A 54175-nucleotide genomic window follows, 5' to 3' on the forward strand; every position below is an offset into this window, starting at 1 on the left:
GGCACGGCTCGGCCATCGCGGGCACCCGCTCGGTCAGCGGCAGCAGCGCCAGCGCCGCCGAGCCGCCCCGGCGCGGCAGCGGCATCATCGAGGTCAGGACCGAGCGCAGCGCGGTGCGCACCGTGGCGAACACGTTGGTGCCCGTCTGCTCCGTGGCGCTCTCCGCCTGGTTCACGGTGTTGTTCACGGTGTTGTCCGCGGTGTTGTTCGTGGTGTTGTTCACAGGGGCGTTCACAGCGGGCCGAACAGCCAGTTGCCCGCGGCGTTCGGGTCCGCGCTGCGGTAGAAGTCGGCGGCGGCCGCGACCAGGCCGGTCACGGTCAGCGTGCCCCGGCCCTCCCGGTCCAGCCGGTCGAAGGCCGCGTCCACGTCGTCGTAGGCGACGCCGAACGCGCTCAGCATCGTACGGAACTCGCCGATCGTGACGTCGCCGTCCCGGTCGCCGTCGCACAGCTCGGCCACCGCCTGCGTGGCCGGACGGAACACCGCGTCGTAGGAGTCGCCGGTCACGAACGCGGCCGTCATGGCCGTGCGGAAGTCCGGGCGGGCGATGCCCGAGTCGCCGTCGCGCTCCAGCGTCCGGGCCAGCGTGGCCCAGATGCCGTCGAAGCTCCCGACGAGGCTCGCCCCGGTGACCGAGGTGGGGGACTCCCCGAAGCCCACCAGGATGCGCGCCCCCAGGCCCAGCAGGTCCTCACGCTCGACGACCCCGTTACGGTTCGCGTCGATGTGGTCGAAGGCCCGATCGAGCTTGTGATTGAGCAGGTCGATAGCCACCTTGCCTCCCCCGAGACTGACTGCGTTGATCACAGTAAGACGGGGCGGGGGCTTTGTCAGCGAGGCTCGCACCGGCATTGTCGGCGGGACTGTCGGCGGGACTGTCGGCGGGCCCGTCGGCGGGACCGTCCGGGGGCGTCCTCACCGCGACCTCCCGTAACCTGTGCGAAACACGGACACGGCATCCTGATAGAAGACCTGTACTGTCTGCATGAGGGGATGCCTTGGACCGCCAGCAGGAGTTCGTGCTCCGCACGCTCGAGGAACGCGACATCCGGTTCATCCGGCTCTGGTTCACCGATGTTCTCGGCTTCCTCAAGTCCGTCGCCATCGCCCCGGCCGAGCTGGAGGGCGCGTTCACGGAGGGCATGGGCTTCGACGGCTCGGCCATCGAGGGCTTCGCCCGCGTCTACGAGTCCGACATGCTCGCCAAGCCCGACCCGTCGACGTTCCAGATCCTGCCCTGGCGCAGCGAGACGCCGGGGGCCGCGCGCATCTTCTGCGACATCCTGATGCCCGACGGCTCGCCCTCGCACGCCGACCCGCGCTGGGTGCTCAAGCGCACCCTCGCCAAGTGCGCCGACATGGGCTTCACCTTCTACACCCACCCCGAGATCGAGTTCTTCCTGCTGAAGAACCGTCCCGAGGCCGGCATGCGGCCCGAGCCGATCGACTCCGGCGGCTACTTCGACCACACGCCGCACAGCTCAGGACACGACTTCCGGCGCCAGGCGATCATGATGCTGGAGTCGATGGGCATCTCGGTGGAGTTCAGCCACCATGAGGGCGCGCCCGGCCAGCAGGAGATCGACCTGCGCTACGCCGACGCGCTCACCACGGCCGACAACATCATGACCTTCCGCCTGGTCATGAAGGAGGTCGCGCTGGAGCAGGGCATCTGGGCCTCGTTCATGCCCAAGCCGTTCACCGAGCACCCCGGCTCCGGCATGCACACCCACATGTCGCTGTTCGAGGGCGACCGCAACGCCTTCTACGAGGCCGGCTCCGAATACCGCCTGTCCAAGGTCGGCCGGTCGTTCATCGCGGGCCTGCTGCGGCACGCCGCCGAGATCACCGCCATCACCAACCAGTGGGTCAACTCCTACAAGCGGCTGTGGGGCGGCGCCGAGGCCATCGCGGGCCAGGGCGGCGAGGCCCCCTCCTACGTGTGCTGGGGCCACAACAACCGCTCGGCCCTGGTCCGGGTGCCGATGTACAAGCCGCACAAGGGCGGCTCCACCCGCATCGAGTTCCGCTCGCTCGACTCCGCCTGCAACCCCTACCTGGCCTTCGCGCTCATCCTGGCGGCCGGGCTCAAGGGCATCGAGGAGGGCTACGAGCTGCCGGCCGCGGCCGAGGACAACGTGTGGACCCTCACCAGCGCCGAGCGGCGCGCCCTCGGCATCCAGCCGCTGCCGGGCTCGCTCAACGACGCGATCGAGGTCATGGAGCGCAGCGAGCTGGTCGCCGAGACGCTCGGCGAGCACGTCTTCGACTTCTTCCTGCGCAACAAGCGGGCCGAGTGGCGCGAATACCGCCGCCACGTCACCGAGTTCGAGCTCGGCCGCTACCTGCCGATCCTCTGAGCCCGCCGGTCCCGCGGCCGGGGCCGTCCGGTCCCGGCCGCGTGGGGACGGGACCGGACGGGCGCCCTACTTGTTGACGTGGCGGTTCAGGTAGATCGCCGCCTTCTTCATGGCGGCCGCGCTCTTGCCCGCGCGGTGCCGCTCGGCGGTGGCCACGGCCTGCTTCAGCGTCGTCCTGCCGTGCACCTTGGCGGAGGAGTCGTACACGCCGTGCGCGTAGTTGAGCCAGGCGGCCAGCAGCTCACGGTCGAGCAGCGCCTTGGCGGCCTTGCTCTTGGTGTTCAGCACCTTGTACGCCTTGCCCAGCGTGCCCGCGCCGGTCAGCTCGGGGAAGACCTTGCTGCCGTTCTGGGCCAGCGTGAGGTAGCAGCGCAGCGTGGCGTTGCTCAGCGAGCCCTTGCCCCGCAGCATCTCCACGGCCCACGCCTTGGCGCTCAGCGGCTTGCCGCCCCTGCCGCGCGAGCAGGTGTCGGGCACGGGCTGCGGGTCGCCGTAGATGCCGGGGTCGACGTTGCTGTGGCCGTCCTCGGGCGAGGTCGTGGGCGTGGGGGCCGGCGTGTTGGTCGGCGTCGCCGACGGGCCCGGGGTCGGGGTGCCGGTGGGCGTCGGGGTGGGGGAGGGGGACGCCTTCGACGGCAGGGCCGCGGTCAGGTCGATCCGCTTGGTGGTCACGCCGCCGTACGTGATGGCCTTGCCGGTGTCCTGCAGCTTGGCGATCCGGCCCTCGCCGGGCAGCTGCGGGTACGCCTGCCGCACCAGCGCCAGCGCGCCGGCCACGTGCGGGGCGGCCATCGAGGTGCCGCTGAGCACCCGGTAGCCGCCGCCCGGCGCGGCGCTGTTGATCTGCACGCCGGGCGCGAACAGGTCGAGCAGCGCGCCCCGGTTGCTGAAGCCCGCCACGGCGTCCTTGTCGTCGGTGGCGCCGACGGCGACCGCGGCCGAGACGCAGGCCGGGCTGGACACGCCGTCGGTGAAGCCCTCGTTGCCCGCGGCGACCACGACGCTCACGCCGAACTGCTTGAGCCAGACGATCTCGTCCTTCAGCGCGCCGGCCGACGGGTCGGTGTCGCAGTGCCGGGTCTGCTTGGCGCCGCCGCCGAGGCTCATGTTGACCGCGACGATGTTCTTGCCGGCGTGCACGCTGTCGACGTACTGGAGCGCGGCCTTCTGCGCGGAGACGAAGGTGGCGAAGCACGGCGCGGCCCTGCCCAGCTGCTCCTGGCAGACCGGGCCGTCGAGCCGGGTGAACACCTGGATCGGCAGGATGCCCGCCTCGGGGGCGACGCCGTTCGACGGGGCGCCCGCCGCCTTCTTGCCGGCCGCGATGCCCGCCACGTGGGTGCCGTGGTAGCACTGGTTGGCGCCGTTCACGACGCAGGCGGCGGTCTCGGCGTCCGCCGCGCCCGCGCCGGTCTGCACCGACTGGCCGTTGGGGCAGAGCGGCTTGGCCCCGTAGTACGGGTCCGTGGAGGTGGCGGAGAAGCACGCCTCGCCGACGATGCGGCCGGCGAAGAACGGGTGGTCGCGGTCGATGCCGGTGTCCAGGACGGCGATGGTCGAGCCCTTGCCGGTCCAGCCGGCCGCGTTGGCCTTGTCGGCGCCGATGAGCTTGGTGCTGACGTCGAGCGTGGCGACGCTCAGGCGGTCCTCGTAGACGGCGGCGACGCGGTCGTCGGTCCTGACCTCCTCCAGCGTCGCCTTGTCCAGGTTGGCGACCAGGAAGTCGTCGGAGAGCTTCTTGTCGACGACCTGGGTGCCCTTGGACGCCTTCTCGGTGTCGGCGGCCACCGCGTCGACGCTCTGGCCCTTCTTCAGCTCGATGACGGCGCGTACCTTGTGCCCGCCGCGCACCTCGGCCGTGACGTTCTTGGCGACCTCGGGATCGCCCGCCGCGGAGTGGGCGGGGGCGGCGGTCAGCGCGCCCGTGGTGGTGAAGGCGAGCACGGACGCGCCCGCCAGCAGAGACCGTAGTCTCACTGGACCTCCGGGGGGTTGAGGGGGTCCATCCGCCGGCGCTCATGCGGAGTGCGAGCAGTGCTCAGCGACTCCGCGGCTCCCCGTGGCCGACGTCGGAACGTTCCCCGTTGACGTTGAGGGGCCAGCGTAAGGAGTTACCGGAGGAATCGGTGGGAATGAGGTTATTCCGTTATGGGGAAACCTTCCCTTACCGGATCATGGTCGGGCCCGAACACGATGGCCTCCAGCAGGGCGGCCGCGTCCCTGTCGATGACGTGGGCGACGGCCGCGGGCGCCGGGTCGCCGCTCCTGACGCGCGCCATCAGCCCCTCCCACCTGCGCCGGTGCCGGGCGAACGTACGCGCGGCGACCACCCTGCCCCGCTCGTGCTGGCCCGCCAGCGCCGTCTCCGGCGGCGTGTCCAGCAGCAGCAGGTGCAGCCGCGCCCCGTGCCACCTGGCCAGCCGGTCGAAGCCCCGCAGCACCGACGGCGCGCAGCCCCGGTTGTGCGCCACGACCGCGCGCCCGGAGGACAGGGCCCGGCTGATGCGGGCCAGGTGCGTGGCGAAGACGACGGCCCGGCGCACCGGCTGCGGCGCCCATCCGAGCCGGCCCGCCCAGTGCTGCTTGGACTGGTAGGAGTCGATCACCACGACCGCTCCCCGGGCGACGGGGGCGCTCTCCGCGCCGTGCAGCCCGTACAGGCGGCGCAGCAGGGTCGTCTTGCCCGCGCCCGGCAGCCCGGTCAGGATGACCAGGGAGCCGGGCGGATAACGCACCGCGCCGGCGCAGGCCGGATCGTCCAGCACGCTCCACCGTCTCCTTCTCCCCGTGCGCCCCCGGTGTCTCCTCGCGGGGGCGGGTGTCTCCCAGACTGGCCGAGGAAGCGGCCCGGCGCGAATCCGTACGGAACCCGAAGGCCGCTCGTATCGGCCGAATGGTGTGCGGGACGCCGGAAACCCGAGCTAAAGTGCTGTCCAACGCCTTGATCGGTCTCACTCCGGAAGAGCTCGCGGAGTGAGACCGATTTTCGTTGCTTCTGACCCCCGAGTCACCTCCGCGGCATGTGCGGTGCCTAGCGTCCGACCCAGGGTGGGAAGTATCGGACCCCTTCGAGGCGTTAAGCGGTGTATGGATCGGGACGTTACGACCCCCCTGCCCTCGGGTAAAGCGGGAGTCCAGTAAAATCGGCCCGTTCTTTTTGATATTTCAGGACTTCGCGCCCTTGTGGCGACATAGGAGGGTGTGGCATGACGACGGCTGCCCTGCAGACCGTGTTGACCGTTCCGCAGCGCTTCCGCGGCCCGGAAGGAGTCGCCAACGGCGGCTGGATCGCGGGGACGATGGCGGAGGCGCTCAACGGTGGCCGATCAGCCGTCGAGGTCACGCTCCATGCCCCCACCCCGCTGGAGACCGAGCTGCGGCTGGAGCACGTCGCCAACAGCGTCTCCCTCTCCCGCGGTGACGACCTGCTCGTCGAGGCCATCCCGGTGGCCGAGGACCTGAAGGGGCCGGGCTTCGTGCCGTTCAACGACGCCGCCCGCGCCGAGGCCGGCTTCGCCGGGCTCAAGGCGCACCCCTTCGCCGAGTGCTTCGCCTGCGGCCTGCGTGAGCCGGGCGACGGCCTGCGCATCTTCCCCGGCCCGGTGCCCGGATCCGACCTGGTTGCGGCCGGCTGGCGGGTGCCGTTCACGGTCGCGGGCGAGGACGGCGTGCCGGCCTCGATCATCGGCGCGGTGCTCGACTGCATCACCGGCTGGGCCCACTTCGGCCCCGGCGAGAGCGCGCTGCTCGGCCGCCTCGCCGTGCAGATCCACGGCCAGGTGCACCCCGGCGGGCGCTACTCCGTGGTCGCCCGCCCGACCGGCCGCGACGGCCGCAAGATGTACGGCGAGAGCGGCATCTACGAAGTGGACGGCACGCTGGTGGCCGCCGGCCGGGCCACCTGGATCGCTCCACGCTGACCCCCACGCCGACCCCGGCGTGAGAACGTCCCGCCCACCCCGCTCCCCGCGGGGTGGGCGCTTTCGTCTCCGCCGGTCACGGGGCCGTGAGCCGGTCCACGACGGTCGCGACGCAGCGGTCGTCGAACACGATCGTGTAGTGGTTGCAGTCGGGGACGACCTCGTCGCGCAGTCCGGGCAGCCGGGCGGTCCAGGGGGCGGCCAGGTCGTCGGGGAGCATCGGCACGTCCTGGTTCAGCAGTCCGCGCGGCGCCCGCAGCAGGGTCATCGGCGCCTTGACCGCCTCCAGCGCGGCCGAGAGCGCGGCCTGCTCGGTGTGCAGCCAGCGGCCGTCCTCGCGCACCGCCTCGGGCACCGCGCGCGAGCGCAGCGCGCCCTCGGGGCCGGTCAGGTCGTAGCGCACGTACTCCTCGACGTCGTCGCTCCAGTGGCCGGCGAAGGCCGGATGGTTCCTGAAGAACTCGACGTACGCCTCCGCCGACGGGTACGTCTGCCGCAGCCGGTCGAGCGCGGGCCCCAGGGCCGCCGCCAGCGCCGCGTCCGGGTCCACGCCCTCGGGCAGCGGCGGGAACGGCAGGCCGCCGTCCACCAGCACCACGCGGGCGAAGTCGCGCCGCGCGGCGGCGAGGACGGCCACGTACGCGCCCATGGAGTGGCCGGTCAGCACCGTGCCGCCGTCCGCGCCCACGTGCTCGGCGACGCGCAGGACGTCCTCGGCGTGGCGGGGCAGCCCGTACGGGCCGGGCAGGCCCGCGCTGTGGCCGCGGCCGCGCAGGTCCACGGCGACGAGCGTCCAGTCGTCCGGCAGGCGGCGGGCGACCGCCCCCCAGGACATGAGGGAGGCGGTGATGCCGTGGACGGCGATGATCAGGCGGGGGCCGGAGCCGGCGCGGGCGATGCGCAGGCCGTCCACGTCGTCGAATGCGAAGGTCATGCCCGGATCTTAGGTACCGCCGCCGAGGCTGGCCAATGGGGAAGTTTCTCCCATAATTACCGTTATGCGAATCACGGTCATCGAGCACGAGCGGGAAGCCGGGCTCGGCTATCTCGCCGGGTGGCTCGGCATCGCCTGCGACGTCGTCCGGCCGTACCTGGGGGACGAGGTGCCGGCGCGGGCCGCGGACGGGCTCGTCGTGCTCGGCGGCGCGGCGGCGGCCTGGGAGGACGAGCGCAGCCCCTGGCTGCCCGCCACCCGCGACCTGCTGCGCCGCGCCGTGGACGAGGGCACGCCCACGCTCGGCGTCTGCCTCGGCGCCCAGCTCCTCACCCTGGCCTGCGGCGGCGCGGTGGAGCGGGGCGGGAACGGCCTGGAGGTGGGGCTGTGCGAGGTCTCCGCACTGCCCGCCGCGCGCGAGGACCGGCTGCTCGCCGGCGTCGGCACGGTGCCCGCCGTCCAGTACCACCAGGACGCGATGACCCGGCTGCCCGAGGGCGCGGTGCCGCTGATGACCGGCTCGCAGTACCCGAACCAGGGCTACCGCCTGGGGGAGGCGGCTTGGGCGGTGCAGTTCCATCCCGAGGCCACCCCGGAGATCTTCGCTTCCTGGACGTACGAGTCCGGCCTGGACGCCGCCGAGGACCTGAACCGTGAGGTCAAGGCGGCGGAACCGGACCTCGTCGCGGCCTGGCGGCCCGTGGCGCAAGCCTTCGCGGCCGTCGTCAGAGAAGGCGTCGTCAGGGAAGGCGCCGTCAGAGAAGGCGCCGCCGGAGCGGGCGTCGTCAGGGAAGGCGCCGCCGGAGCGGGCGTCGTCAGGGAAGGCGCCGCCGGAGCGGGCGTCGTCAGGGAAGGCGCCGCCGGAGCGGGCGGCGCCTGAGCGGCCCGCCCTCTTCCGGGCGGCGGGCGCGCGTGAGCAGGTGCGCCAGGCCGTGCACGGCCCCCAGCGCCAGGGGAAGCGCCGCGAGCCCCGCCACGCCCGCCCGCCCGCCCGCGTCCATGGGCACCCCGGCGGCCCTGAGCCGCCGCCACGCCCACCACGCGTACGGGATCACCACCACGGGCGCGGTCGCCACCCCCGGCGTGTAGCCACGGACGAGCGCCGACTGCGCCAGGTGCACCACCCCGTGCACCCCGAACCCGGCCAGCACCGTCTGGAAGGCCGGGCTGCGCCCGCCCGTCGCCGCCCCGCGGGCCGCCGCAGCCGCCACGATCCCGCCCATGAGGCCGATGGCCACGTTGACGTGCGCCTGCGACATCTCCAGCCGCTCCCACGGAACGTCGGGAAACCGCTCCTCCAGCCAGGGCCGGGCCTCGCGCAGCCAGCCCGCCATCGTGACCAGCTCCTCGGCGTCGTGGACGGCCCACGCCGCCAGCAGCCCCCATGTCACGCCCGCCGTCACCGCCGGGCTCGCGTCGCCCTCCGTCATACCGGCCTCCTCTCGAAACACAACGCAACGTTGCGTTGTCATACTAGGGCGATCGGCGCGACTCCTGCAAAATGGAGAGGTGCCCAGGATCGAATCCACCGCCGCGCGACTCGCCAAGCTCGGTTTCGCTGACGGCGCCCGGGCCGCCCAGCTCGTCCGCCAGGCCGACCCCCGTCTCGACGACCTGCTGGAGTCGCTGGTCGACGTCGCCGACCCCGACCTCGCCCTCGGCTCCCTGACCCGGCTCGCCGAACGCGACCCCGCCGTCCTCGACGCGCTCCGCGCCGACGACGGGCTCAGGACCAGGCTGCTCGCCGTGCTCGGCGTCAGCGACGCCCTGGGGGAGCACCTCGTACGCCACCCCGGCGACATCGCCCGCCTGGCCCGGCCGGACCAGGACGACCCCAGGGACGAGCTGCTGCGCGCGGTCGGAGCCGACCCCGCCGCGCCTGAGCCGGCGGCGACCGGCGAGGACGTCCTGACGGCGCTCCGCGTGGCCTACCGGGGCCGGCTCATGCACCTGGCCGCCCGCGACCTCACCGGGCAGGCCACGCCGCAGGAGGTCATGGCCGAGCTGTCCGACCTGGCCGGGGCCGCGCTCGAGGCCGCGCTCGCCGTCGCCCGCACCGAGGTGGACGCCTCGGAGGTGAGCCTCGCGGTCATCGGCATGGGCAAGTGCGGCGCCCGCGAGCTCAACTACATCAGCGACGTGGACGTGATCTTCGTCGCCGAGCCGCGCGAGGGCGCCGACGAGACCAAGGCCCTGCGCGCCGCCACCCGCCTGGCCCAGGCCATGATGCGGGCCTGCACCGCCACCACCCCCGAGGGCGCGCTGTGGGAGGTGGACGCGGGCCTGCGCCCCGAGGGCCGCTCGGGGCCGCTGGTGCGCACGCTCGCCAGCCACCTCGCCTACTACCAGCGGTGGGCCAAGACGTGGGAGTTCCAGGCGCTGCTCAAGGCCCGTCCGGTGGCGGGCGACCTCGCGCTGGGGGAGTCCTACGTCCAGGCCGTCAACGACCTGGTGTGGGCGGCCGCCACCCGCGAGCACTTCGTCGAGGACGTGCAGGCCATGCGCCGCCGGGTCGAGGCGCACGTCCGCGCCGAGGGCGAGCGCCAGCTCAAGCTGGGCCCCGGCGGGCTGCGCGACATCGAGTTCGCGGTGCAGCTCCTGCAGCTCGTGCACGGGCGGCTCGACCCGCTGCTGCGCCGCCGGGCCACGCTGCCCGCGCTGGCCGCCCTGGCCCGCGGCGGCTACGTCGGCCGCGACGACGCCCGCGGCCTGGCCGAGGCGTACGCGTTCCTGCGCCGGGTCGAGCACCTGCTGCAGCTCCACCGGCTGCGCCGCACCCACATCGTCCCCACCGCGGAGGCCGACCTGCGCAGGCTCGGCCGCGCGCTCGGCATGCACGCCGACCCGGTGGGGGAGTTCACCGCCCGGTGGCGGCGGCACGCCAGGGAGGCGCGGCGGCTGCACGAGAAGCTGTTCTACCGGCCGCTGCTGCAGGCCGTCTCGCGGTTGCAGGAGTCGGAGGCGCGGCTGTCCACGGCCGCCGCCGCCGACCGGCTGGAGGCGCTCGGCTACCTCGACCCCAACGGCGCGCTGCGCCACATCGCCGCGCTCACCTCGGGGGTGTCGCGCCGGGCCGCGATCCAGCGCACGCTGCTGCCGGTCATGCTCGGCTGGTTCGCCGACACGCCCGACCCCGACGCGGCCCTGCTCGGCTTCCGCCAGGTCAGCGACAAGCTCGGCGCCACCCCGTGGTACCTCCGGCTGCTGCGCGACGAGACCGCCGTGGCCGCGCGGATGGCCAAGGTGCTCGGCACCAGCCGCTACGCCACCGGCCTGCTCATGCACGCCCCCGAGGCGGTCGCCCTGCTCGGCTCGGACGAGGAGCTCGCCGTACGCTCCCCTGAGTCGCTGGCCGGCGAGGCCGCGGCGGCGAGCTCCCGCTACGTCGCCGACGGCGACCCGGAGACCGCGGTGGCGGCCGTGCGGGCGCTGCGCCGCAGGGAGCTGTTCCGCACCGCCGTGGCCGACCTGTCCGGCCTCATCGACATCGAGGCCGTGGGCTGCGCGCTGTCGGCGCTCAACGACGTCACCCTCCAGGCCGCGCTCGACGCCGCGCTCCGCAAGGCCGGCGACGTCACCTCGTTCGCGATCATCGCCATGGGCCGGCTCGGCGGCCTGGAGTGCTCCTACGCCAGCGACGCCGACGTCATGTTCGTCCACCGGCCGCGTCCGGGGGTGGACGAGCGCGAGGCCACCGACGCGGCCTTCGCCGTCGCCAATGAGCTGCGCAGGCTGCTGTCGCTGCCCGCGCCCGACCCGCCCCTGCTCATCGACCCCGACCTGCGCCCGGAGGGCCGCCAGGGGCCGCTGGTGCGCACGCTCGCCTCCTACCGGGCCTACTACGGTCGCTGGTCGTCGCCGTGGGAGTCGCAGGCGCTGCTGCGGGCCAGGTTCTCGGCCGGCGACGCGGAGCTGGGGGCGGCGTTCACCGCCATGGCGGACGAGCTGCGCTACCCGCAGGGCGGGCTGCCCGACGACGCCGTACGCGAGATCCGGCGGCTCAAGGCCCGCATGGAGGCCGAGCGGCTGCCGCGCGGCGCCGACCCGGCCCTGCACACCAAGCTCGGGCCGGGCGGGCTCTCCGACGTGGAGTGGGTGGCCCAGCTCCTGCAGCTCCGGCACGCGGGAACGCTCCCGTCGCTGCGCACCACCCGCACGCTCGACGCGCTGCGCGCCGCCGTCGCCGAGGAGCTGCTGGCCCCCGCCGACGAGGCCGTGCTGGCCGAGTCGTGGCGTTTCGTCTCCCGCGTACGCGACGCGCTCATGCTGGTCAAGGGCCGTCCCGGCGACAGCGTGCCGCGCGACGCGGGCGAGCGCCGGCTCATCGCCCAGACCCTCGGCTATCCGCCCGACGGCTCGGAGGACTTCCTCGACGACTACCGCCGGGTCACCCGCCGCGCCCGCAAGGTGGTGGAACGGGTCTTCTACGGGGGTTGATGGCCGCCGTTCCCCGGGTGTATCAAGGCGCGATGTTATCCGTCTACGTGGATCTCGCCCTCGGCCTGGCCGTGACGTTCCTGCTGCTGTCGCTGCTGGTGAGCGGCATCAACGAGGGGGTCGTGCGGCTGCTGTCCATCCGCAGCAAGTTCCTGTGGGCCTACCTCAGGGACACGCTGGACGGCGCCGACCTGAACGGATCCTGGCTGCCCGCCCGCGTACGCGACGTCTTCACCCGGCTGCCGTTCCTGCGTGACCCGCGTCCCCGCCACAGCGACCTGCCCGCCCCGCCCGAGGCCGGCACGGTGCCCGAGCCGCGGGCCAAGGCCGACGACTCCATGATCAAGCTGCTCTACGAGCGGGTACGCGAGATCGACCACGCCAAGCGCGGGCGCACCAGCATCGCCGACATCCCGCCCGGCCGCTTCTCGGTCGCGGTCATGGAGCTGGCGACGAGCGAGGACGGCGACGTGGAGCGCTTCCTCGCCAAGCTCAAGGCCGCCGACAGCCCCCTGTACGGCCACCTGAAGGGCATCTGGGAGACCGCCCAGCGCGACCTCGACCGCTTCCGCCAGGGCGTCGAGACCTGGTTCGACGGCGAGATGCAGCGGCTGTCGCTGCTCTACAAGCGCTACGTCAAGTGGGTGCTCGCCGCGCTGAGCCTGCTGGTGACGCTGGTGTTCACGATGGACGGGCTGGAGTACGCCAAGACGCTGCTGCGCGACAATGCCTTCCGCGCCTCGGTGACCGCCGTGTCCGAGGCCGGGCCCGACGCGTACAGCGAGCTGAAGGCCCGGTGCGCGGGCGCGGACCCCGTGCACTGCGTCACCGAGACGATGAGCCAGCCCGCCCTGGTGCGGATGCTCGGCCAGGCCCTGGTGAGCGTGTCGATCCCGGAGGAGGGCGAGCCGAGCGTCGACTGGAACGGCTCCACCTGGTGGGACCGCCTGATGACGCCCAGCCACTGGCCGGGCTTCCTGCTGACGTACGTGGCGCTGCTGTTCGGGGCGCCGTTCTGGTGGGACGTCCTGCGCCGCCTGACGGGGATCCGGTCCCGGCGCTGACGCCGTAGTGTTGGTCGGATGGAGACAGAACGGCTGATCATGCGCAGATGGCGCGAGGAGGACCGCGAGCCCTTCGCGGCCATGAACGCCGACCCCGAGGTCATGGAGCATTTCCCCGCTCTGCTCACGCGCGAGCAGAGCGACACCATGGTGGACCGCATCGAGCGGCAGTTCGACGAGCGCGGCTACGGCCTGTGGGCGCTGGAGGTCATCGGCACCGGTGAGTTCATCGGTTTCACCGGGCTGATCTGGCAGACGTTCGACGCGCCCTTCCTGCCCGCCGCCGAGATCGGCTGGCGGCTGGCCCGCCCGGCCTGGGGCCACGGGTACGCCACCGAGGCCGCCAGGCGGGTGGTCACGTACGCGTTCGAGGAGGCCGGCCTGACGGACATCATCTCCATGACGGCCACCACCAACCTGCGTTCGCAGGCCGTCATGCAGCGCCTCGGCATGACCAGGGACCCGGCCGAGGACTTCGACTTCCCGTCCGTGCCGGAGGGCAGCCCCCTGCGCCGGACCGTCCTCTACCGGCTCAGGGCCGGCAACCCCTGAAGATGATCTCCAGCGTGCGGTCCTGCAGCTCCGGCGTCCAGCCGGACAGCAGGGCCGCCTGCGAGGCGGCCGCCAGCAGGGCGGTCACCTCCTCCAGCCGTACGTCCTCGCGGACCGCGCCCGCCTCCTGAGCGCGGCGCAGCAGCGTGCCCAGGGGCTCGTCCAGCGCCCGGAGCGCGCCGCCGAGCCGCAGGCCCGCCCCGCCGCCCGTGAGCAGCTCCGCCACCGTCCTGCGGGCCGCCGCCGCCTCCACGACGCGCGTGAAGAACGCGAACAGCGCCGTCTTCGGATCGCCGCCCCCCGCCAGCTCGCCCGCCTCGGACACGAGCCGGGCGAGCAGCGCCTTGAAGATCGCGGCGAGCAGGTCGTCCTTGGTCGGGAAGTGCCGGAACACCGTGCCGATCGCCACCCCGGCGCGGGCCGCCACCTCCTCCGTGGACGCCGACGCGCCGCGCTCGGCGAAGACCTCCTCGGCGGCGGCCAGGATGCGCTCGCGGTTGCGCCGGGCGTCGGCACGCAACTGGGCCACCGGCGTCCTCCCTCTCCTCGTTGACAAGCTGAGTGGGCACTCATTATGTTCGCTGAACGTGAGTGCGTACTCATCTTAATCTCGAGGAGGGCACCATGAGCGCACGCGAGGTGTTCGACCGGCTGCGGGGCTACCTGAGCGGCGAGCACGACGACGAGGAGGTCTGGGCCGAGGACGTCGTCGTGGAGACCCCGTTCGCCGCCCCCGGACGGCCCCGCAGGATCGAGGGGCGGGCCGCGTTCCTCGGCCTGGCCCGGCCGGGACGGGCCGCGCTGCCCTTCCGGCTGGAGATGAGCGAGGTCACCGTCCACGAGACCGCCGATCCCGACATCGTCATCGTCGAGTACGAGCTCGGCGCCGCCCTCCCGGGCACCGGCGAGCGGCACTCGGCCCCCTTCATCGGCGTGCTCAGGGCGCGGGACGGGCAGGTCGCGCACTGGCGGGAGTACCAGGACACGCTCCGGGTCGCCGCCGCCACCGGCCGCCTCCCGGACCTCCTGGCCGCCCTCGCACAGGACGCCCCGGAGGCTCAGGACGCCATGGCGTAGAGCACGTCGCGCAGGGCGGGCTCCCGCCCGCGCCGCCACACCAGCCGCAGCGCCAGCGTGAACGGCGGACCGGCGTCGGCGGCGGGCGGGCCCAGGGGGACCAGCGTGCCGGCGGCCAGGTCGGCGTCCACGGCGAAGTCCGGCAGCAGCGCGCTGCCGAGCCCCTGCCTGGCCCACTCGCGGGCGGTCGCGATGCTGGTCAGCTCCCTGCGCGGCCCGGCGTCCGGCAGCCGGTCGGCGGCCAGCCTGATCGAGCAGCCGCGCGGGCTGACCAGCAGGGGCTCGGTGTCACCGCCCGGCGCCGCGACCAGCGACAGCCGCACCTCGCCCACGTCCAGGAAGTCGAGCCCGTCCGGCGGGTCGAAGCCGAGCCCGCCCACCCGCGGTCCGGTGTCCAGCAGCAGCGCCGCGTCCAGCCGCCCGCCGGCCACCCCGGCCAGCAGGTCGCGCCGGGTCAGGGCGCGTACGTCCACGTCCAGGTCGGGACGGCGCTCGGCCAGCCGGCGGATCACCGCGGGCAGCCGGGCCGCGGCCACCATCTCCAGCGCGCCCACCCGTATCCGGCGCCGTTCGGCGGTCACCGCCAGGCGCACCTCCTCGGCGTGATCCAGCAGCCCCCGCGCCCGTTCCAGCAGCACCGCGCCCGGCTCGGTCAGCCGCATCCCCCGGGGCGTCCGCTCGAAGAGCGTCACGCCGAGGCTCTGCTCCAGCCGGCGCACCTGCTCCGACACCGAGGCCGGGGCCAGGCCGAGCGCGTGGGCGGCCTCGGTGACCGTCCCGGCCCCCGCCACCGCCACGAATCCCCGCAACTGCCGCAAATCCATGCCGGCCAGCATACGGTTTCCCCGAACGCTCCCTCAGGCCGTCCCTGTTGAGCGGGACGGGCGGGTTTCCGCAGGCTGGGCGGCATGCGTCTGTTCGGTTTCTCCCTCGCCTACTTCCTGGTGATACTCGACACCACCGTGCTCACCGTCGCCCTGCCCGACCTCCGGGACTCGCTCGGCGGCGCGCCGGCCGGCCAGCAGTGGGCCGTGAACGCCTACACCGTCGCCTTCGCCGCCGCCCTCCTCGTCGGCGGCGCCGTCGCCGACCGCTACGGCGCGGCCCGCGTGTTCAAGGTGGGTGTGGCGGCGTTCGGCGGGCTCTCGCTGCTGTGCGCCGCCGCGCCGCACCTCGGCGTGCTGATCGGGACGCGGGCGCTGCTCGGCGTGGCCGCCGCGCTCTGCACCGGCGGCTCGCTCGGGCTGCTGGCCGAGCTGTACCCCTCGCCCGCCGCCCGCGCCCGCGCGACCGGCGTGTGGGCCGCGCTCACCGGCACCGCGCTCGCCGCCGGGCCGCTGCTCGGCGGACTGCTCGTGGACCTGTACGGCTGGCGCGCCGTCTTCCTCGTCAACGTGCCGCCCGCCGTCGTCAGCCTGCTGGTCATGCGCCCGGTGACCTCCCCTCGGGGCGTACGCGGGATCGACTGGCGGGTGCAGGTCCTCGCGGCCGCGTTCCTCGGACTGCTGGCCGAGGCCCTGATCGACGCCTCGCCCGTCGCGGCCGGGTCGGCGGTGGCCGCGCTGGCGGCCCTGGTGGTCACGGAACGCCGCAGCCACGCCCCGGCCCTGCCCGGTGGCCTGCTCGCCGCCACCTGGCCCGAGCTGCTGGCGGGCGCGGCCGCGAACTTCGCCTTCTCCGGCGCCCTGTTCGTCCTCACCCTGCTGTTCCAGGACGTCCGCCACCTCACCCCGATGGCCGCCGGCCTGGCCTTCCTGCCGCTCACGCTCCCCATGACCGTGAACCCGCTGCTCACCGGCCGCCTTGTCGCCCGCCACGGGCCGCGCCCGCCCATCCTCGGCGGCCTCGCCCTCGTCGCGGCCGGGCTGGGCGGGCTGGCGCTCACCGAGGCGGTCGCGCCGTGGCTGGTGGTGATGGGGTTCGGGCTGTCGTTCGTGCTGCCCGCGCTCATGGCCGGGATCGTCGGCCGGGCCCCGGCGGGCACGGCCGGCACGGCGGGCGGCGTGCTCAACGCCTTCCGCCAGGCCGGGGCCACGCTCGGCGTCGCCGTCATGGGTGTGATCGGCCGGCCGCTGCTGGCGGCCGCCGTACTCACCGCGCTCACCTGCGCCTGCTACGGCCTGGCTACCGCCCGGACCCGCCGGGTCCGGGTATCGTGATCGGTTGTGCGTTTCCAGCATTCCGCCGCCCTGTGGCGCGACTTCCCCGAGCTGGTGCCCGGTGTCCTCGTCGCGCGCGGCCTCAACGCCGGCGTCTCCGTGGACGACCGGCTGGTCCCGTACGCCGAGGCCGCCGCCAAACGCCTGGCCACCGCCACCGAGAGCGAGCTCCCGGAGATCCAGGCCTGGCGGCGGGCGTTCACCCGGATGGGGCTCAAGCCCACCCAGTACAGATGCGCCTCGGAGTCGCTGCTGCGCCGCTTCCGCAAGGAGGGCGCCCTGCCCCGGCTGCACCCCCTCATCGACCTGTGCAACGCGGTGTCCATCGCCTACGCGATCCCGGTCGCCGTCTTCGACCTCTCCCGCGTCGCGGGCGACCTGGAGGTGCGGTACGCGACCGGCGAGGAGACCTACCTCACCTTCTCCGGCGACGACGAGCACCCGGCGCCCGGCGAGGTCGTCTTCGCCGACGCCGAGGGCCGCGCCCACGCGCGCCGCTGGACGAACCGGCAGAGCGGGCTGTCCGCCGTACGCCCGGACACCGCCGACGTCCTCATCGTCGCCGAGGCCCTGCACGAGACGGCCCGCGCCGACGTCGAGGCCCTGATGGACGCGCTCGCGGCCGAACTGACCGCCCTCTGGTCCGTCGCCGCCCCGCACCCGGCGATCCTCACCCCGTCCGACCCCCGCTTCGACACCGCCGTCTGACGGGATCAGCAGTACTCATCGGTCACCCGCCGCCGGAACTCCTCCTCCGTCAGCACCTCCCCGTCCCAATCGCTCACCCGGCCGCCGCCGACGACCTCGCTGATAAGGAACCCGCGCCCGGTCGGCGAGCCACTCGACAACTTCACGCTGACGCTGATGTGCGGCGGCACCGCCTCCCGCAGCGGCGTCTCCTGACGGCCGAACCCGCTCGCGTCCCCGAGAATGATCGTCCCGTACTGCTCCGCCGTCCGTACGGGCAGGGAGGCCCGCCACACCAGGCGCCCGGTCTGGTGCTCCTGCACCTCGACGGCGGAGACCCCCTCGCCGTCGCACAGAGGCACCACGATCTTGAGATGCCCATCGTCCGTACGCTCCAGGCCGACCGGCCGAGGCATGGGGTCGCCGAGGACGGGCACCACGCACCCCGCCACCGTCACCGCCACCAACCCGAGGCAGAGGACGTACCCCCGCCGGACGCGCTCGCCCATCGATGCTCCGTCCGTCCAGATGATCGTGAATCCTTGGACGACGAACGAGCGCCTTTGGTTGGACGACGGCGCGGGTAAGGAGAACATCTCCGTGGCGGGGTGTCGACAGGCTGGCCGGACGGCTATTGGCTATAGCCATGGCTAGCCCTCATAGCACCTCGCCCCCCAACGCCCGCCGGCTCGCACGACGCCAGGCGACGATCGACGAGGCGCTGGACATCGCGGTCTCGATCATGGAATCGGCCGGCGTCGCAGGGGTGTCGATGTCGGAGATCGCGCGGCGTCTGGGCATGCGCCAGCCCTCCCTCTACAAGTACTTCTCCTCGCTGCACGCCGTGTACGACGCCCTGTTCGCCCGGGGGATCGCGCGCAGCGAGGCGGCCGTCCGGGCCGCCGTCGAGCCGCTGCCCCCCGGAGTGCCCCGGATCAGGGCGTCGGCCCGGGCGCTCGTGCGCTGGGCGGTGGAGAACCCCGCACTGGCCCAGCTGCTGTTCTGGCGGCCCGTGCCCGGATTCACCCCCACCCCGGAGACGTTCGCCGCGAGCGCCCGGCAGATGGAGGCGGCGCTCGCCGAGTTCGCCGCGGCCGTACGCCTGGGCCACCTGACCGCGGAGGCGGTCTCGCCCGAGGCGCTGCGGCTCTACACCGTCGTGCTGAGCGGCCTGATCTCCCAGCAGCTGGCCAACGAGCCCGCGGCCGGCTACGAGACGGGCATGTTCACCGGCCTCACCGAGACCGCGCTCGACCTGTTCTTCGCCCGATACACGACGATCGGAGGCACTGGTGCAGACACTCGACCATGACCAGGTGAGCCTGTATGTCGAGGCTCCGCCCGAGGCGGTGTACGACCTGGTCAGCGATGTGACGAGAACGCCCGAGTTCAGCCCGGAGATCCTGCGCTGCACGTGGCTGGACGGGGCGACGGGTCCGGCCGTGGGCGCCCGGTTCGAAGCGGTCAACAAGGTCCGCAGGGGCCCGGCGTGGAAGAACCGCCCGGTCGTCGTCGAGGCGCGGCCGGGACGGGAGTTCGCCTTCTCCCGCACCGAGAAGTTCGCCGGCACGCTCGTCTGGCGCTACCGGCTCGAACCTGACGGCCCAGGCACCAGGCTGGAGGAGTCCTACGACGTCACCGAACCGCTCACCCGCATCGGGTGGTTCATCATCGGCACGCTGTTCGGCTGCCGCGACCGCCGCGCCGAGCTGCGGGAGGGCATGCGGCAGACCCTGGAGCGGATCCGCGAGACGGCCGAGGCAGGGGTGAGGCGGCGGGACCCTTCGCCCACGCCGCCCGACCTCGACTGACAGAGGACACCGCGCGGTGAACACGCACGTCACCGCGCGGTCGCGGGTCACACGTCGTAGTAGAGCTCGAACTCGTGCGGGTGCGGCCGGAGGCGGATCGGGTCGACCTCGTTCTCCCGCTTGTACGACAGCCACGTCTCGATCAGGTCAGGCGTGAAGACGCCGCCTTCGAGCAGGTAGTCGTGGTCCTCCTCCAGCGCGTTGAGCACGTCGCTGAGCGAGCCGGGCACCTGCGGGATGTTGCGGGCCTCCTCGGGCGGGAGCTCGTAGAGGTCCTTGTCGACGGGCTCCGGCGGCTCGATCTTGTTGCGGATGCCGTCGATGCCCGCCATGAGCATCGCCGCGAAGGCGAAGTACGGGTTGCACGACGGGTCGGGCACCCGGAACTCGATGCGCTTGGCCTTCGGGTTGGAGCCCGTGATCGGGATGCGGACGCAGGCCGACCGGTTGCGCTGCGAGTAGACCAGGTTGACCGGCGCCTCGTAACCCGGCACCAGGCGGTGGTAGGAGTTGACCGTCGGGTTGGTGAAGGCCAGCAGCGACGGGGCGTGCTTGAGCAGGCCGCCGATGTAGTAGCGGGCCGTGTCGGACAGGCCCGCGTAGCCGACCTCGTCGTAGAACAGCGGCGAGCCGTCCTTCCACAGCGACTGGTGGCAGTGCATGCCGGAGCCGTTGTCACCGAAGATCGGCTTGGGCATGAACGTGACCGTGTGGCCGAACTCCATCGCCGTGCTCTTGATGATGTACTTGTACAGCATCAGGTTGTCGGCGGTCTTGAGCAGCGTCCCGAACTTGAAGTCGATCTCCGCCTGGCCGGCCGTGCCCACCTCGTGGTGCTGCATCTCGACGTCGATGCCGCACTCGATGAGGTTGCGGACCATCTCCGAACGCAGGTCGGTGAAGTGGTCCATCGGCGGCACCGGGAAGTAGCCGCCCTTGTAGCGCGGCTTGTAGCCGAGGTTGCCGCCCTCGGTGGCCTTGCCGGTGTTCCAGGCGCCCTCGATGGAGTCGATGTAGTAGTAGCCGGCGTTCTGGCGGGTCTCGAACCGGACGTCGTCGAAGATGTAGAACTCGGCCTCAGGGCCGAAGTAGACCGTGTCGGCGATGCCGGTGCCCTTGAGGTATTCCTCCGCCTTGCGGGCGACGTTGCGCGGGTCGCGGCTGTAGGCCTCGCCGGTCAGCGGGTCGTGCACGAAGAAGTTGATGTTGAGCGTCTTGTGCTGCCTGAACGGGTCCACGACGGCGCTGGACGGGTCGGGCAGCAGAAGCATGTCCGACTCGTGGATCTGCTGGAAACCACGGATCGACGAACCGTCGAACATGAGCCCGTCAGTGAAGACGCTCGCGCCGAAGTTCTCTACCGGGAAGGTGAAGTGGTGCGTCGTCCCCGGCAGGTCGGTGAACCTGACATCGACGAACTGCACCCCTTCGTCACTGATGAACTTCAGGACGTCGTCGGCGGAGTTGAACACTCTCGAACCTCCCTGGGGACTGGCCATCATTGCGACGCTAGGGCTAAGGCGTTTCCACATGGTGTCCCGATTGTTTCGCACATGTTACGCAGCGTCAGGTCTCCTGAGAGGCCTCGCAGCCCCTGTCGGACGGCTCCTCGTCGAGAACGTACGGGTCGGACGGCACGCCGGTCGGCGCGACCGTGCCCGTCGGGGAGTCGTCGTAGACGGGGTGGATGTAGCCGTCGTCGGTGTCGCAGCTCGCGGGCGTGGCACTGGCGGCCCAGCCGGTCACCCAGGCGACCAGCCGGCCGCCTTCGCGGTAGAGCAGCACCTGTCCGGTGGGGTGGGTGACGACCCGGATGACGCTCCGCGGCAGGCCGGGCCGTTGCACGGCGTACACGACCAGGTGGTTGAGCTTCACCTCCACCCCGCGCCGGCCGTCGTCGTCGAACGTGCCGAGCGTGATCTCGCCCCTCACCTTGACGACGTCGGTGGCCAGCTCGGCGGTGCCCGGCGCGAAGCTGTTCACCGCCTCCCTGCCGATCGTGTCCGCGTCGGGGTCCAGGCTGAAGGTCTCGCGCTGGTCGCGGTCGAGTGCGGCGACGAAAGCGTCAGGATCGCCGCCCTCCAGCGTCCTCCTGTCGAGGTACGCCGCCGCCAGCAGTTCGCGTACCCGCTCCAGGCCCTTGGCCACGTCCTTGCGCGACAGCCCGCCCATCGCCCTGGCCTCGGGCAGGACGAAGCCCGCGATCCCGTCGGCGTAGCCCGCCGCGGGCGAGCCGGCGAACGGGTCGGCGGAGACGGCGTCCACCACCGGCGCGACGGCCTCCTCCAGCAGCGCCCCCGACGGGGCCAGCAGGTCGGGGCGGAAGGTCACGACCAGCCCCACGGCCGCGACCACCGCCGACAGGACCACCAGCGCCCGCCCCCACCGCCATGGCCGCGCAGGGGGACCGAAGCTCTCCGAGCGGGATAATCCGGCACGCCGGCCCCGTTCCTGGCGCGGTGGGCGGCGGTTCCTGGCCTCCTTGGCGGCCCTGGTCGCCTCGGCGCGCATGCGGCGCCGCTCGGCGTCGTCGATCTGCCCGACCAGCTCCTCGAACCGCCGGTCAAGGTCATCCCCGTGTGGCATGGCGTACATGGTGGCGGGCGGATGACGCGGTTGGGTCACGACGCCGACCGGCCACCCGGGCGGATACCGTTGGAGGCATGAGCAGCAAGCAGCCCCGGTGGACGCAGACGTGGCTCGGCGGGGTCAGGGCCGCCGGCATCGACCTCGGATATCCGGGGGAGCGCCTGGGGCTGCCCGAGGAGGGCAGCGGATCGGTCACCGGCTGGGGCCGCCGCATCGGCGCGCTGGTCATCGACTGGATGATCTGCACGTGGGTGGTCGTGCAACTGCTGCTGCGGATGAACCCGGCGGAGTCGCCGTGGGCGCCGGTGGCGGTGTTCGCCGTCCAGTATCTGCTGCTCGTCGGGTTCATGGGGCAGACGTTCGGGCACCGGCTCATGGGGATCAGGGTCGCCGCCATGGACGGCGGCGACCCCCGCCTGCTGCCCGTGCTGGTGCGCACCGTGCTGCTGTGCCTGGCCGTGCCCGCGCTGATCTGGGACCGCGACCACCGCGGCCTGCACGACCGCGTGTCCAACACGATGGTCGTGCGCATGTGACGCCTAAGGAGTAGCTCAGGGGCGGGTGCAGCTGAAGATGGCGGTGCCGGGCAGGTGCCGGCCGCGCAGCGGGCTCCAGCCGCCCCACACCCGTTCGTGGCCCTCGGGCCACTCCGGCTCCAGCAGCCCGGTGATCGTCAGCCCCGAGGCCACCAGCAGGCCGACCCAGTCGCCCAGCGTGCGGTGGTGCTCGACGTAGGTGGGCGTGCCGTGCTCGTCCCGTTCGACGTAGGGGGAGCGGTCGAAGTAGGAGCGGTCGGACGTCAGCCCGCGCGGCCCCGGGTCGTCGGGGAACGCCCACCGCACCGGATGGCTCACCGAGAACACGAACCGCCCGCCCGGCCGCAGCACCCTGCGCACCTCACGGAAGACGGCCCCCGCGTCGGCCACGAACGGCAGCGCCCCGAACGCCGAGCACGCCACGTCGAAGGACGCCCCGGCGAACGGCATCGCCTCGGCGTCGGCCTGCACCGCCGGGACCCGCACCCCCGTGTCGAGGTCGATCCGCCGGGAGTGCTGGAGCTGCCGGTGCGAGACGTCGAACGCGGCCACCTCGGCCCCCTGGGCGGCCAGCCAGCGCGCGCACTGGGCGGCCCCGCAGCCGATCTCCAGGACGCGCCGGCCGCGCACCTCGCCCAGCAGCCGCGCGTCGGCCTCGTCGAGCCCCTCGGGGCACCACACGAAACCCGAGTCGCGCAGGAACTCGCCGTGCTCGACCTGGTAGTCGTCGGCGTTGCCGTCCCACCACCAGCGGTTGGCCCGCGAAGAGGTGGACAGCACTAGCGCATCTTGGGGCCGCGCGGCATGCGGGCGCCCTTGGGCATCGGCCCCTTCGGCAGGGGCATGTTGCGCGGCAGCGAGCGCAGGCGGTCCTTCACCTCGTTGACGGCCGGCTTCTTCAGGTTGCGCGGCAGCTTCATCAGGTGGCGCTGCAGCTTGCCGAGCGGCACCTGCCCCTCGCCGTCACCGCACTGCACGTCGTAGATCTCGATGCCCAGCACCACCCGCGCGACCCGCTTCTTCTCGGCCGCGAGCATCTTCGCCACCCGGTTGCCTGGACCCTCCGACACCAGCACCACGCCGGGGTAGCCGACCACGAGGTGCACGAGGTCCTGGTCGCGGTTGACCGCGATGGCGGGGGTGACCTGCCAGTTGCCCCGCATGCCCTGCAGCACGGCCGCGGCGGCGCCGGTCTGGCCGTGCAGGATCGAGTATTGGGCCTTCTGCGCGAGCTGCCCGAACACCACCAGCCCGACCGTGATCGCGGCCAGCACGCCGATGAACAGCGAATACCACAGATAGTCCGTGACCAGGCCGATCACGACGATCACGGCAAGCGTGCCCACCGCGGAGAGGAAGACGATCGGCATCCCCTTGGGGTTGGCCTGCTTGATGATCTGCGCGATCATGCGGAGCTGCTTGATGCGCCCCGGCTTCTCTTGGTCCTCGGACTTTGCCATGCTCTGAAGGATACAAACCAACTGGTGGACAATGGAAAACGCGCCCGCCGATTTCGCGCTGAGCTACATCTCCCGCGCGGTCCGCACCGTGATCGACAGGCGCGGATCGGCGACGCTGCGGCCCGCCGTGACGACGTGCTCGCCCTCGACCGTACGCCAGCCGCCGTCCCACACCTGGAAGGCCCGCTCGTCGAGGAACACGGTGGACAGCACGGTCTGGCCCGGCTCGGCCTCCACCACGTCGAAACCGGCCAGCCGGACGTCCCCGGGCTCCCCGGACAGGTGGGCGTAGACCTGCACGACCTCGCGCCCCGGCCGGTGCCCGGTGTTGGTGACCGCCACGGTGACCGTCGTCGCCTCGGGCGGGCCCTCGGCGGCGATCTGGTCGTACGACCACGTGGTGTACCCGAGGCCGTGCCCGAACCAGAACGCCGGCTCGGTCCCCGCCTCCCGCCACGCCCGATAGCCGATGCGCGGGCCCTCGTCGTAGGCCACGACCCCGTCCACCGGCGTCACGGCGGACACCGGCGCGTCGGCGAGGCGGCGCGGCCAGGTCGTCGGCAGCCGCCCGCCCGGCTCGGCGTCCCCGAACAGCACCTCGGCGAGCGCCGTGCCCGCCTCCTGGCCGGGGAACCAGGTGAGCAGCACCGCCGCCGCCTCCTCCGCCCACGGCATCTCGACCGGCGAGCCCGCGTTGACCACGACCACCGTGCGCGGGTTGGCGGCGATCACCGCGCGGATCAGCTCGTCCTGGCGGCCGGGCAGCGCGAGACCCGTACGGTCGAAGCCCTCGCTCTCCACCTCCGGCGTGGTCCCCGCCACCACCACGGCCACGTCGCAGGCGGCGGCCACCTGCACGGCCTCGGCCAGCAGCTCGTCCGCGCCGGGACCGGGGGCGGCGTGGCCCAGCGTGAACGCCACGAACACGAGGCCGCCGATCGTGCCGGCGGGGGAGGTCAGGGTCACCTCGTACGGGCGGCCCGCCGTCATGGGCACCCCCACCCGCCGCTCGGGCGGCGACAGGAACGCCGTCGCCGGATCGCCGGCGGCCTCGACGGTCTCGTCGAGCACGGTCTCACCGTCCACGGTCATCGTGAACGCGCCCACGCCCGCGACCGAGAGCCGGTGCTCGCCGGAGACGTCCGGCGTGTACGTCGTCACCAGCCGCACCGCGCGCAGCCGTCCGCCGTCCACGTCGGGCGGGAGCTGCCCGATCCAGCGGGCCTCGGCGGTGGGCAGCGGATGCTCGGCCAGCACGCCCCCGTCGCCGTCCAGGAACAGGGCCCGCGCGGGGGAGGGGATGGGCGCCAGGCGGATGCGCGGGTCGGCGCCGACGGCGTGGCGCACCTCGGCGCGGGCGCGCAGGCCCGCCAGCGGGGAGACCACCCGGTCGGGGTAGACCTGGGCGCTGCCGCCGCCCATGACCCTGGCCTCGCCCGCGGCGGCGCCGATGACGGCGAGCGTCGGCGTGCCGCGCAGCGGCAGCAGGCCGTCGTTGGTCAGCAACGTGAACCCCCGCGTGGCAACCTCCCGGGCCAGCGCCACCCCGTCGATCTCAGCGGAGTCCGTGCCGGCCTGGGGCTGGGAAGGGCGGAGGGCGCCGACGCGGTGGGCGAGGCGGAGGATCCGCCGCACCCGGTCGTCGATCGCCGCCTCCGGCACGCGCCCCGCGCGCACCGCCTCCTCCAGCTTCTCGCCCCACGGCCCGTACGGCCCCGGCATGGCCACGTCGGTCCCGCCCAGCGCGGCGGCCTCGGTGGACCGCACCGCCGTCCAGTCGGAGACCACGAACCCGTCGAACCCCCACTCGCCCTTCAGCACCCCGAGCACCAGGTCGGCGTGCTCGGTCATGGTGGTGCCGTTGACCCCGTTGTAGGCGGTCATGAGCCCCCACGCCCCGGCCCGCACCACCCGCTCGAACGGCCGCAGGTACACCTCGCGCAGCGCCTTCTCCCCGACCCGCACGTCGGCCGTGAAGCGGTCGGTCTCGAAGTCGTTGGCCACGAAGTGCTTGGGCGTGGTCGCCACCCCGCCCTCCTGCACGCCCTCGACGTACGCCGCCCCGATCTCGCCCGTCAGGTACGGATCCTCGGAGTAGCACTCGAAGTGCCGGCCGCCGAGCGGCGTACGGTGCAGGTTGAGCGTGGGCGCGAGCAGCACGTGCACGCCCTTGCGCCGGGCCTCCTGGGCGAGCAGCCGCCCGGCCCGCCGCACCAGGCCGAGGTCCCAGGTGGCGGCGAGCGCGGTGGGGCTGGGCAGCGCGATCGACGGGTCGCCCGGGCTCCACCGCTCGCCGCGGACGCCGATGGGGCCGTCGCTCATGACGAGCCGGTCCAGGCCGATCTCGGGGAGCGGAGGGAGCGACCACATGTCGGCTCCGGTGAGCAGGCGTACCTTGGCGGCGAGGTCGAGCCGGGCGATGAGCGCGTCGAAGTCCACGCCGCCAGTGTCCACCAGAAAACCGACCACTTACTAGGTTTGCTACCTCGCTGTTACAAAAACGCTCATCTGCGGACGAAGAACTCCAGCAGCTCCGGCGCCAGCGCCTCCACCGTCACCGCGTGCGTCTGCTCCTCCAGCACCCGGTGCGCGGCCCCCGGCAGCGCCGCGGCCACGGCCGCGCCCGCCCGGCGCATCCAGGCCGGGCTGTCCTCGCCGTTGAGCACGAGCGCCGGCCGGTCGATCCCGGCCAGCCGCGCGGCCGGCAGCGCGTTGCCCGGCCCCATGACGGCCGCCTCGTACGCCAGCGTGTGCGCCGCGGCCTCGGCCGCCGCCCAGAACGGCTCCGCCCGCATCCCGGCCACGGCCTCGGCGGGCACCTCGGCCGCCTCCACCATGAACCGCTCCACCACCGTGTCCCGCCGCCCGGCCGCGACCAGCGCGGCGAGCTGCTCGGCGAAGTCGTCGGGCAGCGGCGGCGCGGAGTCGTCCACGTGGTAGGGCGGCTCCCACAGCGCGAGCTCGGTCACGCCCGGCAGCCGCGTGGCCGCCTCCAGCGCGAGCGCCGCCCCCGACGACCCGCCGAACACCTTGGCGCTCCCACCGGCCACCGAGATCACCGCGGCCAGGTCCTCGACCTCCCGCTCGACCGCGTACGGGGCGGTGTCCCCGCTGCCGCCCCGTCCTCTGCGGTCGTAGCTGAACACCGTGAACCACGGCGCCAGGGCCTCGGCCAGGCCCGCCATGGTCGGGTGCGCGCGCTCCATCATGGCCCCGGCCACCAGCACCACCGCCGGGCCCGAGCCATAGCGGTCGTAGGCGATGCGGGTGCCGTCCGCGGAGACGGCCGTGCCGCTCAGGACGCCGGCTGCACCAAGCACAGCGCCTCCCAGTGGTGGCCGTCGAGGTCGGCGAAACCGCGCTGGTAACGCACGCCGTCCTCCTGCTTGACGCCCGCCGGGGTCGCGCCCGCGGCCAGCGCCCCGTCCACCAGCGCGTCCACCTGCTCGGGGTTCTCCATGCCGAGCACGAGGATCGCCTCGGTGGCCTTGTCCGCGTCGGAGATCTCCTTGGCGACGTACGAGGAGAACACCGGCTCGGCCAGCAGCATCACCTGCGTCTCCTGGTTGATGATCACCGACGCCATGCCCTCGGCCATGCCGAAGAGGGTGAAGCCGAGACCGGTGAAGAACTCCTTCGACCGGTCCAGGTCCTTGACGGGCAGGTTCACGAAGAGCTGCATTTCCGTATCCCTATCTGCGGTGTCTGTCTGACACGTCAGATTCTGCCGGGATCATGAGTGCCGGTCTTGTCGTCGCGTGCCCGTCCGGTTGACGTTCAGCGCACTTCCGAGGCGCGGCGGTACTCCGCGGGAGACATCCCGTACGCGCGCCGGAACAGCCGGCTGAAGTGCGCCGCGTCCGGCAGCCCGTAGCGGGCGGCGATCGCGCTCACCGGCTCCGTGCCGCCCCTGGTCAGCTCCGCGCGGCAGCGCTCCAGCCGCCGCTGCCTGATCCAGGCGGCGACCGTCGTCTGCTCCGGCTCGAACAGCCGGTGCAGGTAGCGGAGCGAGATGTGGCAGGCGGCGGCGATCGTGGCCGGGTCGAGCTCGGCGTCGCCGAGGTGCTCCTCGATGAAGGCGTGCACGCGCAGCAGGAGCGTACGCTGCCGGGAGTCCTCGGGCAGGGCGCGGGTCAGCTCCAGCCGCTCGGCGACCGCGGCGCCGACCAGGTCCATCACCACGGCCGACAGCCGCGCGGCGCTGGCCGGCGTGTAGGTGGCGTGGTCGGCGGCCACCCGCCGCAGCAGCGGCACGGCCAGCGCGCCCGCGCCCGACTCCGTGCCGATCGGGGCCGCGGCCAGCTTGGCGACGGCGTCCACCGGCAGGGCGAGCAGGTCGCGCGGGAGACTGAACACCGCGAGGCGCACCGCGCTGTCGTAGGCCAGCTCGTAGGGCCTGGTGAAGTCGTAGATGGCGAACTCGCCGCGGCTGAGCTGGGTGGCCCGGTCGGCCTGCGCCAGCCGCGGGCTGCCGGACAGCGCCAGCACCACCCGGTAGATCTCCGGGTTGCCCTGGCCGATCTGGCCCGCCGTGCGGTGCACGCTGTGCGGCGTAGAGGTGCGCACCATGCCCACCCCCACCGGGCCGAGCCGGCCGACCTCGATCTCGCCCCGCAGCGGGGCGTCGGGATCGATGCGCAGGTCGAGCGGGCCGAGCGTGTCGCACACGACGCTCCGCCACACCTCGTGGCGGCGCGCGGCCGGTAACTCGCTGGTGCGGACCAGCACCCCCATGATTGATCACCCCGTCTCGGTGGTGCCGTCATGGTAAACGAGGAAGGGCCCGGAGCCGCGCTCCGAGCCCTCGCCCCCTGCCGTCTCAGGCGCTCTGGCGTGCCGCGATGGCCTGCTGGTAGAGCCTGCCCGCCCGGTAGGACGAGCGGACCAGCGGCCCGGACAGCACCCCGGCGAAACCGATCGCCTCGGCCTCGGCCTGCAGCTCGACGAACTCCTCCGGCTTGACCCAGCGCTCCACCGGGTGGTGACGCGGCGTCGGACGGAGGTATTGGGTGATCGTCAGCAGGTCGGTGCCGGCCGCGTGCAGGTCGCGCATGGCCTCGACGACCTCCTCGCGGGTCTCGCCCATGCCCAGGATGAGGTTGGACTTGGTGACCAGGCCGGCCTCGCGGGCCATCGTGATCACCTTGAGCGAGCGCTCGTAGCGGAAGGCGGGACGGATGCGCTTGAAGATCCGCGGCACCGTCTCGACGTTGTGCGCGAACACCTCGGGCTTGCTGGAGAAGACCTCCTCCAGCTGGCCGCGGTCACCGTTGAAGTCGGGGACCAGCAGCTCGACGCCGCAGCCGGGCAGCAGCGCGTGGATCTGGCGGGCGGTCTCGGCGTAGAGCCAGGCGCCGCCGTCGGGCAGGTCGTCGCGGGCGACGCCGGTCACGGTCGCGTACTTCAGGCCCATCTGCTGGACGGACTCGGCGACCCTGCGCGGCTCGTCGCGGTCGTACTCCTTCGGCTTGCCCGTGTCGATCTGGCAGAAGTCGCACCGGCGCGTGCACTGGTCGCCGCCGATGAGGAACGTCGCCTCGCGGTCTTCCCAGCACTCGTAGATATTGGGACAGCCCGCCTCTTCACAGACCGTGTGCAGGCCCTCGCGGCGCACGAGCGATTTCAGCTCGGTGTATTCGGGGCCCGTCTTCAGCTTGGTCTTGATCCACGGGGGCTTGCGCTCGATAGGGGTCTCGGCGTTGCGCACCTCCAGGCGGAGGAGCTTTCGGCCTTCAGGAGCAACGGTCACGTTCCCAGCTTACGTCCGCGTCCCGACTCGCCCGGCCGTGGGTCAGGAGATGAGGCCGAAGCCGCGGATCGCCCGCGCGTAATGGGCGCGCAGCTCCTCGTCGACCCGGCCGGAGGCGGCGCCGTCGAGCAGCTCGCCGTCCGGCGCGGAGGTGAGCACGCCGTCCTCGGTGAGCAGGAAGCGGGCCAGCGCGCCCTCCCTGATCGCGGCCACGCTCTCGCCGCGCAGCGCCGCCGCCTGGATCGGCGCCAGGTAGCCGTGGCCGGCGGCCAGCTCCTCCAGCTCGGCCAGCTCCTCCGGCGAGGCCGCGCGCAGGGCCAGCTCCCGCTGCCGCCGCCGGGCCGCCGCCTCGCTCGCGGGGGCCAGCCGGGCCAGCGCGTACCTGGCGAGCAGCACCGGGCCGCCGAGCACCCGGCCGACCAGGCGGCCGAAGAAGCCCGCCACCTCGTACGCGGTGCCGGGCTGGTCGGCGATCCCCAGCGACGAGGCGGTGATCTTCGTCTGGGCCTCCTCCCGCACCCGCAGCGGCGCCGCCTCCATCAGCGCGTCACGCCAGGAGTCCAGCGTCTCCATCGCCCCGCCGACCACCAGCTCCTCGCGGGTCGGCACGCGCGCGTACGCGAGCGCCAGCAGCGTCACCCGCTGCCGGGCGGGCAGCGCCAGCCACAGCGGCAGGCCCACCACCAGCACCGGGCGGCGGAGCGGGCCCGCGCGGCCGTACCAGGTGTCGGTCGCGAGGTCGCGCACCGCCACCGCGCGCGGCCGGGGCACCCGGATCCGGTCGGCGACCCGGTCGGCCAGCGCGTACAGCTCGGGCGCCGCCGCGCGCTCCAGCACCTCGGCGTCGTCCGCCATGCCCCGCAGGCGGGGCCGCAGCACCCAGGCGACGGCCAGGCTCAGCCCGCCGAGGAGCCAGGCGAGCGGCGAGGTGCCGTGCGCGGCGATCGCCCAGCCGCCGAGCGCGGCGAAGCTCAGCGTCATCAGGTGGACCAGCAGCGCGAGGACCAGAGCGATGAGGCGCTTCACATGGGTGATGGTAAATCTGGAAAAGTCATCGTTCGGCAGGTCATCGGCTGCGATTCGGTCACCGTCGGAGCAGGTCCTCCTCGTGCAGCTCGAAGCCCTCCCTGCCGAGCGCCTCGGCCAGCCGCTTCTCCGCGATCGGCATGACCTCCTCGGCCACGATGCGGCGGCCGGTCTCGGCCGACAGCGAGGAGACGCCCACGTCGGGCAGCCCGCACGGCGCGATGCGGTTGAACCAGCGAGGGTCGTTGGCGCAGTTGAGCGCGAAGCCGTGCATGCTGACGCCGCGGGAGACCCGGATGCCGACCGCGCCGAGCTGCCGGTCGGGCAGCCCGAGCGCCGCATCGCCGATCGCCCACACCCCGGCCCGCCCGCTCACCCGGCGCGCCGAGACGCCGAAGTCGGCGCACACCTGGATCATCGTCTCCTCCAGGCGGCACACGTAGGCCACGACGTCGGTGACGGCGACGATCGGATAGGCCACGAGCTGCCCGGGACCGTGCCAGGTGAGCCGGCCGCCCCGGTCGACGTCGACGACCGGGGTGCCGTCGGAGGGACGCTCGGCGGGCGCGGTGCGCTTGCCCGCCGTGTAGACGGGCGCGTGCTCCAGGAACAGGACGGTGTCGGGCAGCTCGCCCGCCACCCGTTTGCCGTGCGCCCAGCGCTGGAGCGACCAGGCCTGCTCGTAGGGGACGTCGACGCCGAGTCGGACGATGGCCAGTGCGTGGGGATCGTCCCCGGGGATGGGGCGCATGAGCCTATTGTGCCGTTCCCTCACCCTTGAAGGGTAATTCAGGGGGTCAGCATGCGCGGTTCGATCCGCAACTCCTTGACCCCGCCGGCCCCGTCGTGCTCCAGCTTGTAGGCGTAGCCGCCGGGCGCCACGCTCACCGCCTGGATGAACTCGGTGCCCACGTAGTGCAGGGCGACGCCCTCGTCGGCGGCGTAGCCGCCGGGCAGCTCGCCGCTCGCCACCGACTGCTGCAGCAGCGGGCGGCGCTGCGGGTCGGAGTCGTAGTGGACGCCGCAGGAGTAGGGGAGCAGGCCCAGGCCGTCGGCCCACACGCGCAGCTCGGGGCCGAAGGAGTCGGTGTTGCCGCCCACGTGCCAGCACAGCGCGCCCGCGCTCTGCCCCGACAGCACCACCCCGGCCCGCCACGCCTCGGTCAACGCCTCGTCCAGGCCGTGCAGCCGCCACAGCGCCATCAGGTTGGCCACACTGCCGCCGCTCACATAGATCATGTCCTGTTCCAGCAACCAGGCTCTGGGATCGGGCACGTTGGGCATCGGGAACACCGTCAGATGGCTCACCTCGACGTCCCAACCGGCGAACGCGCCGTACATCTTCAAGATCCAGTCGGCGTCGTCGCCCACGGCGGTCGCCAGCAGGCCCAGCTTGGGTCGGTCCTGGCCGGTCAGGTCCAGCCCGTAGCGCAGCAGCCCGCTCGGCTCCACGAAGGAGTAGCGCGGGCTCGGGCGGAACGAGCCGCCCCCGATCGCGAGGATGTGCGACTGGCCTGACCGTGTCATCTGGGACTCCCCACCTGCAGAGAAACGAACGGCCACTAGAGTACGGCGCTCAGCGCCGCGTCGAGTCGGGTATGGGCGAAGCGGTAGCCGCTGCCCGTGAGCCTGCCGGGCATGATCCGGTGGCTCGGCAGCAGCCCCGCGCGGGCGAACTCGCCGAGGCCGAGCGAGAGCGCGAACGCCGGCACCGGGATCGGCATGGCGCTCCTGCCGACCGCCTTCGCCAGCGTGCGGGTGAACTCGGTGTTGGTGACGGGGGAGGGCGAGGTGAGGTTGACCGGCCCGCGCACCTCCCGCTCCCGGATCAGGTGCAGCACCGCCCCCACCCAGTCGGCCACGGTGATCCACGACCAGTATTGCCTGCCGGTGCCCAGCGGCGCCCCGAGGCCCATCCTGAACAGCGGCAGGACCCGGCCGAGCGCCCCGCCCCGCCTGCTCAGCACGAGCCCGCTGCGCAGCAGCACGGTGCGGACGCCGGCCTCCTCGGCCCGCACCGCCTCGCCCTCCCAGCGCTCGCACAGGTCGGCCAGGAAGCCGGTGCCCTTGCCCTGGCTCTCGTCGATCTCCCGGTCGCCGGTGTCGCCGTAGAAGTCGACCCCGGAGGCCGACAGCAGCACCTCGGGCGGGCTGGACAGCTCGCGCAGCGCGCCGACCAGCGTGCGGGTGCCCTCGACCCGGCTGGTGACCAGCTCGCGTTTGTACGCCTCGCTCCAGCGACGGTCACCGATGGACGCGCCCGCGAGGTGCACCGCCGCCTCGGCGCCCTCCAGCGCCGTCAGGTCGGAGAGCCGCTCGCCCGGCCGCCAGGACACCTCTCCAGGGCCCCGGGCCGGCCTGCGCACCAGGCGCACGACCTCACGCCCCTCGGCGCGCAGCGCCTCGGTCAGCGCCGTCCCCAGCAGCCCCGACGCCCCCGTCACGATGATCGCCATGACTTCACACTACGCCCGCCCGTGCCGCTTCCCCGGGCTGGGACACGAACGGCCGGGCGCCCCCGAGGGGAACGCCCGGCCGTCCGGGTGGAGCCTTACGCGAGGCCGAGCTGCGCCTCGAAGCGGCCCTCCTCCAGACGACGCTTGATCGTCGTGAGGAAGCGGGCGGCGTCGGCGCCGTCGACCAGGCGGTGGTCGTAGGTCAGCGCGAGGTAGACCATCGAGCGCACCGCGATGACCTCGCCCTGCGGCGTGTCGAGCACGACGGGACGCTTGACGACCGCGCCCGTGCCGAGCATGCCGACCTGCGGCTGGTTGAGGATCGGGGTGTCGAACAGCGCGCCGCGGCTGCCGGTGTTGGTCAGCGTGAACGTGCCGCCGGTGAGCTCGTCGGGCGTCACCTGGTTGTTGCGGGTGCGCTCGGCGACATCGGTGATCTTCCGGGCCAGACCGGCCAGGTTGAGGTCGCCGGCGTTCTTGACGACCGCGGCGAGCAGGCCGCGCTCGGTGTCGACCGCCATGCCGAGGTTCTCGACGTCGAAGTAGGTGACCTCGTTGGTCTCGTTGTTGATCGTGGCGTTGAGCTTGGGGTGCTGCTTGAGCGCCTCGACCGTCGCCATCGCGAAGAACGGGGTGAAGGTCAGCTTCACGCCCTCGCGGCGGAAGAAGTCGTCCTTCGCCCGCGCCCGCAGCTGCGCGATCTTGGTGACGTCGACCTCGACGACCGAGGTGAGCTGCGCGGCGGTCTGCAGCGACTCGACCATGCGCTTGGCGATGGTCTGACGCAGCCGCGACATCTTCTCGGTGCGTCCGCGCAGCGTGGTGTCGACCTCGACCGCCTCGGGCGCCGCGGCGGCCGGGGCCTGCGCGGCCGGAGCCTGGGCGGCCGGAGCGGCCTGGGCGGCGGCGGGAGCCTGGGCGGCCGGGGCCGCCGCCTTCTCGCGCTGCGCCTTGGCGGCCTCCAGCACGTCCTGCTTGCGGATCCGGCCGCCCACGCCGGTGCCGCTGATCGCCTCGAGGTCGACGCCGTGCTCGTTGGCGAGCTTGCGCACCAGCGGCGTGACGTAGGGACTCTCGCCGGACGACGGGATCGGCGTGGGCTCGGCGGCCTGCTGCGCCGGAGCCTGAGCCTGAGCCGGGGCCTGGGCCTGGGCCTGGGGCGCGGGCTGCTGCGCGGGCTGCTGGGCCGGCTGGGGGGCCGGGGCGGGCGGCGGCGTCGGCTGCGCGGGCGCAGGCTGCGGGATGGAGGAGGCCTGCGGAGCCGGGGCGGGCTCGGGCTCCGGCTCCGGCTCGGGCTGGGCCTGCGGCGCCGGGGCCTCGGCGGCCGGGGCGGCCGCGCCCTCCTGGGCGTTCTCGTCGATGACGGCCAGCTCCGCGCCGACCTCGACCGTCTCGTCCTCGGCAACGACGATCTTCGTGAGGACACCCGCGGACGGCGACGGGATCTCGGTGTCGACCTTGTCGGTGGACACCTCGAGGAGCGGCTCGTCGGCCTCGACGCGCTCGCCCTCCTTCTTCAGCCAACGGGTTACGGTGCCCTCGGTCACGCTCTCGCCGAGCTGGGGCATCTGTACGGAGACCGGCATCGTTATTCTTCTCTCGCGTTCTGATCTCGAGGGCTGGACTAGTTGTGTACGTGCAACGGCTTGCCGGCCAGGGCCAGCATGGCCTCACCCATCGCCTCGGACTGGGTCGGGTGTGCGTGGATGAGCTGGGCGACCTCTGAGGGCAGCGCCTCCCAGTTGTAGATCAGCTGGCCCTCCGTGACGAGCTCGCCGATGCGCCGGCCCACCATGTGGACACCGACGACCGGGCCGTCCTTCTGGGCGATGACCTTCACCGCGCCGGAGGTGCCGAGGATCTGGCTCTTGGGGTTGCCCGCGAGGTCGTAGACCTGCTCGACGATCTCGATGCCGCGCTCGGCCGCCTGGGCGGAGGTGATGCCGACCGAGGCCACCTCGGGGTCGGAGTAGGTGATGCGCGGCACGCCGTCGTAGTTGATGGGCGGCGGGTTGAGTCCCGCGATGTGCTCGGCCACCATGATCCCCTCGGCGAAGCCGGCGTGGGCGAGCTGCGGCGTCGGGATCAGGTCGCCGATGGCGTAGACGCCGGGGACCGAGGTGCGGCAGTGCTCGTCGACCACGACCGCGCCGCGCTCGACGGTGACGCCCTGCTCCTCGAAGCCCATCCCGGCCGAGACCGGGCCGCGCCCGACGGCGACGAGCAGCAGCTCGGCGTCGAGCGTCTTGCCGTTGGCCAGGGTGACCACGACGCCCGTCTCGGTGGTCTTGACGCCGTCGAAGAAGACGCCCAGTTCGTACTTGATGCCGCGGCGGCGGAAGGCCCGCTCCAGCAGCTTGGAGCTCGACTCCTCCTCCAGGGGCAGCAGGTGCGGCAGCGCCTCGACGATCGTCACCTCGGCGCCGAAGGACCGGTAGACGCTGGCCAGCTCGACGCCGATCACGCCGCCGCCGAGCACGATCACCGAGCTGGGCACGCGGTCCATGCGCAGTGTGTGCTCGCTGGTGATGACGCGCTCGCCGTCGATCTCCAGACCGGGCAGCGAGCGCGGGGCCGAGCCGGTGGCGAGGACGAGGTTGCGGCCCTCGTAGACCTCCTCGCCCACCTGGACCCGGTCGGGGCCGACCAGCCGGCCCTCGCCCTCGACGACCGTCACGCCCGCGCCCTTGAGCAGGCCCTGCACGCCCTTCCAGGCCCGCGTGACGATCTTGTCCTTGAAGGCGTGCACGCCCTGGACGTCGATGCCCTCGAAGCGGGCCTTGACGCCGTAGGAGGCGCTCTCGCGGGTCTCGTCGGCGACCTCGGCCGAGTGCAGCAGCGCCTTGGTGGGGATGCACCCCCGGTGGAGGCAGGTGCCGCCGATCTTGTCCTTCTCGATCAGGACGACCGACTTGCCCAGCTCGGCGGCCCTCAGCGCGCAGGCGTAACCGCCGCTGCCGCCACCTAGGACGACGATGTCGTAGGCCACAGGAAGGCTCCTTGGTCGGGGTGTTCGTGATGGCTCATCTTTTCATCTGTTTCAGATGCTCGCGTGCCGCTCGGCGAGTCCGATCAGGGTGCGGGTGATCGCGCCGGTGCCGCCCTTGGGGACGTATCCGTACGGCTCGCCCTTGTTGAACGCGGGTCCTGCCATGTCGATGTGGGCCCAGCGGACGCCGTCCGGCACGAACTCCTTGAGGAAGATGCCGGCGGTCAGCATGCCGCCGAAGCGCTCGGGGTGGAGGTTGGCGATGTCGGCGATCGGGGAGTCGAGGCCCTTGCGCAGCTCCTCGGGCAGCGGCATGCCCCAGGCGTTCTCGCCGGCGGCGCCGGCGGCCTCGACGACCAGCTCCCTGATGGCGTCGTCGTTGGCCATGACGCCGGCCGTGCGCCAGCCGAGCGCGACGATCTGCGCGCCGGTGAGGGTGGCGACGTCCACGATGAGGTCGGGGTTGTCCTCGGCGGCGCGGGCGATGCCGTCCATCAGCACCAGGCGGCCCTCGGCGTCGGTGTCGAGCACCTCGACGGTCTTGCCGCTGTAGCTGTGGAGGACGTCGGAGGGGCGCTGCGCGGTGCCGCTCGGCAGGTTCTCGGCCAGGCAGAGGTAGCCGACGGCGTTGACCGGAAGGCCGAGGCGGGCGATGCCGACCAGCGCGCCGAACACCGCGCCCGCGCCGCCCATGTCGGACTTCATCCAGTCCATGGCCGCGGACGGCTTGAGCGACAGGCCGCCCGAGTCGAAGGTGATGCCCTTGCCGACGTACGCGAGGGTCTTGGTGGCCTCGGGGTGGGTGTAGGACAGGCGGACCAGCCGCGGCGGGTTGACCGAGCCCTGGCCGACGCCGATGAGGCCGCCGTAGCCGCCGTCGCGCAGCTGCTTGTCGTCGAGCACCTCGACGCTCAGCCCCGCCTCGCCGCCCACCTGCTCGGCGATCTCGGCGAACTTGGCCGGCCACAGGTCGGAGGGCGGCGTGTTGACCAGGTCGCGGACGAGCGTGACGGACGCGGCCAGCACCTGCGCGCGCCCAGTGGCGGACTCGGCGGCGGACTCGGGCTGGTCGGAGAGCACGGTCAGCTCCGCCACCGGCTCCTTCTGGTCGCCGGTGGTGCGGTAGCGGCCGAAGGAGTAGGCGCCGAGCAGGCCGCCGAGGGTGACGGCCTCGACCTCCTCGGGCGTGCCCGCGGGCAGCGCGAGCGCGGCGCGAGCGGTGCCGGCCAGCGAGCGTACGGCGGCGCCCGCGGCCCTGCGCAGGGCCTCGGCGTCGTAGGAGTCGCCGAGGCCGACCGCGACCAGCAGCGGGGCGGTGACGGCGCCGAAGGTGGGCAGCTTGGCCAGCTCACCGCTCTTGCCGGAGAAGGCGACCGCGCCGAGCGAGGCGGCCAGCTTGCCGCCGAAGGCCGCGTCGAGGGATTCGGCGCCCGCGGCGGGGGCCGGTCCGTCCTGGCCCGCCGTGAAGCCGACGATCAACGCGTCGGTGTCGAAAGAGACGGGATCTGCTGAGTTCAGCCGCACAGTGGTCACGTAAACCGATGCTATCCACGTCTTCTGGCTACTCACAAACAGGGGTTCATCCTACAAATCAGTGGCGGTCGCCGATCTCTGCGACATGGTGCTAGTCTCATTAGCATCATGCTGCTGACGCTCGACCTCAATGACGCCCGGCCCCTGCACGAGCAGGTCGCCGGCGCCATCCGCCGCGCCATCGGGGACGGCTCCTACGTCCCCGGTGACCGGCTGCCGCCCGCCAGGGACCTCGCCCAGGCGCTCGGCATCAACCCCAACACCGTGCTGCGCGCGCTGCGCGACCTGCGCGACGAGGGCCTGCTGGAGTTCCGGCGCGGCCGGGGCGTCAGCGTCGCGGGACCGGCCAGCGAGCAGGTCGCGGGCCGCGCCCTGCTCGTCCAGCGCGCCAGAGAGCTGCTGGAGGAGGCCCGGAGATACGGCTACGGCCGTGACGACCTCATCACGATCCTGGAGGAGCTCCCATGAACCCCCGAGTGACGGCGCGAGCGACGGCGACGGCCTGGGGCCTGCTCGTGACCGCCGCGCAAATAGGGCTGCCCCTCGCGCTGCGTGACCGGCTGCCCGACCCCATGGCCTCGCACTGGGGCGCCGGCGACCGGCCCGACGGCTCGCAGTCCTTCACCGCGTACGTGCTCACGGTGACCCTGCTCTGGGTGGTGCCCTGGATCGTGGCGCTGGTCACGGCGTTCGGAGGGCGGACGCTGGCCCGCCGGCAGGGCCGCATGGGCTGGTGGGGCGCGCTGTTCGGGCTGAGCGTGCTCGCCCTCGGCGTCAACCTCTCCGGCGTCCTCGCCAACCTCGACGTCACCGACTGGACGCAGGCCGAGCTGGGGGTCGTGCACCCGCTGCTGGTCGTCGCCGCCGCGCTCGCCGCCGCGGCGCTCGCGGGCTACCTGGGCAGGGGAGGGCCGGACGAGTCCTCGGACGAGCGCCGGGAGCCGCCGAGCCTGCGCCTGCGGCCGGGCCAGCGGGCCGTCTGGGTCGGTCACGTGTTCAACCCCTGGCTGGCCCTGATCACCGTGGCCGACACCGCAGTGCTCCTCGTGCTCGGCGCCCTCCAGCTGCTCGGCGTGGTCGACGGGAGCCTGATGGGGTCGGTCCTGCCCGGCCTGCTCATCGTCCTGGTGATCGGGCTGCTGACCACGCAGGCGTCGGTCCGGGTCAGCGGCGGCCAGGTCGTCATCGGCATCGGGCTGCTGCGGGTGCCGGCCCGCCGCATCCCGCTGTCGAAGATCGCCTCGGCCTGGTCGGAGGAGCGCCACCCCAGCCAGGTCGGCGGATGGGGGTTCCGCGGCCTGCCCGGCGGGGCCACCATCATGCTGCGCGGCGGCGAGTGCCTGGTCATCGGCTACCGGTCCGGCGGACAGCTGGCCGTCAGCGTCGACGACGCCGCGCGCGGCGCCTCCCTCATCAACGCCCTCATCGCGGAGCGGGTCGAATCATGAAAAAGCCTCTCATCGTCTTCCTCGTCCTCGCCTTCGGGCTCGCCTGGGCGGCGGCGCTGCCCGTCTGGCTCGGCGGCGGGCTCGGCTCGCCGCTGACCACCGTGGCGGCCACGCTGATGATGTTCACGCCCACCGTGGGCGTGCTCGGGGCGTGGGCGCTCACGCGCGCGCCGTTCCGGCAGTGGGCCAGGGAGACCGGGCTCACGCTCGGCGAGCGCAAGGGCCGCACCGGCCGGTACGTCCTCGGCGCCTGGATCGGGGTGCCCGTGCTGATCTTCGTGGCGCTGGGGCTCAGCGTCGCGGTCGGGCTCATGGCCCTGGACCTGGACGAGCTGGGCCTGCTGCGCGAGGTGTACGAGTCGCGCGGCGTGCCCGTCCCCGGCGACCTCGGGCAGATGTTCGCGCTGCAGTTCGTGCTCGGCGTGGTCGCCGGCCCCCTGCTGAACGCCATCCCCGCGCTCGGCGAGGAGTGGGGATGGCGCGGCTGGCTGCTGCCCCGGCTCGTCGCCGCGAACGGCGTCCTGCCCGGGCTGCTGCTGTCGGGCGTGATCTGGGGGCTCTGGCACGCGCCGCTCACCCTGCTCGGCTACAACTACCCGCGGCTCGGGTCGTGGGCGGCGCTGTTCTTCGTCGGGTTCTGCGTGCTGGCCGGGGTGCTGTTCGGCTGGCTGCGGCTGCGCACCGGGAGCGTGTGGCCCGCCGTGGTGGCCCACGGCTCGCTGAACGCCGTCGCCGCCAACGCCCTCCTGCTCGGCGACCCCGCCTCGCCGCCGAACGAGGTGCTGGCCGGGATCACCGGGCTCGTGGGGTGGGCGCTGCTCGCGGTGGTCGGCGCGGTGCTGCTCCGGTTCGCCCCGCCCCGCCCGTCCGTCCCGCCCGCGCCGCCCGCGCCTCAGGAGCCCGCGCCCACGGCCGAGCCCGCCGTCTGAGCCCGCCGTCTCAGCCCGCTCGTCTCAGCCCGCTCGTCTGAGCCCGCTCGTCTCTGGGCCCGCCGTCTGAGTCCGGCCGTCTCAGCTCGTCGTCTCAGCTCGTCGTCTCAGCCCATGACGGCGTACGCCACCAGCGTCGCCGCCGCAGCGGTCTCCACCAGCGCGCCCAGGACGTCGCCGGTGATCCCGCCGAGGCGGCGGCGGGCCCGCCGGAGCAGCGCCAGGGCGGCCAGCAGGCCGGCGAGCAGGGCGATCGGCAGGGCGAGGAGCGCCGGCAGGCCCAGGCCGTATCCCACGGCCTCGTCGGCGGTGATGATCCCGTTGGACGACATCGCCCTATCGGACAGCAGCCTTTCGAGAACGCTCCCGGGCTCCTTGAAGCTCTCCGCGTAATCGCCGAGCCCCTTGTAGGACAGCCCGGGCTCGGGGGCCCGCTCGTCCGCGCCGGTCAGCCACCCGGCGACGGCCGACGCCCACGTACGAGGCGCGCCGCCCCAGGTCCCGGCGTCGACGCTCAGCCCGAGGCCCGCGAAGGCGAGCAGTGCGGCCAGGGTGACGAGCCAGGGGGCGGCCGGGCGTACCGATCCGGCGACCGCCGCCCCCAGCCCCTCGGGCCGGGCGGCGGGCACCCTCGGCCGGCAGGCCCAGGTCAGCGCCAGCCGCCCCGCCACGCAGGCGGTCACCAGCGCCGCGTACCCCGCGCCCGTGCCCGCCAGCGCCGCCACCTCCGCGAGCAGCACGAGCAGCAGCGTCATCACACCGAATGGCCCGATGTCCGACTTTTTCATGATGCTGAGCGCCTGATCGGCGGGCTTGCCGCTGCCCAGGCCGTCGGCCAGGTCGGCCAGCCCGTCCAGGTGCAGGCCACGGGTCAGCAGCGCGAGCAGGCCGACCGCCAGGGCCGCGCCGAGCAGCGGGTGGACGGGCAGGAGCAGCGGCAGCCCGGCGACCGCGCCGAGCGCCAGCCCGATGACCGGCGCCAGCGTCATCGCCTGCCCCGCGACCTGGCGGTCCACTCGTTCGACACGGACGGGGAAGACGCTGAGCGTGCCGACCGCGAACCGCAGTCCGTCCGTGAGGTGCCGCATGGCGGACGATCCTAGGGCCACTAGGGTGGCGGGATGCACGTGGTTGAACTCGAAGACGTAGCGGTCCGGGTCACCGGCAAGACGCTGCTGGACGGCGTGGACTGGCAGGTGGACTACGGCGACCACTGGGTGATCCTCGGCCCCAACGGCGCGGGCAAGACGACGCTGCTCTCGCTGGCCGCCGCCGTACGCCACCCCAGCGCGGGCACGGTCAAGGTGCTCGGCCACCGGCTCGGCCGGGTCGACCTGCGCGAGCTGCGCCGCCACCTCGGCCTGGTCGCGGCCAGCCAGCGGCTCGTCGACGAGGGGCTGATGGAGGAGGAGGGGGCGACCGCCCTCACCGTGGTGCTCACCGGCCACACGGGGACGAGTGCTCCCTTGTGGGACAAGTACGGCGACTCCGAGCGTGACCGGGCCCACCGGCTGCTCGCCGACCTGGGCTGCAAGGACCTCGCCGACCGGCCGTTCCGGGTGTGCTCCCAGGGGGAGCGGGCGCGGATCCGGGTGGCCAGGGCGCTCATGGCCGATCCGGCGGTGCTGCTGCTCGACGAGCCGTTCGCGGGGCTCGACCTGCCGGCCCGCGAGGACCTCATCACCGCCGTCGAGGACCTCGCCGCCACCCGGCCCGTCCTCACCACCATCACCGTCACCCACCACCTGGAGGAGGTGCCGGCGACGACCACGCACGCCATGCTCATGCGCGACGCCAGGGTGCTGGCCGCCGGGCCGGTGTCCGGCGTGCTCACGCCGGGCAACCTCTCCGAGTGCTTCGGCCGGCCCCTGCACGTGGACCGGCTCGACGGCCGCTGGTACGCCCGCGCCCTCCGCCCCTGACGGGCCCTCTCACAGCTCCATGACGCGGCCGGCGACGACGAGGGCGACGTACTCCGACTCGGCGGCGAGCCGTTGGTTCAGCCGCCCGAGCGCGTCACGGAAGGCGCGCCCGCTGGCCGTGGCCGGCACCACGCCCATCCCCACCTCGTCCGACACGGCCACCACCGTCCGCGGCGCCTGCCGCCAGGCGGCCACCAGCTCGTCGCACCGCCGCAGGACCGGCGCCCGGTCGCCCTCCCACGCCCCGTGCTCGTCGAACACCGCCGCCAGCCACGTGCCGAGACCGTCGACGAGCAGCGGCGTGGTGGCCCCTGAGAGGGCCGCGACCAGGTCGGTGGTCTCGATCGTGTCCCAGTGCGCGGGCCGGCGCTCCCGATGGGCCCGTACGCGGGCCGCCCACTCGCCGTCCCCCGCGCCGCCTGGGCCGGTGGCGACGTAGGTCACGTACGGCTCGGCCGCCAGCCGCAGCTCGGCCTCGGCCGACTTGCCCGAACGCGACCCGCCCAGCAGCAACGCCCGCCGCCCCGCGTGGCGGCCGGCTCCCGTCGCGGGCGTCCGCAGCACGGTCCCGTCCGGCACGGACAGGGCGCCCCACAGGCGCAGCCGCCTGTCCAGCTCCGCCTCCGAGCGGACCCGGTGGTCGAGCCCGACAGCCACCGCCGCGACCCCCGGATGCGTACGCCGCAGCCGCCCGAGGCGCTCCGGCCGGTCGAGCAGGTCGATGAGGACCAGGTCGAGCCGGTCGGGCAGGTCCGCGGGCGGCTCCCGCCCCGGAGGCACGCACAGCAGCGTCCCGCCGTCCGGGCCGGTCAGCCCGAGCCCGCCGCCCCAGGCGCGGTAGCCGGGCGGCACGTCGGCGAAGGGGAAGGGGACACGCCCGTCCACCAGCACCTCGAACGGACGGCGACGACCGGCGGGCAACCCCTCGGGGGAGAGGCAGGAGACGCAGCGGCAGCCGGGCTCGGGCCGGCCCGCCGTGCCGGAGAGAAGCACTTCCACCGCGCCGAGCGTACAGAGAGCCCGCACGGCGCCGCCCGCTGCGGGCGGTCGTTCACGGGTAGGGTTCGATTGCCGTCGGAAGGCGCGCCGGCGAACCCGCGGAGAAGGAGCGTGTGGCATGACATGGCGGTGGCGTTACGAGAACGCGAGTGGTGCTGAGGTGACGGACCGCCCTTTGCCGCGAGAGGTCTTCCCCAGCCAGGCGGACGCGGAGTCCTGGCTCGGCGAGAACTGGCGTGACCTGCTCGAATCGGGCGTCGAACAGGTGGCCCTGCTCGAGGAGGACCGCGTCGAGTACGCGGGGTTGTCGTTGCGCCAGGAGTGACGTTCCGGACTGAAGAAAAACCCCTTGGGCCAGGTCGCGGCCCAAGGGGTTCTTGCTGTGTCTAGCGTCTGACGGGGGTCACGCCCGGGGACGGGGGCTCGTGGTCTTGGCGGGGTCGCGTTCGACGATCGGGCCGAGCGCGTCGTCGATGCGCCGCAGCACGTCCTGGTCCAGCTTGACGCCCGCCGCCTTGACGTTGTCGCGCACCTGCTCGGGACGGCTCGCGCCGACGATCGCGCTGGAGACGTTGGGGTTCTGCAGCACCCAGGCGATCGCCAGCTGCGCCATGCTGAGACCGAGGTCGGCGGCGATCGGCTTGAGCTCCTGCACCCGGGTCAGCACGTCGTCGTTCATGAACCGGGCGATCATCGCGCTGCCGCCCGCGGCGTCGGTGGCCCTGGAGCCCTCCGGCGGCTGCTGGCCGGGCAGGTACTTCCCGGTCAGCACGCCCTGGGCGATCGGCGACCAGACGATCTGGCCCACGCCCTCCTTCTCGCTCAGCGGCACGATCTCGCTCTCGATGACCCGCCAGAGCATCGAGTACTGCGGCTGGTTGGAGACGATGCGGTCGAAGCCCATCTCGTCGGCGATCTTCAGCGCCTGGGCGATCTGGTCGGCGGTCCACTCGCTGACGCCGACGTAGAGCACCTTGCCCTGGCGGACGAGGTCGTCGAACGTCTTGAGCGTCTCCTCGAGCGGCGTCTCGTGGTCGAAGCGGTGCGCCTGGTAGAGGTCGACGTAGTCCGTCTGGAGACGGCGCAGGGAGGCGTTGATGGACTCGGTGATGTGCTTGCGGGACAGGCCGCGGTCGTTCTGGCCGGGGCCGGTCGGCCAGTAGACCTTGGTGAAGATCTCCAGCGACTCCCTGCGCACGCCCTTCAACGCCCGCCCGAGCACTTCCTCCGCCTTGGTGCCGGCGTAGACGTCCGCGGTGTCGAACGTGGTGATGCCCTCGTCGAGAGCCGCCTGCACGCACTGCTTGGCGGCGTCCTCCTCGACCTGGGAGCCGTGCGTGAGCCAGTTGCCGTAGCTGATCTCGCTGACCTTGAGACCGCTGCGACCGAGGTGTCGGAATTCCATAGGTCCGACCTTAATCCCGGCACATGGGGTGATCGGTTTCGGGATAGGGTGCGCGACGTGCTGAAGCTCGTACGGCTGGCGCTGACGGCGGCCGTCCTGACCGCGATCGCGATCCGGCTGCGCCGCCGGGCCCGCCTGCCCGAGCGGCGTACGGAGCCTTCGCGTACGCCCCTGGGCGGGTCCGTGAGCAGCGCGCGGATGGGATGGGTCTGGGCGGGGATCGCGGCGCTCGTGGCGCTGGTCCTGACCCTCGCCCTGATCCCCCGGGAGACCCTGGGCGTCGCCTCGGCCTCGCCGACCCCTCTGGCGGGCGCGACCGTCGCGCGGGGGACGCCCGGCGTCGCCGTGCCCACGGGGACCTCTGGACCGCTCCGTCCCGCCACGACCCCGCAGGCGACGGGCCCCGTGGCGACGCCTCCCGCGGTCACGCCGGCGCCGCAGGAGGGCGGGAGCGCCTGCGCGCCCGTCTCCCGTCCGGTGGCGGTGCGGCCGATCGACCCCGCCGTGCGGCGGGCCGTGAACCGGCAGTGGCGGCGCGTCGAGCGCTGGCTCAGGGCGAACGCCCCCCGGACCTACCGCACGCTGGCCGGCCCCGGCCGGGCCCGTACGATCGCCGTCGCCGAGGCCCAGATGGGCGTGGACTTCCCCGACGACCTGCGCGCCTCACTCCTGCGTCACAACGGGTCGCGGGGCCGGTGGGCGTTCGGGCTCGGGTTCTGGGCGGACGGGTCCGCCAACCTCGGCATCCGGCAGATCAGGGACTCGTGGCGGCTCCTGTGCGGCCGGCACTCGCCGGACGGCTGGGAGGGCACGTGGATCCCGTTCCTCGCCACGACCGGCTCCGCCGCGTCCGCGCCGTCGTACGCCGTCGCCGACGCCGCGGGGAGCGGGCTGCTCTGGGAGGGCGCGGACGGCGGCATGGCCCCGCGCATGCCGTCCTACTACGCGCTGGTGCGAGCCGTCGCCGACGCCCTGGAACAGGGCACGCCGCTGGACGGCCGGCGGCCGGCCGTGGTCCGCGGCGTCCTGCGCTGGCAGGCGGAGAACCCGCCGCGCGATTGAGCCTCGTCGAGGGCCGCGCCCCCCACGAGGAGCCCCTTGGCTCCTCGTGCGCGGTCCCCGTACGGGGATCTCTAGCGCTTCGGGGGGACCGGCTTGCCGCCGGGCGCCACCGTGGGCGGCGGGAAGCGCAGCTTGCGGATCTGCAGCGCCCGCATGGCCGCGTAGAAGCCCACGCCCTTGACGCTCTCGTCCGGCAGCTTGCTCGCCACCTCCCGCTTCACCTTCCACGCGACGTAGACGCCGGTGACCACCACGCCGATCATCATGATCGGCCAGCCGACGGCGATCACGATGTTGAGCACCGCCGCGCGGATCTCGATGGGCCACGGCACCCAGGTGGCCAGCAGGATCAGTAGCGAGAACGGCAGGAAATACTGGCTCGGCAGCCGCCGCGAGTCGACCCAGTCACGGGCGAACTTGCGCGCCGGGCCCTTGTCCCTGGCCGGGAGATAGCGCTCGTCACCAGCGAGCATGCCCTTGCGGGCGCGCTCGCGCTCGGCGGCCTGCTTGGCCCGCATCTGCCGGTAGGCCTCTTTGCGATCCTTCGGCGCGTGCACGGGCTGGCGCCGGCGGCTCTCCTGATCGCGGCGCTTGGGTGTGGGACGACCTTTACCCTGGGGCTTAGGATCGTCAACGGGGACGGGGGTGTCGTCCACTGAGGTCTGGGAACGGCGTCGCAACACGACGTCAACCCTACCTGGACTGCAACTTAGTGACGCCCCCGTGCGTTATGCGTAGGGTAATCCCAAGGCGGCTGCGCTGCATTGGGTGAACACCAGCACGACCTAGAAGGGGACGGCCGACGCGCATGAGCGTGATGAAGAGACTTTCGATGATCTTCAAGTCCAAGGCCAACAAGGCCTTGGACAAGATGGAGGATCCGCGCGAGACCCTTGACTACTCCTACCAGCGGCAACTGGAGCTGCTGCAGAAGGTGCGCAGGGGTGTGGCCGACGTGGCCACGTCGCGTAAACGGGTGGAGCTGCAGCTCAACGGTCTTGAGCAGTCCGCCAGGAAGCTTGAGGAGCAGGGGCGCAAGGCGCTGTCGGTCGGGCGCGAGGACCTCGCGCGCGAGGCGCTGCAGCGGCGTTCCGGCATCCAGAGCCAGATGGCCGACCTCAAGGTCCAGCACGACAACCTGCAGGCCGAGGAGGAGAAGCTGACCACGGCTTCCCAGCGGCTGCAGGCCAAGGTGGACGCCTTCCGCACGAAGAAGGAGACCATCAAGGCCACCTACACCGCCGCCGAGGCGCAGACGCGCATCAACGAGGCGTTCTCCGGCATCTCCGAGGAGATGGGCGACGTCGGCCTGGCGATCCAGCGCGCCGAGGACAAGACGGCGCAGATGCAGGCCCGCGCGGGCGCGATCGACGAGCTGCTGGCCAGTGGCGCGCTCGACGACGTCACCGGCAGCCGCGGCGACGACATCCAGGCCGAGCTCGACCGCATGGGCGGCGGCATGGACGTCGAGCTGGAGCTGGCCAGGATGAAGGCCGAGCTCGGTCAGGGCCCGGCCCCGCAGTCCGCGATCGAGCAGGGCCAGCCGCAGCAGCAGGCCCAGCCGCACCAGCAGGGCCAGACCCAGCACCTGCGTCAGCCCGGGGAGAACGCATGATCGTCAGAATCATGGGCGAGGGTCAGACCGAGATCTCGCCCGACGACATCGCCGTGCTCAACGAGCTCGACAGCGAGCTCGAAGCCGCCATCGAGACCGGCGACGAGAAGGCGTTCCGCGTCAAGCTGCACGCGCTGCTCGACAAGGTGCGCGCTGTGGGCAAGTCCCTGCCGGACGACAGCCTTGAGCCGTCAGAGCTGATCCTTCCCCCCGCGGACGCTTCGATCGAAGAGGTCCGGGAGATGCTGGGCGACCAGGGCCTCATTCCGGGCTGAGCACCGTGCGCACGCGTTTCGCGCCCGACAGCGGCCTCACCCGCCGGATGGTCGTGACGATGTTCCTGCTCGGGTTGCTCTACGTGGTGTTCGTCGGCGTCCTGATCGCCCTCGGCGTCCGGGCGCTGACCGTGCTGGTGGTGGCCGGCCTCCTGCTGCTGGCGCAGTACTTCCTGTCCGACCGCATCGCCCTGTTCGCGATGCACGGGCGGGAGGTCTCGCCGGAGGAGGCCCCCGAACTGCACGGCATGATCGACCGGCTGTGCGCGCTGGCCGACATGCCCAAGCCGCGGGTGGCGATCGCGGATTCCGATGTCCCCAACGCCTTCGCCACCGGCCGCAACCAGAAGAACGCGGTCGTCTGCGTGACGACCGGCATCCTGCGGCGCCTGGAGCCGCGGGAGCTCGAAGGGGTGCTCGCGCACGAGTTGTCGCACGTCGCGCACCGCGACGTGGCGGTGATGACGATCGCGTCGTTCCTCGGCCTGGTGGCCGGCCTCATGACCCGCTTCGCGCTCTACAGCGGGCTCGGCGGCCGGCGCAACAACGGCCAGGGCGGCGTCCCGGTCGGCGCGATCATCCTGCTCGTCTCGGTCCTCGTGTACGCCGTCAGCTTCCTGCTCACCCGCGCCCTGTCGCGCTACCGTGAGCTGGCCGCCGACCGCGCGGGCGCGCTGCTCACGCAGCGCCCGTCCGAGCTGGCCAGCGCGCTGACGAAGATCAGTGGCGAGATGGCCAGGATCCCGACCCGCGACCTGCGCGAGGCGTCGGCGTTCAACGCCTTCTACTTCGCCCCGGCGCTGTCCGGGGGTCAGTCGATCGCGGCCCTGTTCTCCACCCACCCATCGCTGGAGCGCCGGCTGCAGCAGCTCGCCGGCATCTCCGCGCAGCTCGGAAGGGGTTGAGCCACATGGGCTGGCTCGATGCGCTGCTCGGCCGGTCGAAGCCGGCCAAGCCCGACCTCGACGCGCTGTTCGCGCTGCCGTCGGCGGCCGTGACGCTCCAGGCCGCGACGGGCCTCGCGCCCACCGGCCTCGGCTCGGTGGCCTTCCGCGCGGCCGAGGGCGGCGCCTTCGCCACGCTCGAACGTGACGTCAAGGCGCTGCTCGGCGACCGCGTGGTGCAGAGCGACGACGGTTACGGCTACACGTGGCTGCTGGTCAGCCGGCCGCCGGAGGCGGTCGCCGACCTGGTCACCGAGTTGCACGCGGTCAACTCCTCGATGGAGGGCGCCGGGTTCGGCGCGTCGCTGCTGTGCTCGCTGGTGTCCTTCGCCGATCCCGAGGGGCGCCGGGTCGCCGTGGTCTACCTCTACAAGCGCGGAACGTTCTACCCGTTCGCGCCGCTGCCCGGTCAGAAGCGCGACAACGCGCTCGAACTCCAGGTCAGAGGGGTGCTGGACGGCGAGCTGCCGCTTGAGTCCGATCTCGGCAGATGGTTCCCGGTATGGGGTGCTCCAGGGGTGTAATAACCCATAGTGGTCTAATCGTCACGTGGAGCGACGATTGTACGTGCTCGCGGCCACGGCGTTCATCGTGGCGGCCGTGCTGGGCAGCGCCTGGATCACCGGCCAGTTCACGACGCCGGCGGTGGACCGTGCCAACGGCTACGTCAGCGAGCTCGCCGCCCGTGACCAGCCGTGGACGCGCCTGTTCCGGGTGAGCGACGCGCTCGCGGGGCTGTCCTGCCTGCTCGGCGTGGCGCTGGCGCCGCGCGTGGAGGGGGAGGGGCCGGGGTGGGCGGCGCTGGCCGCGTACGGGCTGCTCCTGGCGGTGGGGGCGGCGCTGCCGCTGGACTGCGCGGTGCTCAGCGATCCCGGCTGCGGCGAGACCTGGCCGCCGCCGAGCCGGCTCGCGCACCTGGCGGCCGGCGCGCTGTGCACGGCCTCGGCGCTGTCCGCCATGGCGTTGCTCGCGGCGCGGTGGCGGGCCCGTACGGCCTGGGTGATGACCGCACTGGCGGTCGCCGCCACGGCGCTGATCGGGGTCGCGCTGGCCGCGGGGCGCGGCGCGGGCCTCGCCGACCGCGCCCTGCTCACGCTCGTCGCCGTCTGGCTCGTGTACGTGGCGCTGCGCCTGCTCGTCGCCGAGTGGCCGGTCACCGCGCACGGCCCCCCGCACGTGGTCGAGGAGGGCGGCGGCCCCGCCGTGCTCGTCACCGGAGGCCAGGCCGGCGCCTGGTTCCACTGGGACGCGGTGGCGCGCGGGCTGTCCGGCGCCCGCCGGGTCATCCGCTTCGACCGGCCGGGGCTCGGGCTGAGCCCGCGTTCACCGGCCCCGCCCAGCCTGTACGCCGAGGCCGCCCGCCTGGCCGCGCTCGCCCCCGCGCACCCCGAACGGGTCACCGTCGTCGCCCAGGGGGTGGCGTGCTGGCACGCGGAGGCGTTCGCGCGGCTGCATCCGCTCTGCGTGGCGGCGCTCGTGCTGGTCGAGCCGGCCTGCCCGGACCGGCGGCAGCCGCCCGCGGCCGCGCACGCGCTCGGCCGGTGCCTGCCCGCGCTCGGCGGCACGTGGGGCGCGGCGGCGCTGGCCCGCCTGACCGGCCCGGCCGCGCACCGGCGGCTGACCGGGATGCCGGACCCGCACGACGTCTACCGCATGGGCAAGGTGCCGGTCGCGGTGGCGGGGGAGTGGCTGGCCCGCCGCGGCATGGCCGCCGACCTGCGCCGCCTGCGCGCGGACAAGCCGCTGCCCGAGGTGCCGGTGACCGTGCTCGCCGCGGGCCGCGACGACGGCTGCGCCCGGCGGCTGGCCGCCGAGCTGGGCGGCCGGCTGGTCCGCGCGCCGCACGCCCGCCGCCGCCTCCAGCTCCGTGACCCCCGGATGATCGTGGACGCGGTCCTGGCCACGGAGTGAGGGGCGCGCGACAATGGCGGCGGGCACCGAGCCGGAGTCCTGGGAGGACGCCATCGTGGACATCACCGTCGTCGGGGAGGGCGCGGTCCTGGCCGCGCCGGACGTCCTGCGCCTGTACGCGGGCGTGGAGGCCCGCAGGCAGTCGGCCGCGGAGGCGTTCACCGCGGCCCGCGCCGCCGCCGCCCGCCTGGCCGGGGCGCTGCGCGAGGAGGGCGTCGCGGACGAGGACGTACGCACCGTCGAGCTGTCGCTCGGCCCCGAGTACGAGTCCTACCCCAAGGTGTCGGCCTACCGCGCGGCGCAGGGCGTCGAGGTCGTGGTGCGCGACCTGGCGCGGGCCGACCGGGTGATCGACACGGTCGCCGGGGTGGGAGAGGAGGCCCGGCTGAACGGGATGGCGTTCGAGGTGTCCGACCCGGCCGCCGCCCTCGCCGAGGCGAGGACGCGGGCCTTCCGCGACGCCGCCGCCAAGGCCGCCAGGTACGCCGAGCTGGCCGGCCGCCCGCTCGGCCGGGTGGCGTCGGTCGCCGAGGACGTCAGGGGCGGCGGCCCGCAGCCGCTGACGTTCGCGGCCGCGGGCGTCGCCGAGGACCGGTCCTCGCTCGCCCCCGGCCGCCAGAGCCTCGCGGTGACGGTCAGGGTCGGCTACGAGTTCGCCCGGTGACGGCCTACGGCAGGGCGAGCATCCGGTCGAGGGCGACCCGCGCCCAGTGGGCGGTGTCGGGGTCGACCGTGATCTGGTTGACGACCTCGCCCAGCACCAGCGACTCCAGCGCCCACACCAGGTGGGGCAGGTCGATCCTGTTCATGGTCGAGCAGTAGCAGACCGTGCGGTCCAGAAACGACACGTTCTTGTCGGGGAACATCGCCGCCAGCCGCTTGACCAGGTTGAGCTCGGTGCCGACGGCCCAGCTCGACCCGGCGGGGGCGGCCTCCAGCGTCTTGATGATGTACTCGGTCGAGCCGACCTGGTCGGCCTTGAGCACGACCTCGTGCCGGCACTCGGGGTGCACCAGGACGTTGACGCCGGGGATGCGGGCCCGTACGTCGTCCACCGACTCGGCCGTGAAGCGGCCGTGCACCGAGCAGTGGCCGCGCCACAGGATCATCTTCGCCCGGTCGAGCTGCTCGCGGGTCAGGCCGCCGTCCGCCCGGTGCGGGTTCCACACCACGCAGTCGTCGAGCGTCATTCCCATCTCCAGCACCGCCGTGTTGCGCCCGAGGTGCTGGTCGGGCAGGAACAGCACCTTCTCGCCCCGCTCGAAGGCCCAGTCGAGGGCCCGGCGGGCGTTGGAGGAGGTGCAGACGACGCCGCCGTTGCGGCCGCAGAACGCCTTGATGTCGGCGCTGGAGTTCATGTACGTGACCGGCACCACCCGCTCGGCCAGCCCGGCGTCCTCCAGCGCCTCCCAGCACTCCTCGACCTGGTCGAAGGTGGCCATGTCGGCCATCGAGCAGCCGGCCGCCAGGTCGGGCAGGACGACCTTCTGGGCGTCGCCGGTCAGGATGTCGGCGGACTCGGCCATGAAGTGCACGCCGCAGAAGACGATGTACTCCGCCTCCGGCCGCGCCGCCGCCTGCTGCGCGAGCTTGAAGGAGTCACCCGTCACGTCGGCGAACTGGATGACCTCGTCGCGCTGGTAGTGGTGGCCGAGCACGAACAGCCGGTCGCCCAGCGCCTCCTTGGCCTTGCGGGCGCGCTCCACCAGCCCCGGGTCCGAGGCGGGCGGCAGCTCGCCGGGGCAGTCGACGCCCTGCTCGCTGTGCGGATCGGCGCCCCGGCCCAGCACGAAGAGCGGAAGCCCAGTCTCGGTGGCCATGGCCACACTCCCCTCATGAGGCACTTATCGTCAGAAAGACGATACTCACTATGACACACGGGGGAAGGCGGTTGTTCCCTGAGGTGGGGGACCCGGGAATGTGTGGCATGGCCCGGGTGTTGGTAGCGTCATTAGGTAGGACGTCGAGAACAAGACAGCCCAGTTAGGGAGTCAGCGAGATGACGGTTGAGAGCAGCGAGACCACGACGCAGGGCCTGATCCTGACCGACGCGGCCGCCGCGAAGGTCAAGAGCCTGCTTGAGCAGCAGGGCGAGGAGGGGCTGCAGCTTCGGGTCGCGGTGCAGCCGGGCGGTTGCTCCGGCCTGCGCTACCAGCTCTTCTTCGACGATCGTTCGATGGACGGCGACGTGGTGTCGGAGTTCGGCGGCGTCAACGTGGTCACCGACCGGATGAGCGCTCCTTATCTCATGGGCGCCTCCATCGACTTCGTCGACACGATCGAGAAGCAGGGGTTCACCATCGACAACCCCAACGCCACCGGCTCCTGCGCCTGTGGCGACTCGTTCAACTAGCCGGCGCCGCCAGGGTCCCGCTCGCCTTTGTGCGCGCGGGACCTTCGCGTATTCTCGGGGGGCTTATTGGCCTGCTGACAACGAGGAAGAAGAATCCCGTGCGCATCGCCGTCACCGGCTCCATCGCGACAGACCATCTGATGACGTTCCCCGGCAGTTTCGGCGAGCAGCTCATCGCCGAACAGCTCGACCGGGTGTCACTGTCGTTCCTGGTCGACGATCTGCAGATCCGGCGCGGCGGCTGCGCCGCCAACATCGCCTTCGGCATGGGCTGCCTCGGCCTGCGGCCCGTCCTGGTGGGAGCCGTCGGCAACGACTTCGCCGACTACCGGTCCTGGCTGGAGCGCCACGGGGTCGACTGCGACTCGGTGCACGTCTCGGAGACCCGGCACACGGCGCGCTTCCTGTGCACCACTGACGAGCACCACAACCAGATCGCCTCCTTCTACACCGGGGCGATGGCCGAGGCGCGGCTCATCGAGCTCAAGCCGGTCGCCGACCGCCTCGGCGGGCTCGACCTCGTGCTCATCAGCCCCAACGACCCCGACGCGATGCTGCGGCACACCGACGAGTGCCGCCAGCGCGGCATCCCGTTCGCCGCCGACATCTCCCAGCAGCTCGCCCGCATGGAGGACGGCCAGATCCGCCAGCTCGTCGACGGCGCCGCCTACCTGTTCTCCAACGACTACGAGAAGGGCCTGATCGAGCAGAAGACCGGCTGGTCCGACGAGGAGATCCTGTCCAGGGTCGGTGTGCGGATCACCACGCTCGGCCCGAAGGGCGCCGTCATCGACCGCGCCGGCGAGCCCTCGATCCAGGTCGCGCCCTCGCCCGAGCGCGGCAAGGCCGACCCCACCGGCGTCGGCGACGCCTTCCGCGCCGGCTTCCTGTCCGCGCTGGCCTGGGGCCTGTCGCTGGAACGCTGCGGCCAGGTCGGCAACCTCACCGCCACGCACGTGCTGGAGCGGGTGGGCGGCCAGGAGTACGAGCTCGGCCAGGCGGCCTTCCTGGAGCGCTTCGCCGCCGCCTACGGCGCGGACGCGGCGGCCGAGGTCGGCGCGCACGTCCGCTGCCACCACCCGTAGCAGTCGGGAACGAGGAACGCCCCCGCCAGTGGCGGGGGCGTTCCGTGTGCGGCTCCTCAGTCGCCGTACACGCGGTGCACGAACTCGGCGAGCTGGTCGTCAGGCAGGTGCTGGGCCAGGTCGGCCTCGCTGATCATGCCGACGATTTGGTCGCCGTCCATCACCGGCAGGCGCTTGATGCGGTGCTCCTCCATGCGCGCCAGCGCCTCCTCGACGCTGGTGTCCGCGCTCACCCACACCAGGCCCGTCGCCAGCTCGCCGGCCGTCACCTGCGACGGGTCGTGGCCCGCCGCCACGCACTTCACCACGATGTCGCGGTCGGTGATGATGCCCGTCACCCGCTCGTCAGGACCGCACACCGGCAGCGCGCCCACCCCGTGGGTGCGCATCAGCTGCGCCGCCCGGTCGAGCGTCTCGTGCGCGCCGATGCACTCGGCTCCCGTGCTCATCACGTCGCGGGCGGTCTCGCGTCCGCTGGTCATGGCTCACCCCCGGTCGATCTGCTTTCTGTACGGAGAGCCCCTACCCACCCAAAACGGATAAATCAGTAATTTCGCCTCACGTGTATCGCCCAGCCGCCCCCCGGCAGCTCGTACGAGCCGACATGGCGGTGCGACTTCAGCCGGCACCAGGCCGGCACGTCGTTGTAGGCCGCCGGATCGTCGGCCAGCACCGCCACCACCGCGTTCAGCGGCACGGCGTTGATCTGCTCGGCCAGCATGATGATCGGGATCGGGCACTTCTTGCCGAGCGCGTCGATCGTCAAAGCCGGCTGCGTAACCTCGGTCATGCGACTCCTGCGTCCTGGCGGATGCGGCGCACCAGCTCGGGCAGCACGCCGAGGAACCTGTCGACCTCGGCCGCCGAAGCGCCCCTGGGCAGTGA

The 54175-nt window shown here is 72.9% G+C and carries 59 protein-coding genes (2 of these 59 cut by a window edge); 26 read left to right on the plus strand and 33 right to left on the minus strand.

The window, feature by feature from the left end; all coding sequences use genetic code 11:
- A protein-coding gene (locus ABD292_RS33620) for a terpene synthase family protein (RefSeq protein WP_344214502.1) crosses the window boundary here: on the minus strand, positions 1–223 show its start. The gene continues 830 nt to the left of window position 1, outside the view; 223 of the gene's 1053 nt are visible here — the first part of the coding sequence; the start codon lies at positions 221–223; its stop codon lies beyond the left edge, outside the window.
- Positions 224–231: 8 nt separating this feature from the next.
- Positions 232–777, minus strand: coding sequence for an EF-hand domain-containing protein (locus tag ABD292_RS33625; protein WP_344214504.1), 546 nt, complete (start codon positions 775–777; stop codon positions 232–234).
- Between the two features lie 224 nt (positions 778–1001).
- Here ABD292_RS33625 and glnA (ABD292_RS33630) point away from each other — a divergent pair, with 224 nt between their 5' ends.
- On the plus strand, positions 1002–2363 hold the full coding sequence (gene glnA / locus ABD292_RS33630; RefSeq protein ID WP_344214506.1) for a type I glutamate--ammonia ligase: 1362 nt from the start codon (positions 1002–1004) through the stop codon (positions 2361–2363).
- A 66-nt stretch (positions 2364–2429) separates the two neighbouring features.
- Here glnA (ABD292_RS33630) and ABD292_RS33635 read toward each other — a convergent pair whose 3' ends face one another.
- Both ABD292_RS33635 and ABD292_RS33640 read right to left on the minus strand, forming a co-directional pair.
- Positions 2430–4340, minus strand: a complete 1911-nt coding sequence (locus tag ABD292_RS33635) for a S8 family peptidase (protein ID WP_344214508.1) — start codon at positions 4338–4340, stop codon at positions 2430–2432.
- A 161-nt stretch (positions 4341–4501) separates the two neighbouring features.
- Entirely contained in the window at positions 4502–5128 is a 627-nt protein-coding gene (locus ABD292_RS33640) for an AAA family ATPase (RefSeq protein ID WP_344214510.1), read from the minus strand.
- A 441-nt stretch (positions 5129–5569) separates the two neighbouring features.
- Between ABD292_RS33640 and ABD292_RS33645 the strand changes: the two genes are divergently transcribed.
- Positions 5570–6283 carry a PaaI family thioesterase gene (locus ABD292_RS33645; protein ID WP_344214512.1) on the plus strand — a complete coding sequence of 238 codons (714 nt, stop codon included), beginning with the start codon at positions 5570–5572 and terminating at the stop codon, positions 6281–6283.
- A gap of 76 nt (positions 6284–6359) precedes the next feature.
- Here ABD292_RS33645 and ABD292_RS33650 read toward each other — a convergent pair whose 3' ends face one another.
- The gene (locus ABD292_RS33650; RefSeq protein ID WP_344214514.1) at positions 6360–7217 is read right to left on the minus strand and encodes an alpha/beta hydrolase; all 858 of its coding nucleotides are present in this window, start codon (positions 7215–7217) and stop codon (positions 6360–6362) included.
- Positions 7218–7281: 64 nt separating this feature from the next.
- Here ABD292_RS33650 and ABD292_RS33655 point away from each other — a divergent pair, with 64 nt between their 5' ends.
- A complete protein-coding gene (locus ABD292_RS33655) occupies positions 7282–8097 on the plus strand; it encodes a type 1 glutamine amidotransferase (RefSeq protein WP_344214516.1) in 816 nt (271 codons plus the stop codon).
- On the opposite strand, the gene ABD292_RS33660 is transcribed toward ABD292_RS33655, so the two are convergent.
- A complete protein-coding gene (locus ABD292_RS33660) occupies positions 8063–8647 on the minus strand; it encodes an HXXEE domain-containing protein (RefSeq protein ID WP_344214518.1) in 585 nt (194 codons plus the stop codon). The two genes, ABD292_RS33655 and ABD292_RS33660, sit on opposite strands and share 35 nt — an antisense overlap.
- Positions 8648–8726: 79 nt before the next feature.
- Here ABD292_RS33660 and ABD292_RS33665 point away from each other — a divergent pair, with 79 nt between their 5' ends.
- The 3 genes from ABD292_RS33665 to ABD292_RS33675 are packed head-to-tail and all read left to right on the plus strand — an operon-like array spanning position 8727 to position 13270.
- Positions 8727–11654 (plus strand): bifunctional [glutamine synthetase] adenylyltransferase/[glutamine synthetase]-adenylyl-L-tyrosine phosphorylase, encoded by a 2928-nt coding sequence (locus tag ABD292_RS33665; protein ID WP_344214520.1) that lies wholly within the window; start codon positions 8727–8729, stop codon positions 11652–11654.
- A gap of 32 nt (positions 11655–11686) precedes the next feature.
- Positions 11687–12718, plus strand: coding sequence for a hypothetical protein (locus tag ABD292_RS33670; RefSeq protein WP_344214522.1), 1032 nt, complete (start codon positions 11687–11689; stop codon positions 12716–12718).
- 18 nt (positions 12719–12736) lie between these two features.
- The gene (locus tag ABD292_RS33675; RefSeq protein ID WP_344214524.1) at positions 12737–13270 is read left to right on the plus strand and encodes a GNAT family N-acetyltransferase; all 534 of its coding nucleotides are present in this window, start codon (positions 12737–12739) and stop codon (positions 13268–13270) included.
- On the opposite strand, the gene ABD292_RS33680 is transcribed toward ABD292_RS33675, so the two are convergent.
- A complete protein-coding gene (locus ABD292_RS33680) occupies positions 13251–13799 on the minus strand; it encodes a TetR/AcrR family transcriptional regulator (protein WP_344214526.1) in 549 nt (182 codons plus the stop codon). The two genes, ABD292_RS33675 and ABD292_RS33680, sit on opposite strands and share 20 nt — an antisense overlap.
- Positions 13800–13894: 95 nt before the next feature.
- Here ABD292_RS33680 and ABD292_RS33685 point away from each other — a divergent pair, with 95 nt between their 5' ends.
- Positions 13895–14347 carry a nuclear transport factor 2 family protein gene (locus ABD292_RS33685; RefSeq protein ID WP_344214528.1) on the plus strand — a complete coding sequence of 151 codons (453 nt, stop codon included), beginning with the start codon at positions 13895–13897 and terminating at the stop codon, positions 14345–14347.
- On the opposite strand, the gene ABD292_RS33690 is transcribed toward ABD292_RS33685, so the two are convergent.
- Positions 14329–15171, minus strand: a complete 843-nt coding sequence (locus ABD292_RS33690; RefSeq protein ID WP_344214530.1) for a LysR family transcriptional regulator — start codon at positions 15169–15171, stop codon at positions 14329–14331. The two genes, ABD292_RS33685 and ABD292_RS33690, sit on opposite strands and share 19 nt — an antisense overlap.
- Before the next feature lie 84 nt (positions 15172–15255).
- On the opposite strand from ABD292_RS33690, the gene ABD292_RS33695 reads away from it, so the two are divergent.
- Both ABD292_RS33695 and ABD292_RS33700 read left to right on the plus strand, forming a co-directional pair.
- Positions 15256–16506: an MFS transporter gene (locus tag ABD292_RS33695; protein ID WP_344214532.1), complete on the plus strand. Its 1251-nt coding sequence runs from the start codon at positions 15256–15258 to the stop codon at positions 16504–16506.
- Between the two features lie 6 nt (positions 16507–16512).
- Entirely contained in the window at positions 16513–17214 is a 702-nt protein-coding gene (locus tag ABD292_RS33700; RefSeq protein WP_344214534.1) for a B3/B4 domain-containing protein, read from the plus strand.
- Positions 17215–17219: 5 nt separating this feature from the next.
- On the opposite strand, the gene ABD292_RS33705 is transcribed toward ABD292_RS33700, so the two are convergent.
- Positions 17220–17702, minus strand: a complete 483-nt coding sequence (locus ABD292_RS33705) for a hypothetical protein (RefSeq protein WP_344214536.1) — start codon at positions 17700–17702, stop codon at positions 17220–17222.
- 137 nt (positions 17703–17839) lie between these two features.
- Between ABD292_RS33705 and ABD292_RS33710 the strand changes: the two genes are divergently transcribed.
- Positions 17840–18505 carry a TetR/AcrR family transcriptional regulator gene (locus ABD292_RS33710; RefSeq protein ID WP_344214538.1) on the plus strand — a complete coding sequence of 222 codons (666 nt, stop codon included), beginning with the start codon at positions 17840–17842 and terminating at the stop codon, positions 18503–18505.
- A 4-nt stretch (positions 18506–18509) separates the two neighbouring features.
- Entirely contained in the window at positions 18510–19004 is a 495-nt protein-coding gene (locus tag ABD292_RS33715; RefSeq protein WP_344214540.1) for an SRPBCC family protein, read from the plus strand.
- A gap of 47 nt (positions 19005–19051) precedes the next feature.
- Here ABD292_RS33715 and glnA (ABD292_RS33720) read toward each other — a convergent pair whose 3' ends face one another.
- Together glnA (ABD292_RS33720) and ABD292_RS33725 are read right to left on the minus strand one after the other, a co-directional pair.
- Complete coding sequence (glnA, locus tag ABD292_RS33720) at positions 19052–20476, minus strand: type I glutamate--ammonia ligase (protein WP_329580929.1); 1425 nt, start codon at positions 20474–20476, stop codon at positions 19052–19054.
- Positions 20477–20570: 94 nt separating this feature from the next.
- Complete coding sequence (locus tag ABD292_RS33725) at positions 20571–21590, minus strand: hypothetical protein (protein ID WP_344214543.1); 1020 nt, start codon at positions 21588–21590, stop codon at positions 20571–20573.
- Positions 21591–21667: 77 nt separating this feature from the next.
- Here ABD292_RS33725 and ABD292_RS33730 point away from each other — a divergent pair, with 77 nt between their 5' ends.
- Positions 21668–22129, plus strand: a complete 462-nt coding sequence (locus tag ABD292_RS33730) for an RDD family protein (RefSeq protein WP_344214545.1) — start codon at positions 21668–21670, stop codon at positions 22127–22129.
- A gap of 15 nt (positions 22130–22144) precedes the next feature.
- Here ABD292_RS33730 and ABD292_RS33735 read toward each other — a convergent pair whose 3' ends face one another.
- The 14 genes from ABD292_RS33735 to ABD292_RS33800 form a co-directional block, all read right to left on the minus strand.
- Entirely contained in the window at positions 22145–22909 is a 765-nt protein-coding gene (locus ABD292_RS33735) for a class I SAM-dependent methyltransferase (RefSeq protein ID WP_344214547.1), read from the minus strand.
- Positions 22909–23589, minus strand: coding sequence for a DUF4191 domain-containing protein (locus ABD292_RS33740; protein WP_344214549.1), 681 nt, complete (start codon positions 23587–23589; stop codon positions 22909–22911). The genes ABD292_RS33735 and ABD292_RS33740 overlap by 1 nt, the downstream gene beginning before the upstream one ends.
- Before the next feature lie 63 nt (positions 23590–23652).
- Positions 23653–26028: a beta-glucosidase family protein gene (locus ABD292_RS33745; RefSeq protein WP_344214551.1), complete on the minus strand. Its 2376-nt coding sequence runs from the start codon at positions 26026–26028 to the stop codon at positions 23653–23655.
- 65 nt (positions 26029–26093) lie between these two features.
- A complete protein-coding gene (locus ABD292_RS33750) occupies positions 26094–26909 on the minus strand; it encodes an alpha/beta fold hydrolase (protein WP_344214553.1) in 816 nt (271 codons plus the stop codon).
- A complete protein-coding gene (locus ABD292_RS33755) occupies positions 26885–27271 on the minus strand; it encodes a VOC family protein (RefSeq protein ID WP_344214555.1) in 387 nt (128 codons plus the stop codon). Before ABD292_RS33755 ends, ABD292_RS33750 begins: the two co-directional genes overlap by 25 nt.
- Before the next feature lie 95 nt (positions 27272–27366).
- Positions 27367–28323 (minus strand): AraC-like ligand-binding domain-containing protein, encoded by a 957-nt coding sequence (locus tag ABD292_RS33760; protein ID WP_344214557.1) that lies wholly within the window; start codon positions 28321–28323, stop codon positions 27367–27369.
- A gap of 85 nt (positions 28324–28408) precedes the next feature.
- On the minus strand, positions 28409–29338 hold the full coding sequence (gene lipA, locus ABD292_RS33765) for a lipoyl synthase (protein ID WP_344214559.1): 930 nt from the start codon (positions 29336–29338) through the stop codon (positions 28409–28411).
- Positions 29339–29380: 42 nt separating this feature from the next.
- The gene (locus ABD292_RS33770; protein WP_344214561.1) at positions 29381–30364 is read right to left on the minus strand and encodes a M48 family metalloprotease; all 984 of its coding nucleotides are present in this window, start codon (positions 30362–30364) and stop codon (positions 29381–29383) included.
- A gap of 58 nt (positions 30365–30422) precedes the next feature.
- Positions 30423–31115 carry a lipoyl(octanoyl) transferase LipB gene (lipB, locus tag ABD292_RS33775; RefSeq protein WP_344214563.1) on the minus strand — a complete coding sequence of 231 codons (693 nt, stop codon included), beginning with the start codon at positions 31113–31115 and terminating at the stop codon, positions 30423–30425.
- A gap of 38 nt (positions 31116–31153) precedes the next feature.
- On the minus strand, positions 31154–31891 hold the full coding sequence (locus ABD292_RS33780) for a Type 1 glutamine amidotransferase-like domain-containing protein (protein WP_344214566.1): 738 nt from the start codon (positions 31889–31891) through the stop codon (positions 31154–31156).
- 35 nt (positions 31892–31926) lie between these two features.
- A complete protein-coding gene (locus ABD292_RS33785) occupies positions 31927–32820 on the minus strand; it encodes a TIGR01777 family oxidoreductase (RefSeq protein ID WP_344214568.1) in 894 nt (297 codons plus the stop codon).
- A gap of 95 nt (positions 32821–32915) precedes the next feature.
- Positions 32916–34406, minus strand: a complete 1491-nt coding sequence (sucB, locus tag ABD292_RS33790) for a 2-oxoglutarate dehydrogenase, E2 component, dihydrolipoamide succinyltransferase (RefSeq protein ID WP_344214570.1) — start codon at positions 34404–34406, stop codon at positions 32916–32918.
- 38 nt (positions 34407–34444) lie between these two features.
- A complete protein-coding gene (lpdA, locus tag ABD292_RS33795; RefSeq protein WP_344214572.1) occupies positions 34445–35809 on the minus strand; it encodes a dihydrolipoyl dehydrogenase in 1365 nt (454 codons plus the stop codon).
- 51 nt (positions 35810–35860) lie between these two features.
- Positions 35861–37342, minus strand: a complete 1482-nt coding sequence (locus tag ABD292_RS33800; RefSeq protein ID WP_344214574.1) for a leucyl aminopeptidase — start codon at positions 37340–37342, stop codon at positions 35861–35863.
- Positions 37343–37450: 108 nt separating this feature from the next.
- On the opposite strand from ABD292_RS33800, the gene ABD292_RS33805 reads away from it, so the two are divergent.
- The 3 genes from ABD292_RS33805 to ABD292_RS33815 are packed head-to-tail and all read left to right on the plus strand — an operon-like array spanning position 37451 to position 39719.
- Positions 37451–37810 carry a GntR family transcriptional regulator gene (locus ABD292_RS33805; protein WP_344214576.1) on the plus strand — a complete coding sequence of 120 codons (360 nt, stop codon included), beginning with the start codon at positions 37451–37453 and terminating at the stop codon, positions 37808–37810.
- Positions 37807–38790 carry an SdpI family protein gene (locus tag ABD292_RS33810; protein ID WP_344214578.1) on the plus strand — a complete coding sequence of 328 codons (984 nt, stop codon included), beginning with the start codon at positions 37807–37809 and terminating at the stop codon, positions 38788–38790. Before ABD292_RS33805 ends, ABD292_RS33810 begins: the two co-directional genes overlap by 4 nt.
- The gene (locus ABD292_RS33815; RefSeq protein ID WP_344214580.1) at positions 38787–39719 is read left to right on the plus strand and encodes a CPBP family intramembrane glutamic endopeptidase; all 933 of its coding nucleotides are present in this window, start codon (positions 38787–38789) and stop codon (positions 39717–39719) included. The genes ABD292_RS33810 and ABD292_RS33815 overlap by 4 nt, the downstream gene beginning before the upstream one ends.
- Before the next feature lie 107 nt (positions 39720–39826).
- Here the strand turns inward: ABD292_RS33815 and ABD292_RS49070 are convergent, their stop codons facing one another.
- Complete coding sequence (locus ABD292_RS49070; protein ID WP_425565218.1) at positions 39827–40807, minus strand: adenosylcobinamide-GDP ribazoletransferase; 981 nt, start codon at positions 40805–40807, stop codon at positions 39827–39829.
- A gap of 33 nt (positions 40808–40840) precedes the next feature.
- On the opposite strand from ABD292_RS49070, the gene ABD292_RS33830 reads away from it, so the two are divergent.
- Positions 40841–41641, plus strand: a complete 801-nt coding sequence (locus ABD292_RS33830; RefSeq protein ID WP_344214582.1) for an ABC transporter ATP-binding protein — start codon at positions 40841–40843, stop codon at positions 41639–41641.
- A gap of 9 nt (positions 41642–41650) precedes the next feature.
- Here ABD292_RS33830 and ABD292_RS33835 read toward each other — a convergent pair whose 3' ends face one another.
- Positions 41651–42640, minus strand: a complete 990-nt coding sequence (locus tag ABD292_RS33835; protein ID WP_344214584.1) for a bifunctional adenosylcobinamide kinase/adenosylcobinamide-phosphate guanylyltransferase — start codon at positions 42638–42640, stop codon at positions 41651–41653.
- Positions 42641–42758: 118 nt separating this feature from the next.
- Here ABD292_RS33835 and ABD292_RS33840 point away from each other — a divergent pair, with 118 nt between their 5' ends.
- Positions 42759–42965: a hypothetical protein gene (locus ABD292_RS33840; protein ID WP_344214586.1), complete on the plus strand. Its 207-nt coding sequence runs from the start codon at positions 42759–42761 to the stop codon at positions 42963–42965.
- 78 nt (positions 42966–43043) lie between these two features.
- Here ABD292_RS33840 and ABD292_RS33845 read toward each other — a convergent pair whose 3' ends face one another.
- Complete coding sequence (locus ABD292_RS33845) at positions 43044–44045, minus strand: aldo/keto reductase family protein (RefSeq protein ID WP_344214588.1); 1002 nt, start codon at positions 44043–44045, stop codon at positions 43044–43046.
- A gap of 57 nt (positions 44046–44102) precedes the next feature.
- Between ABD292_RS33845 and ABD292_RS33850 the strand changes: the two genes are divergently transcribed.
- Positions 44103–45107, plus strand: coding sequence for an SMI1/KNR4 family protein (locus ABD292_RS33850; protein ID WP_344214590.1), 1005 nt, complete (start codon positions 44103–44105; stop codon positions 45105–45107).
- Between the two features lie 71 nt (positions 45108–45178).
- Here ABD292_RS33850 and ABD292_RS33855 read toward each other — a convergent pair whose 3' ends face one another.
- On the minus strand, positions 45179–45763 hold the full coding sequence (locus tag ABD292_RS33855; protein ID WP_344215051.1) for a DUF3043 domain-containing protein: 585 nt from the start codon (positions 45761–45763) through the stop codon (positions 45179–45181).
- Between the two features lie 152 nt (positions 45764–45915).
- Here ABD292_RS33855 and ABD292_RS33860 point away from each other — a divergent pair, with 152 nt between their 5' ends.
- From ABD292_RS33860 to ABD292_RS33885, 6 genes are read left to right on the plus strand one after another with little or no spacing between them, the layout of a single operon-like run.
- Complete coding sequence (locus tag ABD292_RS33860; protein ID WP_344214592.1) at positions 45916–46722, plus strand: PspA/IM30 family protein; 807 nt, start codon at positions 45916–45918, stop codon at positions 46720–46722.
- The gene (gene pspAA, locus ABD292_RS33865; protein ID WP_344214594.1) at positions 46719–46997 is read left to right on the plus strand and encodes a PspA-associated protein PspAA; all 279 of its coding nucleotides are present in this window, start codon (positions 46719–46721) and stop codon (positions 46995–46997) included. The genes ABD292_RS33860 and pspAA overlap by 4 nt, the downstream gene beginning before the upstream one ends.
- Before the next feature lie 5 nt (positions 46998–47002).
- Positions 47003–47902 carry a zinc metalloprotease HtpX gene (gene htpX, locus ABD292_RS33870; protein ID WP_344214596.1) on the plus strand — a complete coding sequence of 300 codons (900 nt, stop codon included), beginning with the start codon at positions 47003–47005 and terminating at the stop codon, positions 47900–47902.
- A gap of 5 nt (positions 47903–47907) precedes the next feature.
- Complete coding sequence (gene pspAB / locus ABD292_RS33875; protein WP_344214598.1) at positions 47908–48465, plus strand: PspA-associated protein PspAB; 558 nt, start codon at positions 47908–47910, stop codon at positions 48463–48465.
- Between the two features lie 25 nt (positions 48466–48490).
- Entirely contained in the window at positions 48491–49852 is a 1362-nt protein-coding gene (locus ABD292_RS33880; RefSeq protein ID WP_344214600.1) for a DUF998 domain-containing protein, read from the plus strand.
- 13 nt (positions 49853–49865) lie between these two features.
- Entirely contained in the window at positions 49866–50516 is a 651-nt protein-coding gene (locus tag ABD292_RS33885; RefSeq protein ID WP_344214602.1) for an SIMPL domain-containing protein, read from the plus strand.
- A 4-nt stretch (positions 50517–50520) separates the two neighbouring features.
- On the opposite strand, the gene nadA is transcribed toward ABD292_RS33885, so the two are convergent.
- Positions 50521–51672: a quinolinate synthase NadA gene (gene nadA / locus ABD292_RS33890; RefSeq protein WP_344214604.1), complete on the minus strand. Its 1152-nt coding sequence runs from the start codon at positions 51670–51672 to the stop codon at positions 50521–50523.
- A 179-nt stretch (positions 51673–51851) separates the two neighbouring features.
- Between nadA and erpA the strand changes: the two genes are divergently transcribed.
- A complete protein-coding gene (erpA, locus tag ABD292_RS33895) occupies positions 51852–52205 on the plus strand; it encodes an iron-sulfur cluster insertion protein ErpA (RefSeq protein WP_242381778.1) in 354 nt (117 codons plus the stop codon).
- Positions 52206–52303: 98 nt separating this feature from the next.
- The gene (locus tag ABD292_RS33900; protein ID WP_344214607.1) at positions 52304–53290 is read left to right on the plus strand and encodes a carbohydrate kinase family protein; all 987 of its coding nucleotides are present in this window, start codon (positions 52304–52306) and stop codon (positions 53288–53290) included.
- 56 nt (positions 53291–53346) lie between these two features.
- Here ABD292_RS33900 and ABD292_RS33905 read toward each other — a convergent pair whose 3' ends face one another.
- The 3 genes from ABD292_RS33905 to ABD292_RS33915 form a co-directional block, all read right to left on the minus strand.
- A complete protein-coding gene (locus ABD292_RS33905) occupies positions 53347–53772 on the minus strand; it encodes a CBS domain-containing protein (RefSeq protein ID WP_344214609.1) in 426 nt (141 codons plus the stop codon).
- Between the two features lie 62 nt (positions 53773–53834).
- Positions 53835–54080 (minus strand): sulfurtransferase TusA family protein, encoded by a 246-nt coding sequence (locus ABD292_RS33910; RefSeq protein ID WP_026214000.1) that lies wholly within the window; start codon positions 54078–54080, stop codon positions 53835–53837.
- Positions 54077–54175: the 3' portion of a cysteine desulfurase family protein gene (locus ABD292_RS33915; RefSeq protein ID WP_344214612.1), read on the minus strand. 1035 nt of this gene lie beyond the right edge of the window; 99 of the gene's 1134 nt are visible here — the last part of the coding sequence; its start codon lies beyond the right edge, outside the window — the gene reads right to left on this strand; it ends in the stop codon at positions 54077–54079. Before ABD292_RS33915 ends, ABD292_RS33910 begins: the two co-directional genes overlap by 4 nt.

Origin of the sequence: Nonomuraea bangladeshensis (assembly GCF_039529455.1) — a bacterium.
Lineage (GTDB): Bacteria > Actinomycetota > Actinomycetes > Streptosporangiales > Streptosporangiaceae > Nonomuraea > Nonomuraea bangladeshensis.

What these genes read in the sequence shown, in the direction of transcription:
- ABD292_RS33910 (WP_026214000.1), bottom strand. Translation starts at nt 54,080, where the DNA reads ATGACCGAGGTTACGCAGCCGGCTTTGACGATCGACGCGCTCGGCAAG.
- ABD292_RS33695 (WP_344214532.1), top strand. Translation starts at nt 15,256, where the DNA reads ATGCGTCTGTTCGGTTTCTCCCTCGCCTACTTCCTGGTGATACTCGAC.
- ABD292_RS33755 (WP_344214555.1), bottom strand. Translation starts at nt 27,271, where the DNA reads ATGCAGCTCTTCGTGAACCTGCCCGTCAAGGACCTGGACCGGTCGAAG.
- ABD292_RS33675 (WP_344214524.1), top strand. Translation starts at nt 12,737, where the DNA reads ATGGAGACAGAACGGCTGATCATGCGCAGATGGCGCGAGGAGGACCGC.
- ABD292_RS33660 (WP_344214518.1), bottom strand. Translation starts at nt 8,647, where the DNA reads ATGACGGAGGGCGACGCGAGCCCGGCGGTGACGGCGGGCGTGACATGG.
- pspAA (WP_344214594.1), top strand. Translation starts at nt 46,719, where the DNA reads ATGATCGTCAGAATCATGGGCGAGGGTCAGACCGAGATCTCGCCCGAC.
- ABD292_RS33905 (WP_344214609.1), bottom strand. Translation starts at nt 53,772, where the DNA reads ATGACCAGCGGACGCGAGACCGCCCGCGACGTGATGAGCACGGGAGCC.
- ABD292_RS33670 (WP_344214522.1), top strand. Translation starts at nt 11,687, where the DNA reads ATGTTATCCGTCTACGTGGATCTCGCCCTCGGCCTGGCCGTGACGTTC.
- ABD292_RS33740 (WP_344214549.1), bottom strand. Translation starts at nt 23,589, where the DNA reads ATGGCAAAGTCCGAGGACCAAGAGAAGCCGGGGCGCATCAAGCAGCTC.
- ABD292_RS33885 (WP_344214602.1), top strand. Translation starts at nt 49,866, where the DNA reads ATGGCGGCGGGCACCGAGCCGGAGTCCTGGGAGGACGCCATCGTGGAC.
- ABD292_RS33780 (WP_344214566.1), bottom strand. Translation starts at nt 31,891, where the DNA reads ATGACACGGTCAGGCCAGTCGCACATCCTCGCGATCGGGGGCGGCTCG.
- ABD292_RS33650 (WP_344214514.1), bottom strand. Translation starts at nt 7,217, where the DNA reads ATGACCTTCGCATTCGACGACGTGGACGGCCTGCGCATCGCCCGCGCC.
- ABD292_RS33860 (WP_344214592.1), top strand. Translation starts at nt 45,916, where the DNA reads ATGAGCGTGATGAAGAGACTTTCGATGATCTTCAAGTCCAAGGCCAAC.
- erpA (WP_242381778.1), top strand. Translation starts at nt 51,852, where the DNA reads ATGACGGTTGAGAGCAGCGAGACCACGACGCAGGGCCTGATCCTGACC.
- ABD292_RS49070 (WP_425565218.1), bottom strand. Translation starts at nt 40,807, where the DNA reads ATGCGGCACCTCACGGACGGACTGCGGTTCGCGGTCGGCACGCTCAGC.
- ABD292_RS33705 (WP_344214536.1), bottom strand. Translation starts at nt 17,702, where the DNA reads ATGGGCGAGCGCGTCCGGCGGGGGTACGTCCTCTGCCTCGGGTTGGTG.
- ABD292_RS33815 (WP_344214580.1), top strand. Translation starts at nt 38,787, where the DNA reads ATGAAAAAGCCTCTCATCGTCTTCCTCGTCCTCGCCTTCGGGCTCGCC.
- ABD292_RS33710 (WP_344214538.1), top strand. Translation starts at nt 17,840, where the DNA reads ATGGCTAGCCCTCATAGCACCTCGCCCCCCAACGCCCGCCGGCTCGCA.
- ABD292_RS33645 (WP_344214512.1), top strand. Translation starts at nt 5,570, where the DNA reads ATGACGACGGCTGCCCTGCAGACCGTGTTGACCGTTCCGCAGCGCTTC.
- ABD292_RS33685 (WP_344214528.1), top strand. Translation starts at nt 13,895, where the DNA reads ATGAGCGCACGCGAGGTGTTCGACCGGCTGCGGGGCTACCTGAGCGGC.
- ABD292_RS33760 (WP_344214557.1), bottom strand. Translation starts at nt 28,323, where the DNA reads ATGGGGGTGCTGGTCCGCACCAGCGAGTTACCGGCCGCGCGCCGCCAC.
- ABD292_RS33805 (WP_344214576.1), top strand. Translation starts at nt 37,451, where the DNA reads ATGCTGCTGACGCTCGACCTCAATGACGCCCGGCCCCTGCACGAGCAG.
- lipB (WP_344214563.1), bottom strand. Translation starts at nt 31,115, where the DNA reads ATGCGCCCCATCCCCGGGGACGATCCCCACGCACTGGCCATCGTCCGA.
- ABD292_RS33810 (WP_344214578.1), top strand. Translation starts at nt 37,807, where the DNA reads ATGAACCCCCGAGTGACGGCGCGAGCGACGGCGACGGCCTGGGGCCTG.
- ABD292_RS33840 (WP_344214586.1), top strand. Translation starts at nt 42,759, where the DNA reads ATGACATGGCGGTGGCGTTACGAGAACGCGAGTGGTGCTGAGGTGACG.
- ABD292_RS33655 (WP_344214516.1), top strand. Translation starts at nt 7,282, where the DNA reads ATGCGAATCACGGTCATCGAGCACGAGCGGGAAGCCGGGCTCGGCTAT.
- ABD292_RS33725 (WP_344214543.1), bottom strand. Translation starts at nt 21,590, where the DNA reads ATGCCACACGGGGATGACCTTGACCGGCGGTTCGAGGAGCTGGTCGGG.
- ABD292_RS33730 (WP_344214545.1), top strand. Translation starts at nt 21,668, where the DNA reads ATGAGCAGCAAGCAGCCCCGGTGGACGCAGACGTGGCTCGGCGGGGTC.
- nadA (WP_344214604.1), bottom strand. Translation starts at nt 51,672, where the DNA reads ATGGCCACCGAGACTGGGCTTCCGCTCTTCGTGCTGGGCCGGGGCGCC.
- ABD292_RS33845 (WP_344214588.1), bottom strand. Translation starts at nt 44,045, where the DNA reads ATGGAATTCCGACACCTCGGTCGCAGCGGTCTCAAGGTCAGCGAGATC.
- ABD292_RS33785 (WP_344214568.1), bottom strand. Translation starts at nt 32,820, where the DNA reads ATGGCGATCATCGTGACGGGGGCGTCGGGGCTGCTGGGGACGGCGCTG.
- pspAB (WP_344214598.1), top strand. Translation starts at nt 47,908, where the DNA reads ATGGGCTGGCTCGATGCGCTGCTCGGCCGGTCGAAGCCGGCCAAGCCC.
- ABD292_RS33830 (WP_344214582.1), top strand. Translation starts at nt 40,841, where the DNA reads ATGCACGTGGTTGAACTCGAAGACGTAGCGGTCCGGGTCACCGGCAAG.
- ABD292_RS33690 (WP_344214530.1), bottom strand. Translation starts at nt 15,171, where the DNA reads ATGGATTTGCGGCAGTTGCGGGGATTCGTGGCGGTGGCGGGGGCCGGG.
- sucB (WP_344214570.1), bottom strand. Translation starts at nt 34,406, where the DNA reads ATGCCGGTCTCCGTACAGATGCCCCAGCTCGGCGAGAGCGTGACCGAG.